Here is a 57,671-nt window from a genome sequence, read left to right on the forward strand (position 1 = left end):
TCGGCGAGCATCTTGAGGCCAAGGAACGCCATCACCCAATCACCCAACACCACGCCTGCCTCGAAACCAACGGCCGCGCCGGGTACCGCGCCGACTCCGCCGAACAGAGCGCCCACCCCGGCGCCCACTGCCGTGCCAAGCACGACGCTTCCGCCGTAGTAAAGCGCGATGTCCTTTACGATTGAAAGCAAGATGTCCCAGATGGCGTCGAGGCTGATGCCTTGCAGCTTCCCGGCGATCTCTTTGCGCGCGAGCGGACCGGAGGCTTCCAGCGCCCAACGCACGCGCATTACGCGACTCTCGTAGCCATAGAGAGTTCGGTAAAGGGTTCGCTCCGCGTCTCTGGCTTCGGCTTCAACGCGCTGCTCGGCCATCTGCAGCGAACTCCAGAAACTATCCAGCATTCCGTCGGACATCCCTCCCCCTTTCTGCACGGTAAAAAGCCCCATTCATCGCAGAGGGGCATTGCCTAAACCAGACGTCAGAATCTACCGTACTCCCGCGAGCAAAACCTTGGCGTGCGCTCCTACTCATTGCACGCTCCGCGATGATCGCCGCGCCAACACCACCCATCCCGCCACGGGCTGACCGCCTTCCTTGCGCAGCGTGTCCACGCCCATGCGAACATCCGCAAAACCTGCTGCCGCCAGCACACGCTCCACGTACCGACGCGTGTGCTGGTAGCGCCCACTGGGTGACAGGTCGACGCGATCGTCGTCACCTTCCGCAGTCTCCAGCGAAAAAACCAGCCAGCCGCCGGGACGCAATGCAGCATGCGAAGCACTGAGCACATCCTGCAGTTCACCGAAATACACCAGGGTATCGGCGGAAATCAGTACGTCATAGGCTTGCGGATGCCCCTGCAAAAAGCTGGTGAGTTCGGCCACTTCCAATGCGTCATAGCCCCCACGTACACGCGCCTTCTCGACCATGCCGCCGGAAAGATCCACACCCGTCAGATGTCTTGCATACGGACGCAACAAGGGCGCGCATAAACCGGTACCGCAACCGGCATCAAGCACATCCAGGTCACCCGCCGGCGCGGGCAACACACCAGCCAAAACCTCGGCCAACACCTGCGGAGCCCGATAGCCGAGATTCTTCAATAGCTGTTCGTCGAAGCTATCGGCAAATCCATCGAAAACGCTGCGTACGTACTCATCGTCCGCACGCGGTGGCGCTTCGGCACCTCCGCAGGCGGCAATCATGTGGCGCGGTATGGGATGATCCGGCTCGCGCGCCAGCCAGTCGCGGTAGACCTGCGCCGCCTCCTCGCGCCGATGCAGCGCATACAGCGACACGCCCAGCGATTCAAGCGCACGCAGATTACGTGGGTCGAGTTGATACGCGGTGCGAAAACACTGCACCGATTGCTCGATATGTTCCACGCTCTGCGCGTAATTGCGCAGGAACATGCCCATCAGGTAATGCCCCTGCGCAAACTTCGGCGCTTGCTGCAGCAGCTTCCCGTAGGCCTCGAATGCTTCTTCCAAACGCTCCTGCGCTTCCAGCACCACCGCCAGATTGTTCTGGGCGTTGTAATGCTCCGGCCCGCATTCCAGCGCCTTCCGGTAGCAACGCTCCGCCTCGGCCAGCCTCCCACATTCCTTGTGGATATTGCCAAGATTATTGTGCGCATCCGGATGCTTCGGTGTGATCTTCAGCGCGGCCTCGATCAGCCGCACGCCTTCGTCACTGCGTCCGCGCTGATGGCAAAGCACCCCCAGGTAATGCATGGCATCTGGCTGCGCCGCGCGTAGTTCCAGTACTTCGCGATAGAGACGTTCGGCTGTGTCCAGGTCGTCGGCTTGATGTGAGTGCATGGCTTGTTTCAGTACGACAAGATAATCCGCAGTGGTTGCGGACTGTCGGGCGTACACGTGAGCCGGGTCTTGATTCATGCCTCAATCCAATAAATCCACTGCCCGCCGCGCTATTGCCGCGACAAAGCGGAACAACAAACCAAGCACATATTCGATAAAGGTTACTGTGATGTTCGTGCTTGCGATAGCGACGCGCCCCATGAAGCGCAGCGCCGAGTTCATCAGGTTACTGATCGTTTCCGCCATCTCAATGGACATCAACGCGCCGCTATAGAGTAGCCGCGCAAGGCCGTCGAGCAGTGTCGCACCCGCAAACAACTGCAAGGCAACACTTCTACCCACCTGCTTGACGATCCAATCAAGTGCGGAAAGGATCAGCCGCAGCGCGGTAGCAGACGCCATGATGAAGGGACCGCTGTCCTTCGAGGCCTGAGAGAGCCATTCGTTGGCCGCTTCGAAACTGTTGTGCTTGGGCAAAATGACAGGCAGTGAAGCCCACGCGCAGCCCTCGACCGATTTGCGATAGGAGGGCATCAGATGAGAAGGAATATTGATCAGCGTTCCAGCCCCTTTCAATCGATAGGCATTACTACCGTAAGGCACATGGAAATAAGGAAACACCGGCACCATAGGAACCGGATCGGTATCATGGTACGCGCGGTAGATGTTTTCCGCGCCGAACTTGGAGGTCAGGTATTCGGCGTGTTCTTCTACACCGCAACGCGGCGCACCGAAAGTGTAAAGTTTTATGGCACAACCCATATTGCTAAGGCTGTCGGCGAGTAACGTCGCCATCGCTCCGCCAAGACTGTGCCCAACCACATGCAGTGTTGAAGGATTGCGACCACGCAACTGCCGCCTGATTTGCGGCAACACCGATTGCGCTCCACGCCAAAAACCCGCGTGCACCAGGTAGCCACTAGGCCCAATGACACCGCCAAACCGAAAATTGGTAAGCCAGTCGTAGCCGGTGATCGTACCGCGCACGGTGACCAGGCATTCACCCTGACGAGCACCTTGACCCCAAGCCACATAGCCAAAACCCGAACGCTGTTGCGCAACCATTCCGGTTGATCCAACCAAACGGGCGCCGCCAGTAATATCGAAAATCTCTCTGGCATTTGGTGCCAGCAACGCAGCGGCCAACATGCGTGTTGACTCGCGTAATTCGTATGCACTGGTAGCGATTTCACCGGTCTGAGTCGGCGAAAGTTCCGTAGTCATGATCCATCCCCCTTCGAAAGGTTAAACATTCCATATTTCAGACCGGTTTGCAGATACCGTAATGGGTGCCTTCAATCTCCGGCTGGCGAGTCAGCTCACAGACAAAATTCAATGGCCGACCATCGAGTTCAGTATTCGGCTCATAGTTATCCTTGCCATGCATCCAAGCTTCATATTCGACTCCCTGGTAATGGATCACGATGGTCTGATGCACCATGGGCTGGGACGGAATCAGTCGGCGCAACCCCGCATTGCGCTCTATCGCAGGAAAGGAGAACACTCCTTTTTCGTCCGTTACCGCCCGCTGAGGCGGGACCTCATTTCCCGGCCACTCCACCTTCTCGATAACTTCAGCCCCTTGCACCGGCTTACCATCCTTCAGGACCGTTCCGCGGACTGGAGAAAAAAGAACCAGACTATCAAACGCACCCATCGCACATCCCTCTGACAAGCCTGACAACGCAAATACCACAACTATAAGCAGAACCTTCAAGGCCGAACGCGACATCATTCGCTTTCCTCGCATCGCATTTCGCCCTTCAACCAATCAGCACTTTGAAACACCCCAGCACGATGACACCACCATGCACCGTACTGTCTCCCATGCGTGCGACGGGCCGACCGCCGGCCAGCACCTTCGGCGAACCCATGGCGATCGCATCAGGCGGGCCTACGCATACCGCCACGTCGCCAACACATGCGACCGGCAAGCCGCCAATCAGCACAGTCGGCGCACCGGGCGCGGCAATCGGGCCACCGACGTGAGGCACGGGCCCGGTGGTCATTGGACAGGTGTGCATATCTGTGAGGCGTGCTGCGGGTTGCATGGTTTGGCTCCGCTTGAATTTCAACAATCGGCTACATCAATCGGCAAACACGCCGAGGTGAACCGGAGGACCATCCTTGATTTGCCAGGAACTGTGTTCCTGGGTCTTCATATTCATCGTCGTCACTACCGCTGTCTGGTAGACGTTCCACAATCCACCATCTTTGACACAAATAATAGTGTGCTCGAAATTTTGCCCAATGATGCCTCGGCTTCCGTCGTGACGAGCGCACGCCGTCATGGCTTTTGCGCCCTCCCCTTCATACATATCGGCATTGACCCTGACTTTGGCAACCGTATTTAGAACGGGCATATGCTTCCCATCCGAGTCGTGATAAAAGCGATTGCCGTTGAGGGTCGGATGCACCTCCAGCGCACATCCGTTCATCGGAAAGGTGACCACCAGGGTGCCATTCGGATGGCCGTTAGGCACGTCACAGTAGCGCGCCGTACCCGCTCCGAACGGGATATACCAATCTGTACCGCCGCCCGCGTTGACGGTAATGGTGTAAACACCATCGTTAGTGGTACAGACGAGCGCGCAAGCGCCGCCTATCGCATTATTGAGCGCAGCTCCCCTGCACATAAAACCCCAAGCCGCGCAGGTGGTCGCCGGGTTCGTCCTAAGCAAGGCCAGAACTTGTCCAGCAGGCTTCATCGGCATCTACGTTCTCCAGAAATCTGAGTAGGAGGGCCATACCATTGCATGCAACCGATTCATCAAAGAGGGCGGGTCAAAGAGGGCAGACTCCATTTCAAAATGCACTCCGATCCCATCCTTTTTTCCGGCTTCTTAGCGTTTCACCAGCAAGTAAATCGAATAAACCAGCGTGATTACGACAGCAGCAGGCAGGGTTATCAGCGAGAACCAGCCACTTACGAACATTGTGTAAAGCAACTTCCCCACGTCCTTCCCCGCAATCACACACGGACCAACGTCTGCCTCACTCAGTTGGCACTTAGCACAATTCGCCACAGCGCCTGCCAGCATGGCCATCAGTAATGGGAGCAGGCCCAAAAAGGCGATCACCAAGTAAACCAGCCACGACCTAAAATGCATGGCCTGTCCTCGACCAAATAGGCGTCCAAATCAGCTTCGATGCATTGGAGAATGGCGGCGTCCTGTGAGGACAGATGCGCATACACCCCGCCATCGGTAACTCCATTGTGTCTTCCTCCCCATTTTTCCGTTAAGTGAAATATTGGACCAAGGGGCTGTGGCTGTGGCCAAGGCGGCCGTCGGCGAGCCACTGCGCCTGCACCACCGTACCGAACACGCGCGAGGCGGATTGCTTATGCCTGCTCGTCGTTGCCAGTCCGTAGTAGCTTTTGCTGGCACCCTGATAGTTTGGATGGGCATTCACAAATTGCAGTCCCAATGCGTTGACTATACTTAGGCCGGCGGCATGACCGTTTTGACTCATGCTGTACAGGTGGTTCGCTATCCACCCTTCTTGCATCTGACTATAACCAGGCGGGACGAACAACGAGAAATTCAAACCGGCCCCTGGTCCTTTCGCTTCGACGATCAGGAAATCCGTACCACCTCCCTGGTTCGGCATTTCCCAGATCTGATCTATCCCCGTCCCAGAATGAACGTGATAGCCCCAGATCATCTGAAAACCAGGACGTCGCCGAAGCACATAGATCGCCGCAGCAGCCTCGCCGACGCATTCGGTGATACGCGTATTTGCCAGCAATACACGCATGTCGGTAGCGATCTGATCGAAGTGTTGACATGCAACGGCATCGGCACCCAACCCTACGACTTCCTGTTCCAGGCCTTGCCATACGGCTTGACCATGCATGTCCAGCCAGGCAAACGGCAGGAAGATTTCGTCTCCCGTTCTCAAGTTCCAACCGAAGGTATTGTTCAGGTCGTCGTGATACGTGACGTCCTGATGCATACCGAGGAATGGCCACGATGTAAGAGTAGGCGCAGCGAGCGCCCGCCCATTGGCGGCATTGATCCTGATGACTTTAGTCTTCGGTTTCCTGGTTGAAACGAAGGAGTACTTGTCGTACTTGTGGATGATTCCCGCGTAATCCACTTTCTTGCGTGCTCGCAAAGACCTACCCATATCGCCTCCTCCATTGAATCAGTCATCCACCTTTGTCGAGAACAGGGCCGAGTGCGTTAAACAACAACGAGGTAACAAGGCGGCCGACTCGTTTGTTCTAACAAAGTGAGCAATAAGTACTTTGTCCCCATTTCAGGAAACGATCAGATCAATCCCGAAAAGTGAACGATCTTGCCGTTTCCGTCCGTATTTCCCGAAAAACCTTCGGCCTCCCAGCAAATACGATGCCCGCCGTGAGTACCATCGATCGTGACGGCGACAGCGATCGGCGACGCCGGCCTCCACGTGAATGACTGGCTCAAGTTCGCGTTGCTCAGGTCCTGGAGTTGCGTTCCATCCAGAAACATGACCGTGCTACCGGAGGTTTGCTGCAGGAAACTCCACCGGGCATTCGAGACGTCTTTCGCGCACTCGACGACGTCCGCAGAATACTTGTCGGACAATGCCACTCCACGCCACGCCGCGTAGATGATTACCACGTCCTGCAATCCGAATCCCAAGCTATCCACAAGAAATGTAGTCAGTTCGCTGCTGCAAAATGTGGTATAGCCGGACAGACCTATCGGCCTGATGTGTTTCAACAGGAATTCTATGGAAATGGACATCCGCTTCACCTCGTGCCTGGATATCAGTACATACTCACTGGCACACCAACGAGTCGACTATGTGTGCAACAGAAATCTGACCCCGCTTCCGCTTTCTTGCGCGCCCGCAAAGACCTGCCCATACCATCTCCCTTGCTGAGTCCAGCATCCGCTTCTGTCAAGAACTGAGCATCAATGCGACACTTCGCTTCATCAACCCGGCCACGAACAACGAATTCAGTTCATTCAACCCAATCATCCAGCAACATAAGTTGCATGTCCGGCGGCATAAGTGATGGTCACAGGTGTTGTGGTATTTGTAATAGAGGCCGCAAGAAGCTCTGCGGTATGATCTTCCCAGTACTTGGAACCTTCGACGACCACGGTGATCGTAGCTCCACCCCCCGCTGTCGTAGAGAGATGCTTCAGAATAAGTTTGCATTGACTACATGGATAGGCGTTCTGGGTGAGTGTGCACCCGATCCTCTCCGCTGCGCTCATGGATTCCAAGACTTGCATTTCTGCGTGATCGTGGTTCGTCATAGCACCATCAGCTTTGATGCCTTTGTATATATTCAATCCCTGAGTAGCCCTGACGTGTACTTTCTTTCCGGCGCCAGTCGTCCCTTGGCATTCCACGCTGAACTTTTTCGATTGCGAAGATTTTTTTTTCGGCATGACTTCAAGCCCTCAGAGTAGCGTATAAGATCTTCAATTCTGCCCAGGACATGGGCATTGCATCCCAACGAGTCCCCGGATTACGTGTAATTTCGGTCACCCGCTGTTGGAGGCGCCCGCACAACGGGCCACCACGATCAGACCCGGCACCGGCATTCCGGCCTCCTTACGGATAGCGTATGGCTCCACGTGCTCCACCCGCATTCCACACTCATGGATGACAGTCTCGATATACGAACGCGCATGCTTAAACCGCAGAGTCGTCGGGAGCCGGAAAGGCACTTCGTCCTCAGCTTCTTCGAAGGACATGAGCATGAGACCGTCCGGCATCAGTACCCGGGCAGCGCTACCCAGCACGGCACGAAGATCGCCCACATAGATCAGGGAGTCGCCGGCCAGGATCAAGTTAAAGCGACTTTCACAGCCTTCAAGGAAGGCATGGAATTCGCTCTCCACCAGATGGTCGTAAATGCCTCGCCGCTTCGACTTGGTCAACATGTCGGCAGAAACATCCACCCCCCACAAACAACGCGTATGCCGCCTGGCCCGCAAACCGCACAACCCTGTACCGCACCCCAGATCAAGTACGCGGTCGAGCTTGTTTTCACCCAGCCAGTGGCATAGAAGCTCTCCGAAGCGCGAAGGCACACGGTAGTTCAAGCCTTCCAGAGTCCGGTCGAAGGACTCGGCGAAATTGTCAAACTCGTCGACAACATATGCCAAGGGCAACTGGGACAAATGATCTGCATCCAGCAATAGACTTCGCTGGTATCCGATAACGGGGTTGTCTGGATCGATACGCTGCCATCGATTGAAGTACGTCTTCGCCGCCTCGACCTGGCCACTCGCCACCAACGCCCGGCAGAGTTCAAGATACGCTGCTGGATTGTATCGATCGCAGGTAGCCAGCTGCTGTAGCTGCAGGATGCTCAACATGGGCAAAAGCCTCGGTACGGGTTCGTCATGGCCTTAAGGGTTGGCGTTAAGGGTCAGAGTCACTTTTCATAGTGATTCCTCCCCAGCAAGTCACTCTGCTTTTCCGTTTCCAAAATCTACTCAGGCAAATCCGTACTCAAAATCTTGGCCTTTTACCCCCACGTTCACCCCTGCCATCGCCTTCCCTTCAATCATCCGCATCAAGAACTCTCGGCTCACATCCGGCAACATCGTGTTTGTCAAAATCGCATCGATCATGCGCCCACCCGACTCGCTCTCGGTGCAGCGGCTTACCACCAGCTTCACCACGTCGTCGTCATAGTTGAACGGAATCTTGTAACGCGCCTCGATGCGTTTCTTGATACGACCAAGCTGCAACTTCACGATTTCGCCGAGCATGATTTCGCTGAGTGGGTAGTACGGAATCGTCACCAGGCGACCCAGCAGTGCAGGCGGGAAGATTTTCAACAGCGGTTCGCGCAGGGCCTTGGCCATACCTTCATGGTCCGGCATCAGTTCCGGATCCTTGCACAGGCTGGCGATCAGGTCGGTGCCGGCGTTGGTGGTGAGCAGGATCAGGGTGTTCTTGAAATCGATCTGGCGACCTTCGCCGTCTTCCATCATGCCTTTGTCGAACACCTGGAAGAAGATTTCGTGGACGTCGGGATGGGCTTTCTCGACTTCGTCCAGCAGCACCACGCTGTACGGTTTGCGGCGCACGGCTTCCGTGAGTACACCGCCTTCGCCGTAGCCGACGTAGCCGGGAGGCGCACCTTTGAGCGTGGAAACGGTATGCGCTTCCTGGAACTCGCTCATGTTGATGGTGATGAGGTTTTGTTCGCCGCCGTAGAGCGCTTCGGCCAGTGCGAGTGCTGTTTCGGTTTTGCCGACGCCGGAGGTGCCGGCGAGCATGAAGACGCCGATCGGCTTGTTCGGGTTATCGAGGCCGGCACGGGAGGTCTGGATGCGCTTGGCGATCATTTCCATGGCGTGGTCCTGGCCGATCACCCGCTGGCTCATGATCTTGGGCAGGTTCATCACTGTTTCCAGTTCGCTGCGGACCATCCGACCGACGGGAATGCCGGTCCAGTCCGCCACGACCGATCCCACCGCGGTGTAGTCGACGGTGGGCAGGATCAGTGGATGTTCGCCCTGCAACTCAGCAAGCTGTGCCTGCAACCCATGCAATTCCTCGAGCAAGGTAGCGCGTTCGGCATCGCTGAGCTCAACGGGTACATGGGCAGCTTCTGCTTCGGCTGCCGCAGCTTTTTCCAGCTTGCTGCCGGTGCCTTCCACGGGTAAATAATCGCCGCGTAGTTTGGCGCGAATGGCAAGGATCTTTTCGACCAGGGCTTTCTCGGCTTGCCAGTTGGCGTCGAGTTTTTCCAGTCGCGCCTTTTGTCCGGCGAGTTTTTCGTTGGCGCTGGCTTCGCGTTCGGCCACGTTCACGCCGACAGTCTTTTCGCGAGCAATGATCGCCAGTTCGGTTTCCAGCGCCTGGATGCGCTTGCGCGTATCGTCCACTTCCGGCGGCACCGCATGTTGGCTGATGGCGACGCGTGCGCACGCGGTATCGAGCAGGCTCACCGCTTTGTCGGGTAGCTGGCGCGCGGGGATATAGCGATGTGAAAGTTTGACCGCAGCTTCCAGCGCTTCATCGAGAATCTGCACGCGATGGTGCTTTTCCATCACGCTGGCGACACCACGCATCATCAGGATGCCCTTTTCCTCGCTCGGCTCGTCCACTTGTACGGTTTGAAAACGGCGGGTGAGTGCGGGGTCTTTCTCAATGTGCTTTTTGTATTCGGCCCAAGTGGTGGCACCGACGGTGCGCAGGTTGCCGCGCGCGAGTGCGGGCTTGAGCAGGTTGGCGGCATCGCCAGTACCGGCCGCGCCACCGGCGCCGACTAGGGTGTGCGCTTCGTCGATAAAAAGAATGATCGGCTTGGGCGAGGACTGCACTTCCTCGATCACTTGGCGCAGACGATTTTCGAACTCCCCCTTCATGCTTGCGCCAGCTTGCAGCAAGCCCACATCGAGCGTGCGCAGCTCCACGTCTTTCAGTTGCGGCGGCACGTCGCCAATGGCAATGCGCAGCGCAAAACCTTCTACCACCGCGGTCTTGCCGACGCCGGCTTCGCCGACCAGCATGGGGTTGTTCTGGCGGCGCCGCATCAGGATGTCGACCACTTGGCGGATTTCTTCATCGCGCCCGACGATGGGATCAATTTTGCCGTTGCGTGCCTGCTCGGTCAGGTCGACGGTGAACTGGCGCAGCGCTTCCTGCTTGCCCATCTGCGCCGGCGGCATAGCGCCGCTGGCTTCACCCGGTACCGCGGCGCTGCCCATGCGGAAACCGTCGTTAGCGCTCTGCCCGTCTTCCGGTGAACCGCTAACTACTTCGGCGAATTTTTCCGCAAGTGCTTCCGGCTTGATCTTCTCGAATTCCTTGGAAATATTCAGCAGCGAATTGCGCAAGTGACGCGTACGCAGTGTTCCGAAAATGAGATAGCCGGTGCGTACTTGCGTCTCGCCAAACATCAGCGTGGCGAACACCCAGGCGCGCTCGACGGCTTCCTCCACGTCGCCCGATAAATCGGAGATGCTGCTGGAACCGCGCGGTAGGCGATCCAGTGCATCGGTCACGTCGCGCACCAGGTTGGAAGGATTGAGATTGAACTGCTTGACGATGCGGTGCAGATCCGAATCCTGCAACTGAAGGATCTGATGGATCCAATGCACCAGCTCAACGTAAGGGTTGCCCCGAAGCTTGCAGAATACGGTGGCGCTTTCGATGCCACGATAGGCCAGCTTGTTGAGCTTGCCAAACAACGCGCTGCGACTGATTTCTGCCATGACGACTGCCCCTGGATTTGGTCACCCTGCCCCTCAATAAGAGGCTGGGAGTTATTGTTAATACCCTTTCAACGCTTACCGGTACGTGGCCACTACAGAAGCTCGTCATAAGGAGGAAAGTTCCGCGCAGTCTTCTGAGCTTCGATATATAGCCGCTCTAACTCGGACTCTGCCTTTGAATAGCTGAGCAGCTCCTCTTCCAGATAAGACAACTCAGGATCATCAGAAGCTGCGATTTGTTCTTGCAACTCTCTGGCCTTTGCGTCAACAGCCCGGACACACACAGCTAATGTTTGTATGCTGATTTCCATAGATCACCACCTTCAGCCGTGAGCATCTTCATACGCTTTCGCCACAGCAGCCCTGGCGAAGTTATCCAGCGCACCCTTCAAGACCTCCGGAAACATCGGTGTAGCCGGCTCGACCTGATAGTGATTTGCGCTAAAAGCTTTTCTGTACTCTGGCCCAGTAATAACGAGATTCGGGTCAATTACCGTGTCCTTCGGAATGTAGAAGTACTGCCAGTTTTTCCCTCTGAAGACATTTTCCTTGTCAAAGAGCGATGTGCCACCGCCGGGCTTCACCAACCCTTTCTCATCAAACGCAACGTCTGGATCACGATACTTAGGCGTTCCATCGGCTTGGAACCCGATCTGCTTAGGCATGAAAGCCGGATAGAGAATGCCCTTGACCGGCTCGTCGTTAACGATCGGCCCTTTCGGAAAATCATCCGAGTGCACTGCTCTCCAGAGATCTGCTGGACACTTCGACATGCGATTTCCTTTCCTCATGCGTTAAGAACACAATCACTGTGTTGCCTGCCTGCTTTCACGGCGGCAGGACCCTTCCAAGTCCCGACTGAATTACGTTTACCTTTACCCTACCGGCCTCAACACCACATCATCGTTATCGGCTTCGCGTTGCTGCTGCCCGAGCCAAGTGGTCAACCCCATACGCCCGCTTTGCCCCAGGCGTGTGGTCGGCACTTCATCGTGTTTGAGCACGAGCTGCACGTCCCACGCCTTTTCCTCACCGACATAGGTTTTCACTGCCGCGATCAACTGGCGCAACGCTTCGCCACCCGGCAGAAAATTGTTGAACTGCGCGCGTGTCAGCGGCCCCAACTGCAGGCGGAAGCGCTGCTGGGCGCCCCACACGTATTCGCCAAGTACGGCGGTCAGCCCTAAGCCCGCTACTTCGCGCGACTGGCCGAGCCGCAAATGCGCTGAGTTCGGCAAACGCATCCACTCTGTGACAAATTCGGCCACGCGCACTGGAATAGCGAAGAAATGTTCCAGCAAATGTTTCAGGCCTTCCGCATTGCGCGCCTGTGCCAGCAAGCGTCCGGCGAAGAACTGTTTGTAGCGGTCCGGCAACGCATCGCGCGCTTGCAGATTGGGCGTGGACAATCCCACCAGCGCGCCCATGTAGAGGCTGAAGCGGTCTTCGCCGGGACGGTCGAGCTGGATGGTGGGTTGCGAGTCGGCCCACACCCGATAGAACAGGCTCATCATCCGATGATGGAAGATGTCAGCGAACGCGATGAAGGTGCCGTCGCGCGCGTTGTGTCTGCGGTCGAGCGCATACTCGGTCAAATGCAGCGGCAAGGGCGCATTGGGCCCGAACAGTCCGAAAAACAGCCCATACATGCGCGGCGGCTTGCCGTCGGGTTGGGGCTCGAAGCGATCCACGGTGCGTGGCGCGAAAGCCAGCGACGGTGTCTGACACAGGCGCACGGCATCTTCCGCCGGCTTGGTGGAACGCCCGAAGCGCGGCCGATTGGGATACGCGCATTCGAGCCGGCGCAGCGCTTCGAAAAACTCGAAGACTTCCGGTCGATCGCGCAGCGCGTTTTCCAGCGCTACAGGATCTGGCGTTTGCCGAGTCGGGCCGGCCATCGAGCCACCTCATTGCGTTCCAGGGTGCGCAGCACGGTTTCGGTGAAGGAGTTCACCGAAACATAGCGCGCAAAGAAATGCCGCATCACCGAACCGAGCAGGAAGGCCCCCGTGCCTTCGAACGCACCATCATCGCAAGTCAATGTGATTTCTAAGCCGCGCCCGAAGGTGATCGGTCCCGGTACTGGAATACGCCTGACCACAGAATTGCAGCTGACCGCCTTTACGCCTTCGATCTGGCGTCGCGCGCTGGCGTCGTATTCATCGCAATACAACGTCAGCATTTCGCGCAGTGCCGCTGCACCCTCTTCGCCGCTATCGCCCAGCAGCGACACGTAATTGAGCTGCAGATGGCTGATCAGTCGCCACGCAGTTTCGCCTTGCGCCGTAGGCGCGCGCGGTTTGGTGGGACCGGCTACGCAACGGATGGACACCACCGGCGCGCCTGTTTCCAACGTGAAATCGGTACGCGATTTACCTACCGGCATCTGCAGCGGCAGATCGCGGTTGGTGCACATCAGCATCATGCCGATCTGCCTTAGCTGGGTGGAATACGGCGCGTCGTTGGCGTCTACCAGCGAGATGAATACCTCGCTGCCGACATAGCTGGAGCGCGCGCCGTGCAATTTCTGCCGCGCGGACAGCAAGCGCGGTTCGCGCCGCAACGTGTGGAACGCAGCGCTGCCGCTGTGCCACACGCGTTCGTCGCAACCGTAGAACGGCTGGAAGCGTTGCTCGGGTTCCTGTCGGTCGCCGAAGCCTTCCACCTGGCTGACGCTGTGCACTTCGAAGTCCATCGGCCGGGTGCGGTCGGCGAGCACGTGATACTCGGTCTTGCCCTGTTGCAGATGGATGCGATCGGCACGGCGCGGAAACAGGTTGATCGCCGGCGTGCAGAACAAGCGGAAGTTGCTGGCGTCGACAGCGTTGTGCAGCCGGCTGACGCTGCGGTCGAAGAACACGGTGAGATCGAATTCGGTGGCCTGCGAGCGAGAAAGCACCTGCTTCAAGCCGGTGAACACCGCGAACAGGAAGCGCTCCGGACAGGCAAAATATTCCTGCAGCAAACGATAACCGCTGAAAGAGCGGTCGCTGTACGGCAGCAGAGCTTCGTCATCAGAAAAGCCCTTGTCGCGAATGGCCTGCGCATCGAAATGCTCGATCAGCATGCCGCTCGCGCCAGGTATGCGCACCACAAACCCCTGTGCATTGCCCAGCAATTGCTCATACAGCCGCTTGGGCAGTTCGTCGGCTCCGGCGATGAACACCGGTAGCTCGTCCATGGCCAGCATGTTGGCTTGCGCGCCAGCGGTGATGATGAACTTCAACCGCAAGCCCGCGCGCACCGTTTTGCCGGCCGGTATCGGCACCCCAGCAGCCGCGATCGCAGCAGGCGTTTCGAAGTATTTGGCTTCGACCAGTTCCAGTGGCCACAAGGTAACGTCGTGCGCGGTGCGATATTCGCAGGCAGTACGGTCGTCGTTGGCGATTAAACTGCGCAGCGCGGTGTTGCGCGCCACGGTGTAGCCGGTGGCCAGCGCGCTTTCTTTCGAATCCGGATTCAGTTGCACCACCGCCATCGAAGGTACTGGGGCGAGGTAGTGCGGGTAGATCATCTCCATCAGGTGTTGCGTGAACACCGGGTACTGCGCATCGAGCTTCAGCTGAATGCGCGCGGCCAAAAAGGCGAAACCCTCCAGCAGGCGCTCTACGTAGGGGTCGGCGCACTCGAAGCCTTCGAGGCCCAGACGGCCGGCGATTTTCGGGTACTCGCGCGCGAACTCGGCGCCCATTTCACGCACGTGCTGCAGCTCGCGGTTGTAGTAGCGCAGCAGTCGAGGGTCCATTAGAGCCTGCCTAGGGTCTCGGCGTAGCCCGCGTTGTCACGGTGCGTTCGCCAGTTGGTAGTGGGCGGCGCAGCGCTTGCCTGGCTGGCAAGCCAAGCCGCGCGCTGCCGCATGGTGGACGCACCGCGGCAACCCTTCGGGCCGGGGCTGTTTGCCCGCCGGGCTGCGTCCTCACTCAGTTGTGTATCGACATACACGTCTTCGTTCCTCCTTGCCCGTCAAGCAAACAGTCCCGGCGCGGGCCACGCCGAGACCCTAGACAGGCTGTTAGCCGAAGCTCTCCGATACGTTGAACTTGCCTGTTTCCAGATCCACTTCGGTCTTGAGATAAAGGTTCAGCGGAATCGGCTGCGCCCACATCTCCGATTCGATGTTGAACATCAGCGACTGGTGATCCATGCGCTTGGGATCGGTATGGACCGTTACACGCAAAGTGCTAGGCGTGAGCCGCGGCTCGAACGCAAGGATGGCCTCCTTGAGCTGCCGCTGCAGCACCTTCGCGTCCACACCAGTCAACGCCGAGCCGGTGAGATCGGGAATACCGAAATTGACGACGGAACGGGCAACGTCCGGATAATCGGCCAGCTGCTCGTCGATACCGAGATTCACGCAATTGAGCAACCAAGAAATGTCGCGTGCCACGCAATCGCGCAGGCGCGTGGCGGAAATCACGCGTTTCTCGCGGCTCTCTTCCTTTTTCGCCGTTTCGTCATCGGCGAGCCGATCGAGCAGCGAGGGCTGCAGGCGTTCCTGGGTGGTCAGCTCGGCCATAAGTACTCACGTGTCGAACGAAATGATGCGGATATCCAGCAACGGATATTCGCCAGCGTCCGTTGCCAACATGCGCTGGCCGGAGCCCACATAGCAGTCGTCGCCCATGTCGACCCACTCGGTCTTGCGGGCCAGCACCACTTCGCTGTCCTGTGCGCGTTCCGAACCGGGGTAGCGGCATGGCACGAAGCCGATCGCTTCGCCGCCGTTGCTCCAGGTGACCTGCACCGGCGTCCACACCTTGTCACGCAGATCGGTGGGAGGCTCGAATTTCAGTTCGCGAATGCGCGAGAACGGCACCCACGAATAACCGCCGTTAACGACGATTTCCAGACACGGGCCGAAACGCGGATCGGCATCAGCGATCCATTCGAACGGTTCGCCGTCAATGCGACCGCTCACTGCATCGGCCTGTTCGAAGGCTTGTTCGCGCAGCGGCTGTGCCTGCGTGTAGCGCCCTTCCCCCATCAGCTTGAGCGATTGCAACAGCAAGGCCAGCCATTGCGCCGGCTCGCCGATCACCGTTGGTGCGCGCACACCGCTCATGACCGCGTTGCGTTCCAGCTCGCCTTGCAACGCCCGGCTGTATGCGCCAACCATCAGCGCATTGCCCGCATCCAGCTCGCCGCTTACTTTGAGCTGCGTTTGCGCACGCTCCCACTGTCCCAGCACGGACAGCAGTTGAAACAGGAAAACTCGCGCCTTGGCATCGGCCGGGTTGCCGCGCACTTGCGCGGTCAACCCTTGCAACGCCTCGTCCAGACGACCTTCTTTCAGCATGTTTTCGGGAGTCATGTCCAAGCCCAGCATTCCGGAAGGTGATCGGAATCCCGACGCAAACCGCGCCGAGATTCCAGACGGATACCACCGAGGTCGGCGCGTACGCCGAATTAGGCTTAGGCGCTGGCGACTTGCTGGATGTCGAAGGTGAAGTCCTTCGTGCCACCCTTCGCGCCACCCTTGTCGTCTTGCGGCTGGAACGAGTACTTGAACTTGCCGAAGTGCAGCGTGATGTTTTCGGTGAGCTTGTCTTCGCCGCCGCTACCACCGGTGGACACCGAAGTAACCAACACGCCTTCGCTCAGCTCGATGGTGAGGAAGTCGGTCTGCTCACCGGTGGCGTTGGTGACATAGATAAAGGCGCCATCCACGCGAGCGCCGGTGCAGGCGGCCTGCAGCAGTGCGTTGGAGCAGCCGTCCACGTATTTGGTGATCGAAATATCCTGCACGTGCGCCTTGCCACCGCTGGCTGCGCCTGCGCCGGTATGCAGATCACCGGTATTGCTCACGCCCCACGACCAAGCAAGGATCGGCACCTCGCCCTTGTGCTTCTTGTGGTTGGACGCCCCTTCGATCTTGACCTTGCCGGAGCCGAACTTGATATGCATATCGAATGCCATGAAACCTCTCCTCGGTTACCTGATTGATGATGGCTACCGCCGAACCTGGCGGTCCCCTTTGCAACACACTTCCTAGTTCAGGCCTTCGCCGCCGAAGGCAGGCGGGACACCAAACGCAACGACACCGTCAATCCCTCCAACTGATAATGCGGCTTGAGGAAGAACTTGGAGGTGTAGTAGCCCGGTGCCCCTTCCACTTCCTCAACCACCACCTCGGCCGCCGACAGCGGTTTGCGCGCCTTGGTTTCTTCGCTGGAGTTCAACGGATCGCCGTCGATGTACTGGCTGATCCAGTTGGTCAGCCAGCTTTCCATCTGTTCGCGGCTGCTGAAAGAACCGATCTTGTCGCGCACGATGCACTTCAAGTAATGCGCAAAACGGCAGCAGGCGAACATGTACGGCAGACGTGCCGCGAGCGCCGCATTGGCGGTGGCATCGGGATCGTCGTATTCCTCCGGTTTGGCCAGCGACTGCGCGCTGATGAAGGCGGCCATGTCCGAATTCTTGCGATGGACCAGCGGCATCAGGCCCATCTTGTCCAGTTCCGCCGAGCGGCGGTCGGTGATGGCGATTTCGGTGGGGCACTTCATGTCCACGCCGCCGTCATCGGTCGGGAAGGTATGCACCGGCAAGCCTTCCACCGCACCGCCGGATTCGATACCGCGAATGCGCGAGCACCAGCCGTATTCCTTGAACGAGCGGTTGATGTTCACCGCCATCGCGTAAGCGGCGTTCTGCCAGGTGTACTTGGACGAATCGGCGCCGGCGGTGTCTTCCTCGAAATCGAACTCCTCCACCGGATTAGTCTTCGCGCCATAGGGCAGGCGCGAGAGCGTGCGCGGCATGGCCAAACCAATGTACTTGGCGTCGTCCGATTCACGCAGCGAACGCCAGGAGGCGTAGTCGGGCGTGGAGAAAATCTTGGCCAGGTCGCGCGGGTTGGCCAACTCGTTCCAGTTGTCCATGCCCATCAATTTGGCATCGGCGGCAGCGAAGAACGGCGCGTGCGCTGCTGCGGCAACCTGTGAAATGCCGCCCAGCAGCTCGACGTCCGGTGGGCTGTGATCGAAATAGTAGTCGCCGATGAGAGCGCCATAGGGCTCGCCGCCCAGCTGGCCGTACTCTTCTTCGTAGACCTTCTTGAAGATCGGGCTTTGATCCCACGCGGTACCTTTGTAGCGCTTGAGCGTCTTGCCCAGTTCCTTCTTGGAGATGTTGAACACACGGATCTTCAGCAGCTGATCGGTCTCGGTGTTGTTCACCAGGTAATGCAGCCCGCGCCAGGCGCTTTCCAGCTTCTGGAATTCCGGATGGTGCATGACCAGATTGAGCTGCTCGCTGATCTTGCGATCGAGCTCCGCCACATAGGCGTTGATCGTCTGGGTCACATCGTCAGACACGATGTCCGACTTGTTCAGCACCTGCTCGGCCAGGGTGCGCACGGCCGATTCGACTTCTTCCTTCGCGCGTTCGCTCTTGGGCTTGAATTCCTTGCTCAACAGCGCACTGAAGTCGTTGGCTTCGATGGTTTGTACCGCACCACCCTGTTCAGCCAGTTTCTCGGTTGCCATGATTGCTTACTCCCCTTCCGGCTTGGGCGCGGACACTAGCGACTGCAACAGCGCCGGATCGTTGATGGCCTGGGCGATCAGTTTTTCCGCGCCCGCCTTGCCGTCCAGGTAGGTACCAAGATTGGCGAGCTGGGTGCGCGCTTCGAGCAGCTTGGCCACTGCGCCCACTTTGCGCGCCACGGCTGCGGGCGAGAAGTCGTCCATGCTTTCGAAGGTAATGTCGACGCTGAGGTTGCCTTCGCCGGTCAAGGTATTGGGCACGGCGAAGCTCACGCGTGGCTTCATGGACTGCAGGCGGTTGTCGAAGTTATCCACATCGATTTCCAGCGCCTTGCGATCTTCAATCGCCGGAAGCTCAGCGTTATTGGTGCCGGAAAGATCGGACATGACACCCATGACGAAAGGTACCTGCACTTTCTTCTGTGCACCGTAGACCTCGACGTCGTATTCGATCTGCACACGAGGCGCGCGATTTCGCGCAATGAATTTTTGACTACTTTGTTTGGCCATACGACGTCTCCTTGTAAAGGATCAAACTACAGAGGTACTGCAACATTCGAATCCATCCGCCGGGTCCAGCGGTTTACAGCCAAATGACAGACGTGCGTCACCCGACGGAGCAAAGCTTTGCAACCGACATCTAAAAGGTGAAACAAGCGGCTTGCGCGATTCCCCCCGGGGCGCACGTAGCGAGTGATAGACGCGTCGCAACCGCCGCAAGGTAGTGCGTTACGACACGTAAAGAAGAGTCCCTGTTACCTGCTTAAATCTATGCTTAATCGTGCCGGCTGGCAACGCCTATCTGACACCGTGAAAATCTGGTGAAAATCAATCAAGAATTTCAACATAATCAGTAACAACCCCCTGATCAATCACGCATCGTGGCAGCGAAAAATGGTTGGCCTGACGCAAAGATTTTCTTTGTGTCATCCCTATGACATTCCGCGCAAGCAAAACAACTCGCACCATTAGTCGTCGATATCCTCCAACTGGACACCGGTGTGCAAGTAATGTTCCAGGCCCAGCTTTTTCATCAACGCCGGGGTACGCGGATCGTCATGGGGAAAACCTGCGTTGAGCGCTTTGCCCTGCGCATCGAACAAGCGCACCCATTCGCGCCGATCGCCTTCGCAGTCAGGCCGCGAGGGACTTTCCACACAGGTGTAGATCACATAGACGTAAGCCTTTCCGTCAGCCGCGGTCAAACAGGCCCAGCCGGTAACGGCCGCGTCCAGCACCGGCGTATCTTTCAAGAACGGTTGGTGTAGCGACCGGCCGTCGCCTGGCAAAACGATCGACGTGCTGCGTTCCGGCCGCGTCAGCGTAATGGTCTGCGAGAGCGTCTGCCGATCCTGATCGTCGATGTCGAGATAAACAGTGCTGGCGGCAAGGATGGCGCCGCCGCAATTCAAGTGACCAACGCGTGTCTTGCCAGCCGATCGGTCGCTGGCCTGCACGCAGCAAACCACCATGACAGCGGCAAAAGCCAGCAGCGAAAGCCTCAGCCTCATGGCTTACCTGCTTCGCTGACGTATCGGGAAAACAATCGGCGCGCCTCTTCCATGGTCATCTTCGATTGCGAACCGCCGGGGAGCGAGGTCCATTCCTTGCGCAGCAAGGGAATCGCGTGATCGATATCGCCCTGTTGAATGTAACCGAGCGCATGACGGCTGCGCAGCTTCTCCATGGCCAGCTTGTCCTGCGATGCCTTGGAAAAATCGGTCACGATGCCTCGCTCCTTGGCTTCTTTCCACGTCGCATAAAGGATCTGATACGCGCCGGCTGCGGTCGAGGTGCGTCCCCAGGCGGTAACGGCCTTGTCCGGATGCCTACTGGTATCGGTGAAGCGCTGCTGCCCGCCGTAGAGCAGAAAATACACGTCATCGCTATCGGTATGGTGCTCCGCGAAACGGATCAACCTTAAAAACGCGGCGACGTTGATGTCATCTTTGGTCATTTCATCCCTAAGGAACCACCCGGACGCGAGATGCAACGCAACTGGCGGTCAATCGCCAATGCCGCAACGCAAGCCACGCGGATCCTCTGCGCAGCACGCGGAATTTACTGGTAATCGAAAAAGGGATACAAGTGCCGGCGAAAACTTCCGCACATCAGTTTTCGTTTTCCGCATCTGCTTGGCATGGAGAGCGGAGTGCTTCACGGCCACGACAAACTTCGATCGCTGTTTGCGATGCTGGCCGAGCGCAAACCACCCGTGCGGCAGTATTACCGCACGCCCTATTTGACGGACATGGGTGAGCAGGTGGATTTTGCCGAGACGATGGAACTCAACGACGAAGGCCTGATCCAGTGGCACCACGTTTACTGGGGCTGGTTTGGCTTTCGCGTATTACAACGCAACGAGTATCACAGCTGATCGCAAAATCCCCTCTCCTTACGACGGTTCCGGCACGTAGCGATGGTTCTTCACCTGCGACGGGTCAACCTCGAGGGGGTGTGAGAAATCGGCAACGAGTGCGCCGTCTGGGCTGAAGTGTTCGCGCTCAATGGCTTCCCACGTCACCCAAACATTGGGATGGGTTTCAGCGGGCTGCGAACGGAATCGGCACGGATAGACAGTCATGGTGGGCTTGATGCGTGTCGGCATAGGCGTTTCCCATCAACCTGAACAAGCTGCCCCAGCGGACGGAGCAGAATGATGACGGTAGCGCGATTCGGGGCTGCGGTGCTAGTCCATCGGCGCTACTTGAGATAGCTCCTCAGCACGGCCGCTACCGGGGCAAGTTCCTGCGCATGGTCCTGGTCGTCCGCCCCGAGATGCGAGCGCAGGTGCCCTTCCAGCACCTCCAGGATCAGCCCGTTTACGGCGCCGCATGGCTCGATCCGATGATGGGCATCGTGGGTGCCTTCCTGGGGTGGGACGCCAGCTTGCTGCGCGAATCGGGACGCACCCTATTAGATGCCGAGATGGATGCACCGGTGGCGCAGGAAATTCGCGACGTTGTCGCACGGATTTGCGATCTGCACATGTGGCGTGTCGCCCGCGGCAGTTAAGCGTGCATTCTGAGCCTTGTCACCGACGAACCCCTGTCGCCGGCCGAAGTACGCACTTGTCCATCCATGAGGAACTGGTGCATGTGACGGTCGATATCCAGAAAGCGGCCTGAGCGACATGGCACGCTGCATGCGGGGATGCATAAAAAAGCCGCGCGAGCGTCGCGTGGCTTTGCATTCCAAAGAATGCGTATCAATGCTTGCCGTGACTCTTGGTGTGGCTCTTACCGTGTGTCGTACCAGTTACGCCCTTTCCTTTGGCCTTGCTCTGCGCCACATCGCTTACTGCGGGACCTACGCGGGTATCGCTTGCCCTCGATTGAGCAGCCATGGTCGATACCGCATCACCGTGACTGTCGTTGTTCATGACGCCGCCAGCACCTCGACCGTGCGATTGGGGCGCTGCGAATGCGCTCGTTGCAAGACCGAATACCACGACGGCAAAAAGCAGGGTACGCATAATGATGCACCTCAGTGGGATAGATGCCGCTCAAACGGCGAAAGAACGGTAAGACCACCTGACCAGCTAACAGCTGAATCCTTTTCGCGGCGACTGAACGCCGCATATCCGAGCCCATGTGTCAGCATGGCGTAAGTGTTCCCCAGACCGCCTGCACGACGAAACCTGCCCTGTGCGCTGCGGCCATGGCCCAAACCGACAGCGATTGGGCCTCTGTTGCTCTTAGTGATGCAGTCCACATTCCGGTACTTTTCGCCCCATCATCGGATGTCTGGCTGCGCTGCCTAGGAACCAGCAAAGTCATGGCATCCGATGATTCCCGTTCAAGCCACAGCCATTCCGCCCCGGACCTACGGCACTTGCGGCATCGCACAGTTCCCGCACGAAGCAGGCTGGCTGAATGATCCAACCACCCGCGATTTCGCTTATAGTTCGCCCCGCAACAGGGGACTTTGAGATGTCTATGAACACAGGCCAGCCGCAACCGACACAGGCCGGCGGGCTCCGCGCCGGGCCGCAAGGCACGCAGTTGCTCTCCGCGGCACAAATGCAACAGTTGGCTCTGGAAGAAGAAACGCTTGTATCGAATGGCCGTGCTTCTTCGCACTCGCCGGTGCTGCTGGGCACCCAGGGTTCGCTCAAAGACTGCCGCTACACCTTGCGCCAAGGCCGCCAGACGATAGGACGTCGCGTCGATAATGACATTGTGATCAATGATCCCAGCGTTTCGGCTACGCATGCGTGGATCATCAATCAGAGCGGCCACTATGTGCTGATGAATACGCTGTCCACCAACGGCACCTTCGTCAACGACAAGCGCATCCATGAAACCGTACTGATGCATGGCGACCGCATTCGCTTTGGCCAGGCCGAATTTGCGTTTCTGACGCACGAGCAGGACGCGCGGAATGTGCGCCACTATCTTTATGCAGCGGCGGCGCTGCTGGGATTGCTGGCGGTGGGCGGCCTAGCGTGGTGGATGTTCCGATAGCAGTATGAGTCAGGCCACGCCGGCGACGATCGGGCGATATCGCATCGATGGCATCCTTGGCGAAGGTGCCATGGCGATCGTCTATGCCGGCTTCGATCTGGAAATCCAGCGGCAGGTGGCCATCAAATGCCTGCACGACAATCTCGCCGAAGATCCTGATTACCGGCAGCGCTTTCTGGTAGAAACCCGCGCTGCGGGACATCTTACTCACCCGCATATCGTCACTATCTTCGATACGGGCGAAACGGACGATGGTCGCCCCTACATCGCGATGGAAAAGTTGTCCGGCGAAACGCTGGCCAATCGCGTAGCCCCCCATGGATTGCCTCCCGTCTCGGTGGTACTGGAACTTGCCAGTCAGCTTGCGGCGGCCTTGCATTACGCGCACTCGCAAGGCGTGATTCATCACGACATCAAGCCCGACAACATCATGCTGCTGGATGGATGGCGGCACGCCAAGATTGCGGATTTCGGCATCGCCGAACGCCACGCGATACGCGCCAGACCATCTGGTTCGGCAGAGGAAAAGATCGGCGGCACACCGAACTACATGTCGCCCGAGCGTCTACGCGGCGAACGCGCCGGCGCCAGTAGCGACCTGTTTTCGCTGGGCGTAGTGTTGTTCTGGTTGATCACCGGCCGGCTGCCGTGGTCTTACTCCGGCGACGTGCAGCGTTTTCTGCGGCAACGCCAGCGGCTGCCCGAACCGCCAATCAAACCGCATGATCCCGCCACGCCTCCGATCTTGATCGACATCATCCGCACATTGATGGCGGCTTCGCCGGATGCGCGCTACCAATCCGGTGCTGAAGTCGTCGAAGACTTGCGCCTGGCTCGCCGCAGTTACGACAGATCGCGCGAAGAACTACCCCACCCTCGCCTGCAATCGTTGGGCGTGCGCTGGGCGGCTACGCTCGGCGCCACCGTGGTGGCGGTGCTGCTGCTCGGCATGCTGGCCATCTACGGCAAGCAGCATGTAGCCGTCAGCGGGTTGGCGCAGGACTTCGGCAGTTCGCTCGGGCAGATCATCGCCAGAGGCGCCGCCGAAAATATCGTGATGGGCGATCGCGCCGCCACGCGCGCGTTGGTGCAGGACATGGCGCGCAACGAGCAGATCGACTATCTCGCCATCGCCGATCGTGACGGCAAGATCATCGCCAGCACCCAGGCCGGCGAAGATAACCAGACGCTACTCGACGCCGTGGTCACCACGCAGCAACAACTATCCAATGACATTGTCAGCTACCGCGCGCGCCTGGCGGGTAAGCATGGATTGCAGAATGCGTTGGTGTTCGATGTACCGGTGCGATATCAGACGAAGGCAGTGGGACGCCTGCGCCTGGGCGTGAGCGAAGTGCCGTTGCAGGCAGCGCAACGTACCGCACTCGGCGTGATCGGCTTGGTGCTGCTGGCAACGTTGGCAGCTGTACTCGCTACCGCTTACTGGCTTTTCCGGCGCCTGCGTGGCGCACTCGATCTGCTTGTTGCTTCGCTGTTGCGGATGGCGCGTGGCGATCATGGGCATCGCATCCGTATCGTCCGTCGCGATGAATTGGGCAGGGTGTTTGCGGCATTCAACCTGATGGGCGAGACGCTGGATGCGCACCGCGATGCGCCTGTCGCTCACAAGCAGGAAGCAGTGGCGATGGCTGCGCAGCCTACGCAGTTGCTCGTCGTGCCGCGTACGGATGAAAAGGCGTGAGGCTTTATTAGGCGCGTAGGCTGGGATGCAATCCCAGCCTACGAAGCGCACGCGAGCCTCAATATTGCTGCAAACGCTGCTTGAGCTCCAACGCCCGCGTGCGATAGACCACCGCCGGCTCGTACCCCGGATCGACCACCAGAATGCGGTTCCACAGCGCAATCGCCTGGTCCAGATGCTGATCCAGATAGAACACCATCGCCTGCTGATGGGAGTTGGCTACCCAGACGCGGCTCAACGCGGCAAAGTCGGGATCGGAAGATTTCAGCTGCGGATTCAACGCCAGCGCCTGATCGAACAGCGCCACCGCTTGGTCCCGATGCCCCTGCCGATACAAGGCAATGCTTTGGCTTTCCAGTTGCTGCGCGCGCTGTGAGGGGTTCGTTACCACCGGTGTAGTGGGCGCGACGGGCGTCGCGGGGGTGCTATCGGAATCCAGCTGTGCAGGTGCAGGTGTCGCAGCCGCAGCCGCAGCCGCAGCGGCGGCACTGCTTTGCGTGACGGGCAACTGCAGCGTGGCGCCTAACCGGATCAATGCAGGGTTGGCCGAACCGTTGTAGCGCGCCAGCACCAGGAACAGGTTCGGATCACCTAGATATTTCGCCGCTAGGGTGCTGTACGACTCCCCCGGCTGCACCACGTGTGGCGTGGATGCTGCACCAAGCATCTGTTTCGGATCTTGCGTCAGCTGACGCAGAAAGAACTGCGCCGAGCGGTCGTCCGGATGATCCTGCAGATAGCGCCGCAAAGCCTTCTCGCCTTCAGCGTAGTGGCCGTTCTGCAAATCCCGGTTGACGATCGTCGATAACGAAAGCCGAGGCGCGGTCTCGTTCGGGGCGTTCTCCAACGGAGCAGGCGCTGCTGTCCGCGTGGCGGGCTGTATGGTCACCTTCGGCTTGGTGGCGAAATTGGAGCAACCACCTACCAGAATCGCACCCAGCAAAGTGACCACCAACATCCAGGCGCGCAGCGATGTACAGCGACCTTCCATATGCATCATCAACCTTCCGCCACCCTGTTCAGACGCCGATTAGACCCGTCGCATAAGTAAGCGACTTGGGCGAACAAATTAAGCCAGTCCCCGAACTCCTGCAAACCTAATCGTCGGCAAGACTAGGATGCGTGAAGGTAAGGTCAACGCTATCGGCCACCGCAGCGCCTACTTGAGCGTGCATGGCCCTGGTCTTGTCGCCCTCCCACCATGTCATGAGCATCACTGGCCTGCCTTTCGCGACAAGCGAACACGAACGGCTATCGCCACAGCGAATGCAGGGACAAGGTCCACACAGGCCATGTGCGGCAGATCGCGACACCATCGCATTGTCCCAAATTGACGGCGATTTTGTCCCATTCGGCGATAGATGCTGCGATCGCAAAACTGGATGATCACTACAACCATTCGCGAAAGAACGGATGTTGGCGAGCATCGAACGGATGGTTGGGCGCGAATGGCGCTCTTTAGTCGCAGTCTTTCGGAGCACGTATAGGCTCCAAACCTACAGGGGCGGTCCATGGGCACGCTATGCAGACGCCGCGCGCAAGCGGCAGGCTTTACGTTGATCGAGCTGATGATCGTGGTGGCGATCATTGCCATTCTCGCTGCCATCGCGCTGCCGATTTACACCAATTACATCATTCGCGGCAAGCTCACCGATGCGCAAAATGGCTTAAGCGCCGTGCGCGTCGCGATGGAGCAGTACTACCAAGACAATCGCCAATACGCCAACACGAGCAATTCGGCCAATTGCGGCCCTAGCATGCCGTCGTCGAATTATTTCGGCTACACCTGCGCACTCACCAGCAGCGGTTACACAATTACCGCCTACGGCAACGCCGGCACGCAGGTCGCCAACTTCACCTTCACCATCGATCAAAGCAACAACCGCACAACGACCAATGCCAGCGACTGGTACACCGTGCCTGCGAATTGCTGGGTTACCGCCAAAGGGGTTTGCCAGTGAGAGCGGTTCACCAGCGCGGCATGAGCCTGATCGAGCTGATGGTGACCGTGGCCGTCCTGGCCATTCTTGTCATGCTTGGCATGCCGACATTCCAACAGTGGACGTTGAACACGCGCATTCGCACGGTCACCGAATCGATCCAGAACGGTCTGCGGCTCGCGCGCAACGAAGCCGCGCAGCAAGGTCGTTACGTGCGCTTTCAATTGAGTTCCGCCAGCAGTTGGCAGGTTTGCCTGCTGCCGGCCAGTGCGGCCAGCGCACAAGCGGCCACCGACTGCAGCTCGGCCACCAGCACCATTCAGAGCTGGAACTCGCCCAGCATGAGCAACGTGCAAGTCGGCGCCACGACGGCCACGAGCAATGTCGTTTCCAGTTCGTCCAGCAGCAGCACTTACGGCACGATCATCAGCGGCGGCGTTCCTGCCGGCGTCACGTACAACGCGTTGGGACGCCCTACCGCCTATGGCAGTTCGTCGATTCTGCGCATCGACGTCACTGCCGCGCAGACATCTCAACAATCGACCAGCCGCCGGCTGGTCACCACGATCTCGCCGGGCGGCATGGTGAACATGTGCGATCCGGCTTTCAAATTGAGCAGCAACGTACTGGGGTGTCCATGAAGACGATGCGCACCAGACCTCGCGCCATCCATGCCCCGCTGCAGCGGGGCATCGTGCTGATCGATGCGATGGTCGCCATCCTGATTTTTTCGGTCGGCATTTTGGGCATGGTGGCGCTGCAGGGCTCGGCTGTCGAGATGAGCGGCGCCTCCAACTACCGCATCAACGCGGCCATGCTGGCCGACCATGTGATTGCGCAGATGTGGGCGACCGATCCTGCGCAGCTTTCGGCGAACTTTGAAGGAAGCAAAGGCAGTGGCAACTCCAAGTACATGGACTGGTATAACAGCGCCGATTGCACATCGAACACAGCCGCAACCAACTGTCTTCCCGGCGTAAAAGCCAATCCGCCCAGCATCGATGTCGTCGCGCAAAGCATCTCCAGTTCATCCAGCAATACCCAGTACCAGGTGACGGTGACCGTCTACTGGCAGGCTCCCAGTGACAGCAGCGTGCACAAATATGTATCCGTTACCGCAATCGGCTATTGAAGGCTCGATGACGTCGACAGCGCCTGCGCGCCAGCGCGGCTTCTCACTGATCGAATTGATGGTGGGCATGGTAGTGAGCATGCTGTGCATGCTGGCGATCATGGACGCCTTTGCCGTGTACGAAGGCAAGAAGCGCACCACCACCACCGGCAACGACGCGCAACAGAACGGCAGCTACGCGCTATATGCGCTGGAACGCCAATTGCGCACGGCAGGTGCGAGCATCGTGCAAGGCTACAACTACGGGTTGTGGGGATGCCCGGTTACTGCGTATACGACGACCACCAGCAGCAAATTGCAAACGCTACCGGCACAGTCCGCCCTACCCTCACCGTTCACGTCATCAGGCTGGCCGCTCACTACGCGGCTGGTACCGGTCTTGATCGCATCCGGCGGCAGCAATTCGGATGTGATCGGTGTCGTCGGCGGCAATTCGGCGCTGCAGGTGTTCAAGATCGCCGTAAGCAGCACGCCCTCGGCGAGTAGCGTGGTGGTGGGCAACAGCTTAGGCATCATGACGGGTGATTACCTGCTCGGCACCTTGTCCGACGGCACCTGCTCGCTGGCGCACTTAACGAGTTCCTCAACGGCCACTCAAGTGTCCGGCACTACCCTCGCGCTGGATACCGCCAACAGTCCCGCCACGGGCCTGCAGACCGCAACCTACTTGTTCGATGCCGGCTCTACGCCCACGTTCACGCTATTCGGTGTCGACTCTTCCACCAACTCACTGGTGTCGTACGACCTGCTGCAGCGACCGGTCAACGGCCAAGCCGCCGCGGTCACGCCCATTGCCGATGGCATCGTGCAGATCAAGGCGCTGTACGGCGTGCACACCAATTCCAGTGACACTTCGGCCGATCAGATCGACGCATGGGTGCAGCCCACCGGCAACTGGTCGATCGCCACGCTTACCGCAAGCACTTCTGCAGCGGCCACTGCCATGGGACAGATCAAGGCGATCCGTGTGGCGATCGTTGCGCAGAGTCGGTTGCCGGAGCGCTCCAGCGATTACATAGGTAAATCCAAGCTCCCCTTGTTTTCGGACCTGGATCCGACCTTGCAGTACACCGTCAATACGAGCACGCAGTACCGCTACAAGGTGTACGACACCACGATTCCAGTGCGCAACGCGCTGGTTGTCACGCATTACTAGGTCGACGCGCCATGCATGCATCTGTCACTCCGTTGGTTTTTCACAGCAACCGCTTCCGGCAAGGCGGCATGATTTCCACGCTGATGGCCATCATCGTGCTGGTGGTCTCGCTGCTGGCCGCGCTGGCGCTGATGCGTTCGGTGGACACCAGCAACACCATCGCTGGCAGCCTCACCTTTCGCCAGAGCGCACTGCAAGAGGCCGAACAGGCTTATGTGGATGCGCAGCAGAAGATCACCTTCACCCAGCCAAACAGTGACAACGACCAGGCCACACTCGGCTATTACGCGGAGCCGCAGCCGGCTACGTCGCGTTCCACCGGCGACATACCGAACGTGCTGGTGAACAAGACCTCCGGAAGCATCGGCACGGCTACCAGCAGCAACGGCAACACCATCACTTACGTCGTGGAGCGACTGTGCCCCTCATCCGGCACGGCCACGCCCCTCACCTGCATCGCGCCGGGCGCATCGCTGCTGGGCGGTTCGTTGTCCAACCAGAACTCGGACAACCTGACATTCAGCAATGGTGCGTACGCCGCTTTCCGCTTAACGGTGCGCGTGGACGGCCAAAAGGGAACGACCGCGTACGTGCAGACCTTCATGCGCTGAAGCGTGCGCATGCGCACCGCTTTGCCACATGCCCAACTTTCTATTCCGGAAACGGCCATGCTCAAGTCTCTTCGCCACTTTCGTCTCAACTGCAGATTGCTGGCATGTCTAATGGCATTGACGGCAAGCGCCGGCACGTTGGCAGGTACCACCACGCTATCGGACATACCGGTTTACAGCACCTCCAATGTGCCTGCGAACCTGATGCTGGCGCTGTCGGTGGAATATCCCACCGGCACGGTAGGCGCCTATACGAACGCCACTAGCTACTCAACCAGCAGCACCTATATCGGCTATTTCGATCCCACGAAATGCTACGACTACAACAGCAATACCGGCGCAGGCTATTTCGTGCCGGTGAATACGTCAGGCCCCGTCTGCTCCGGACACTGGAGCGGCAACATGCTCAACTGGGCGTTGATGACATCGCTCGATGAATTCCGTCAGGCGCTGACGGGCGGTAACCGCGCCGTGGATACCACCAGCACCACCGTACTGCTGCGTTCCAACCTCAACTCGGCGCAAAGCAGTACTGGCAACTTTCCCGACAAGTGGCTCAGCAGTTCGACAAACGTATCACCCTCCACCGTGATCGGAGACAGCAATTACTCGTCGCTCGATCCGGTGTATTTGCGCTCGGCCGGACAAGGCACCACGTTTATCGTTTCCAACAACAGTTCTTTCAGCAACTCAGGCCAAAACGACCGCGTCCCCAATATCGCGACCACTTACAATGCAGCCGTACAGGTGTGCGTGGCGGGCATGCTGGAGAGCAATTGCAATTCCGCACACAAATCCACCGACTATGTGGGTGCTGGCCTGTACAACAAACCGGAAGGATTGATCCAGCAGAACTACACCAAGGTACGCGTGGGCGCGACCGCGTATGCGTTTCTGGATGGTTATTCGCACCCCAACGGCGCCGTTCGCGCCATGCTGCGCGACAACGGCCCCACCTCCTATAACGGCTATGGCGCACGCGCGAACAACTCCTATACGGAATGGAACGCCAGCACGGGCGTCTTCTATACCAACCCGGATGCCGCCGACTCCCAATATGGTTCGGCGCCCGGCAGCGTGACGTTCACCAACAGTGGCGTGATCAATTACCTCAATAAGTTCGGCTACAGCGTCAATTACGAGCTGCATGACACAGTTGCAGACCTGTATTGGGCTACGTTGGCCTACTACATGCAGGTACCGCTGGACTCCAGCTATACCGACGGTCTCAGCCAGAGCAACAGCACCGACCCGTCCTTTCCGGCGTTCAGCGGCAAACCGGCCAATTCATCGAACAGCCCGACGGTAAATGACCCGATCCAGTACACGTGCCAGAACAACGCCATTGTTACCATTGGCGACTCGCATACGTGGTACGACACGCGCGTCCCCACTACAGCGCCCCCCAGCACGAACGGTTCGGCCGGCACTCCGCTCTCTCCCTTGAACCCATCGAGCACCGTTGCAACAGCACTGGATACGTCCAACTACGTCACCAAGCTTGGCAACCTTCCACTGATCGAAGCGCAGGGCACCACGGCCGCATCGCAAACCATGGCGCAGTACCTGGGCGTGACCGCCCTCGGCAGCACGATGGAAGTGAGCGACACCGGACACGCCACCTACAATTTGGCCGGTCTCGCCTACTACGCGCACATCAACGACATCCGCTCCGATCTGACCGGCAACCAGAAGATCACCACCTACATCATCGACGTGCTGGAGCCAGGCACCTATGACGGCAAGACCAACGAATGGACGTTCTACCCGTCCATGCTCGGCAGCGGCCCGGGTCCCAACATGTACTGGCTGGCGGCGAAGTACGGCGGTTTCAATGACGTCAACGGCGACGGCGTTCCCGCCAACATTCTGACTTGGCATACCAACAACACCACCGTTGCCGCAAGAAACCTGCGTCCCGACAACTATCTTCCGGGCAACCAGGCCAACCTGATCCAGAGCGGCCTGCAACTGATCTTCAACAACATCGCGTCTACCGTGTCGCAGACTGGTTCGGGGTTGACCGTCAACTCCACGCATGGGCTGACCAACGTTACCGCCAATACGGCGCCCTATTACGCACCCGTCGCCGGCTTTCCCGCCTATACCACCGCCTACACGCCGGTATCGTGGGTAGGCGACGTCTCCGGCTTCGTGGCCACCGCCACCACCGGCAGCACCGTAACGGCAGCCACCGGCAGCACACCCTGGCACGCACAGCTCCAGCTCGACACGCTCACCCAGGCCACGTCCAGCTCATCCATCGTGGGTTGGAATACCGGCCGACGTATCGTGACCTGGAATGGAAGCGCGGGTGTACCGTTCCGCTACAACAGTCTTTCTGCCTCCGAGCAGTCGGCGCTGAATACCACCAGCTATGGCTCGCAGTTGGTGAACTATCTGCGCGGCGACAAAAGCAATGAAGGCACGCTGTTTCGCGTGCGCAGCCATATTCTCGGTGACATGGTCGATTCGTCCGCAGTGCTGGTGCAAGGCGCGCTTTCATCTTCGTATTCCGAATCCACTAACCCAGGCTACACAGCTTTTTCCACGAGCATCGCCAGTCGTGAGCCGGTGGTCTACGTAGGCGCCAACGACGGCATGTTGCATGCGTTCGAAGCGGACTTCCAGACGGCCAGCACGTCCAATCCTGTCACCGGCGGCGGCAGCGAATTATTCGCCTATGTGCCCAGTCCGCTTTACAACGGGCCGAACGGCACGCCGCTGGTGGATGGCCTTCCTGCCCTCGCCAACCTCAACGGCGTATCGACCAACAACTTCTATCATCACTATTACGTTGACGCCACGCCGCAAGTTGCAGACGTGGACTTCACCTACACCAGCAGTGGCAGCAGCACGCCTACGACAACGACGTCAACGGCTAAGTGGCATACGCTCCTGGTCGGTGGCTTGGGCAAAGGCGGCAAGGGCATCTATGCGCTGGATATCACCAGCGTGCCGCAGGCAGTCGACACCGCTAGCAATTCTACCGTTGAGAAATCACAAGCCGCCAACGTGCTGTGGGAATTCACCGATGCAGACATGGGCTACAGCTTTGGCGCACCGCTGATCATCAAGACGCGCAAATACGGCTGGGTGGTGGCCATGACCTCCGGCTACAACAACACCGCCGGCACGCTTGCGGGCCACGGCATTCTCTACATCTTGGACATCAAGACCGGTGCGATACTGCAGAAAATCGACACCGGTGTGGGCAGCGCTGCCACCCCAGCGGGCCTGGCACAGGCTACCGCGTACACCGAGGACGTGACCGACGGCACCGTTGATCAAATCTACGCCGGCGACCTGCTGGGTAACGTGTGGCGTTTCGACTTGACCGAAAGCGCCGTGGATTCGTCCGGTAACGCCACCGGCAACTATCCCTCGCCTACCTTGTTCGCCACGCTCACTGATCCTTCTGGCAATCCGCAGCCGATCACCACGGCGCCACGCGTGGAAGAAAGCCTGAGCTCCAACGGCCTCGCCACGTTGCGCTGGGTATTCGTAGGTACCGGCAAATTCCTCGACATCACCGACCTCACCGATACGCAACAGCAGACCATGTATGCCTTGCGCGACGGCTCTGGCACGACGCCCTCCACTACCGGTCTGCCGCTTACACGCAGCGCATTGACGGCCGTCACCGATCTGACCAAGGGCACGTCCATAAGTGACAGCTCGTCGGGTTGGTATTACGACCTCACTGGTTCGGCCGGCGGCACAAATGGTGGTACCGAGCGCATCGTGGTAAGCCCAGCCGCCGCCACTGGCCTGAACATCGTGGCGTGGACGACGGTGATTCCCTCCAGCGACCCTTGCTCGCTGCAAGGCGCACTGTATGCCACCAACTATGCCGGGGAATCCGTGTTGCTCACCAGCGGCACGGCAGTGAAGTGGGCAACCACCACCGCTGCGCCTACCGGTGTGCAACTGCTGCAGAACACGGACGGCTCCGTAACGGTAGCGTCCAGTACCTCAGCGGGTGTGACCACGTTCAAGGCAGTAAACCAGAAATCCAATTCCAATCAAGTCAATCGTGTGAACTGGCGGGAGATTCTCAATTGAGGTTGGCCCATCAGAACAAGGAATTGACCCCTGCCGCCATGGGCATCGCGGCAGGATTTGGCCAGACTGCAAGTGCATCCCGCACGATGCTGTTCAGGCACGACGTTCCCAGCGGTCGATCTGTTCAATCAGTAGCGATTCGTGGCATGCACAACGGCTGACTTCCTCCCTTTGTGGCCGTTGTTCTACTCGCGGCGTCGGAGATGTTTTCCGCCACATCTCCGGCGCCGTTTTTTTGAACTACTGAGCGTTGACCTGGAACCAAGTGGTCGACACCCAGCCATTGCCGCGCACGATCTCGCAACCGGCTTCCACCACGTCCAGATACATCGATGTGCTGAAGCTAGCGCGGCCTTTAAGCACGTTGAAGAAGTGCATGATGTCGATGTTGGCACTGCCGCTAGTCGGCAGGCTGGCCGGTACGCTGCTGCGCTGAGGCAGGAAGGTGTAGACGTAGTAGCCCGCCGCGGAGTTGTCTCCGTACCACAGGTCGTAGGTGACGCCGTTTTCGGTGATCACGCCGGTGGCGATGGGCTGACCGATCGGATAGGAATTGTTGCCCGCCCAGATCATCACCTCCAGTTGCGGCGTGGATTTTTGGCTGTCGTTGCGCAGAAACATGTCATAGGCGAAGTCGCCGGCCATGTTGCTGCCGCCGGATGCATACGAGAATGCCGCCGGAATGGTGCTGGCGGATGAAATCTGCCGTGGGAACAAGGTATCGCCGGTTGGATTCCAGCCGTAATGCCAGCCGCGAATGCTGGCGGGATAACCGTACAGGCTATTGCTGGAGAAATTGAACGAAGCCGTCCATTGCGGATATTGGCCGCTGGATGGGCTCCATGAAATGCTGCTGTTGTTGAAATTATTGTCCCACGCAAAATACGGCGAGTAGAGATTATACGGACCCGCCTGTGCGACTCCATTTACTCCCACGAAAAGCAGTGCGCCGGCAACCAGCGAAGCAAGCGTTTTCTTCATGTTTGTTCTCCCGATGTGTCGAAATAGCACGAACTGCAAGGCGCAGCCGTACCCCTGGGGAGCCGCGATCCCCTCGGCGAAATAGTTGAATTGCACTCCCCTGCCCTCATGCGACGAATGCGCACAGAACATCCGCTATCGATAATCGTCGGCGGTTATTGCGTCAAATCGAAAATCGCGAATATGCGTTTGAACATTCAATTTCATAAGAAGCCGTTTTTGTTTTAACAAAACGGCCGTGCACATCATCACGAAACGTAGACGCATCGCGTCGATGGGTCTTCACCGCTTATACACGCCACCTGTCATCACAGAGGCATGCGTAGCGTTTCTGACAAGCCGCAGAACAGATCAAGCCGTCGCGAGCAAAAAAACGCCGGCGAAACGATCCCGTTTCGCCGGCGCCGTTCAAGCAAGGCACCAGGGGTTGGTATGCGCTTACTTTCACTCATCGATCCACAAAGGTCTGGGGTGGATGACGCGTTGAGAAGGCTAAAGCTTGGAAGACAAAGTTTGGAGGGCCAGAGTGGCCCAACAAACTGTACGAATGGGCCAAACGCATTCGCACCCGGCTGCTTGCCTTAAGGCAACACTGATCAAGTATCGCCGCCGTCATGATGTCTGGAAGGCTCGCAGGGTGTGTTGCGCGGCTGGCCGTCTTGCCAAGCCGTGCGGCGCAGCCTGCGGGCCTTCCAGACATCACCCCTCTCCTTTTTCCATGTGTTGGGGCCAGCCCTGTCTGTCCGCATGCCTTCGGTCCGCCGTCTCGACAGACGGCCAGTCTGCCTTCGCCGACGGCCCTGTGGCCTGCGAACAGACAGGGCTGGTGACGACGGCAATACTTGATCAGTGTTGCCTTAAACAAGGGCCCGATACGTGAAATCCCTCACACGAATGCTGGCTTTGTTTGTACTGTAGATGCCGAGCTTGAGGCTGAGGAACTCGCCGAACACGTTATGGTGAATGCCTGACACCTCCATGCACAGACCGTGCTGCACCCAGGTTTTGCCGCCGTCGTGCGAGTAGTGATAGGTCACCACGTTATTGTCGTTGGTCAAACGGATGCGTACGCTGGAGGTGGGCATCGGCTGCCGCATCCAGGATTGTTCTTCGGCGTATTGGAAGGTCTTCATGTATTCCGGTGTGAAACCGATGCCCACGAAGGCCTTGTGGTTATAGAACAGCAGCAAACCGCCTTCAGCATCGCCGACAAGATCGAGCGTCACCTCCGCAACATAGGCGCGATCGCCGACAATGCAGGTAAGCGGTGAACTATCGACGGGCGACTGGCCTTTGGCGACAAACTGCAACGCGCCCTTCTCGTAACTGACACGCTGCATGTCGCCCGATGCTGGTCTGTACAGACTCCACTGCACGCCGAACTTGTTGCTCGTGAAGTCATCCGACAGTGCAAGGCCTGACACACCGCTCTTGCCGCCCTTGGGTTTCGGCAAAGGCCTGGAAAGATCACCGCCTTTGGCGCGAAACCAGCCGTCGCTGGTCCACTCCATCGGTTCCAGCAACGTTTGGCGCCCCAGCGTTCGGAAGCCATTCTCGTAACCGTGATACACCATCCACCAGTCACCCGCCGGGCCTTCCACCAGCGAAGCGTGTCCACGCGACCACCAGGGTTCAGCAGCACTCGTGGTACGCACTAGTGGATTGTGCGGGCAATGTTCCCATGGCCCGTGGATGGATTTGGAGCGCGCCGCGATCACCATATGACTTGTCGGCGGTCCTGCCGTGCCGCCGACGGCGGTGATCAAGTAGAACCACTCTCCATGACGCAAAAGCTTCGGACCTTCCGGCGCGAAATCCTCCACTACCCAGTCATCAGGATAACGCCATGGACTGTATGCCGACTCCAGTTGGCCATCGGCGGCCAAGCCATCATCTGTAAGGCGTATCTTGCGTATGCCGTTGACGAACAGATAGCGCTTGCCGTCCTCACCCACCACGTGGCCCGGATCGATGCAGCCCACGATGTTCATATCGATGGGATCGCTCCACGGGCCCTTGATGTCGTCCGCCCAGATCACGTGAATGGACCAGCCCTTGCCCGACGGATCGGCAGGAATGTAGATGAAGTAGCGGCCGTTGTGCTTGCACAGATCGACCGCGAAGATCGTGCCGAGCGGCTTGGACAGTGCGGCCGTCACCGGTGTCCAGTTCACCAAGTCCGTGGAATGCCAGATCACGATGCCTGGATAGGAATCGAAGGACGTGAACGTCATGTAGTAATCGTCGCCATCCTTGAGGATGGTGGGGTCCGGATGGTCGCCCGCAACGATGGGATTGAGATAGGTGCTGTTGCCGAGATCGGCTTTGCGTTGGCCTTCTGTGCCATGTGCCCATTTGGGTGTTGCTTGCGTGCACGGCATGGATGCCGCGGATTTCAACGCGAACGGTGCAGAAGCTGCGCCGGTCACCAGCATTTTGAATGCATTGCGACGAGAGGTGTTCACCATGGTTGTAGCCTCAAGGATTTCAAGAGCGCCTCAAGCCGGCTCCTCCCCCTGCTTGCAGGGGGAGGTTGGGAGGGGGTGAACACTTGCGGGAAAGTTCATCGCAAGTACTCACCCCACCCCAGCCCTCCCCTGCAAGCAGGGGAGGGGGCAGTTCGTCGCATTTGTATAGAAAGGAGATAAACCTTCAATCACGCTTCGTGCCCGAAAGCACATCCACCCACACGGCAATCACCAGGATCGAACCCTTCACAATCAGCTGCCAGTAATTGTCGACGTCCATCATTGACATGCCATTGTCGAGACTGGCCATCACCAGCGCACCGATCAGCGCGCCGTGCACGGTGCCGGCACCGCCACGCATGGAAGCGCCGCCGATGAAGCACGCCGCAATCGCATCCAGTTCGCCGTTGGTGCCCGCGGAAGGCGAGCCGGCCGCCAGGCGAGCCGTGTTGATGATGCCGGCGAACGCACACATCAATCCCATCAGCGCGAACACCACCATCTTCACGCCACTTACGTCGATACCCGAAAGCCGGCTGGCTTCCATGTTGCCGCCCACCGCATAGATGTGGCGACCGAACACGGTTTGCGTGGCGATATAAGTGAAGATGGCCAGCAGTGCGAGCAGGATCATCACCGGCAGCGGCACGCCGCTGTAACGATTGAGCATCACCAGGAAGCCCACCATCACCGCGCCAATGGCGACGAGCTTAAGCGCATCGCTCCAGGCCGCCGGCTGCGGTATCGACAGCGTTGCGCGGCGCCGGCGGCGCATGACCGTCATCGCGACCAGCGCGAAGAAAATGATGGCCGCCAGCCAGTTCGACAGCAGCGGCGGCACATAGCCTTGCGCGAGATACACCATGTCAGCCGGTACCGGCGCGATGGTGGCACCATGCGTAATGCCCTGCAGCACGCCACGAAACGCCAGCATGCCGCCCAGGCCGACAATGAATGACGGCACACGCAACCGCGTGACGATGAAGCCGTTAAGCATGCCGATCACAAGACCAAGCAACAGCACCACGATGACCGCCGGCCAGGAACCCCATTGCAGGTTTACCGTCAGCACGGCAGCGATGCCGCCGAGCAAGCCAAGCAAAGAGCCTACGGACAGATCGATCTCGCCGGAGATGATCACGAACACCATGCCGCAGGCGAGCATGCCGGTGATTGAAGTCTGGCGCAGCAGATTGGAAAGATTGCGCGAGCTGATGAAGGCGCCGTCGGTGGCGATGTGGAAGAAGATCCAGATCACCGCCAAGGCCAGCAGCAGCGCCAGGATCTTGTAGCGGACAAATAGTGCTCGGAATTCTTGTGCACGCATGGTTGAAGCTCGCGTTCCTTGAATCAGTGTCGTTCTGGCGGGATGTCTGTTCTTACCTGAACGTCATTACCGCGAAAGCGGGAATCCATTTTTGCCTTTCGCCGAAGAGCAAATTGGATTCCCGCTTTCGCGGGAATGACGACAGGAAGATCAAGCATTCCCGAATAACTTGTAGATACCTACGCCCTCTTAGCCTGCGGAATCGCCGCTGCCATCACCTGCTCCTGCGTAAGGCCATCGTTGAGCAGATCCGCGCATAGTTTCCCCTCGCCCATCACCAACACGCGATCGCTCATGCCGAGAATCTCCGGCAGTTCCGAAGACACCAGGATGATCGAAATGCCCTCTTTCGCCAGCTCGAAGATCAGTCGATAGATATCCGCCTTGGCGCCCACGTCCACGCCGCGCGTCGGCTCATCGAGAATCAAAATGCGCGGACGCGTCAATAGCATGCGCGAAAACAGTGCCTTCTGCTGATTGCCGCCGGACAGGAAGGCAATCGGCAGCGAAGCGTTCGATGCCTTGATGTGCATGGACGCGATCTGCGCCTCGGCCGCGCTCCATTCACGCCCGCTGTCCACGTGACCAGCGCTTGCATAGTGCTGCAAAGTGGCCAGCGTGATGTTCTTGTCCACACCCAGCAGCGGCACGATGCCGTAGCGCTTGCGGTCTTCCGACACCAAGCCCATGCCGGCGCGAATCGCATCGCGCGGCGAGCGCACTTTCAATGACTTGCCGTCCACGAACAGCTCGGCCTGGCTGCGCCCGGGATACGCGCCGAAAATGGCACTGACCAGTTCGGTGCGGCCCGCTCCGACCAGGCCGGCAATGCCCAGAATCTCGCCACGGCGCAACACGAACGAAACATCTTTCACGCGCTGGCGCGAGGGATCGGAAACGTCGTAGCAGGTGACGTGTTTCGCTTCGAACACCACGCCGCCGATCTCGTGTTCCACCTTGGGATAGAGCGTTTCCAGCCGGCGTCCCACCATCATCGCAATAATGCTGTCCTCGTCCAGCTCGCTCATCGGTTTGGTGGCCACGTGCTTGCCGTCGCGGATCACGCTGACCGTGTCGCAGACGCGCGCCACTTCGTCCAGCTTGTGCGAGATATAGATGCAGGCGATGCCTCGCTGTTTGAGTCGCTCGATGATGCCGAGCAGCACGTCGGTTTCCTTGCCGGATAACGACGATGTCGGCTCGTCGAAAATAAGCAGACGCGCATCCTTTGCCAGCGCCTTGGCGATCTCGAACAACTGCTGGTGGCCGCCGCCGAACGCCTTCACCGGCAGCGCAACGTTCACGTCCTCAAGCTGCAGTTCCTTCAGCAGCGCATGGGCGCGGGCATACATCGCCTCGTAATTCATACGTCCGCCCGGCAAAGTCAGCTCGTTGCCGAGAAACAGGTTCTCCACCACCGAGAGCTCGGGCACCAGCATCAGTTCCTGATGGATGATGACGATGCCGGCCTGCTCGCTGTCACGCACGGAACGCGCCTGCAGCGACTTGCCTTGCCAATGGATTTCGCCTTCCCACGTACCGTAGGGATAGACGCCTGATAGCACTTTCATCAGCGTGGATTTGCCGGCGCCGTTTTCGCCGCACAGCCCCAGGCATTCGCCGGGACGCACCTGTAGATCGATGCCATCCAGCGCACGCACACCGCCGAACGATTTACGGATGTCCCGCATTGCGAACAAGTAATCGCTCATGACGGTCGACTCATTTGCCGTAGATCTGGGTGTGCGTGTAGAAGCCGTCGCTGATCACGACGCCCACGTTTTGCTGCGTCAGCAGAATCGGATTGAGCAGCACCGTGTCGACATTTTTCGTGCCGTTGTTCAAGGTGGTGGTGTACTGAGGCTTTTCATCGCGCACCAGTTCCACGGAAAGTTCTGCAGCTTGCGTGGCGAGTTGCTTGATGGGCTTGTACACGGTCATCGCCTGCGTGCCGTCGATCACGCGCTTGACCGCGGCCAAGTCCGCATCCTGTCCGGATACCGGCACCTTGCCCGCCAGCCCTTGCGCGGCCAGCGCCTGGATTGCACCACCAGCGGTGCCGTCGTTGGAAGCGACCACGCCCTGGATGTTGTTGGCATTTGCAGTCAACGCATCTTCGACGATGCGCAACGCCTTTGATGCATCCCAATCGGGCGTCCATTGCTGGCCGACGATCTTGATCGAACCGTTGTCGATCGCTGGCTGCAATACTTTCATCTGGCCTTGGCGAATGATTTTGGCGTTGTTGTCGGTAGGCGAACCGCCGAGTAGGAAATAATCGCCTTTCGGCGCCCTGTTCAACACGCCCTGCGCCTGCAGCTCCCCTACCCGCTCGTTGTCGAAGGTGATGTAGGCATCGACGTTAGCGTTGAGGATAAGGCGATCGTAGGAAACCACCTTGATGCCGTTGCGCTCTGCCTCCGCCACCACGTTGCTGAGCACCTTGGAGTTGAACGGCACGATCACCAGCACGTCGACTTCGCGTGCGATGAGGTTTTCAAGTTGCGCGACCTGGCGCTCCTCGCTGGCGTCAGCCGATTGTACGTAGACCTTGGCGCCGAGTTTGGTGGCAGCGGCGACGAAGTAGTCGCGGTCGTGGGCCCAGCGTTCGAGGCGCAGGTCATCGATGGAGAAGCCGATGACGGGGTGGTCTTTGCTGGCATGGGCGGTGGAGGTCGCGAGCATTGATGTAGCCAACACCATGCATACGCCGAGCACCCTCATAGCCGTCATACCGCCCCCTCCACCCGATAAACCCCGGCAAGCTGGCTATACAACGCCCGGAATTTCGGCTGCCTATGCTCGCGATAATACGCATGTCGCGACAGATTCGGTTGACACACGGCCGTCACTTCCGGCATCTCGCATACGTCGGCCAAAGTGGCGCCCGGTTCAGCAGCAAGATGCGCCAACCTTGCCGCGCCAAGCGCAGCGCCAACCTCACCGCCCGCACGCAAAGTCAACGGACGACCGATGATGTCCGCCAACATCTGCGTCCAATAAGCACTGCGCGATCCGCCGCCGATCACGGTGATGTCGTCCGCATGCAAACCTGCCGCGTCGACCGCTTCGATGCCGTCGAGCAAGCCAAGCCCCACGCCTTCCAGCGTGGCGTTGGCCAAATCGGTACGTGAGGTATCCGCACGCAAGCCGGTGAATGCGCCGCACGCATGCACGTCATTGTGCGGCGTGCGTTCGCCGCTGAGATAAGGCAGAAAGACCGGACCGTCGTGACGCATGCCGGCTTGTTCAGCATCGGCCAGCATCGTTGCGACGCTGCCGTATCCGCTCAAGCCCGCCGTGAAATCCAGGCAACTGGCGGCACTCAACATCACTGACATCAGATGCCACGTACCCGGCAAGGCATGGCAGAAACTATGCACCGCCTGCTCGGGACGCGCGAGATAACCGTCGGATACCGCGAAATACACACCCGAGGTGCCCAGCGACAACATCGCCTGCTTGTGCCGCACGATGCCGACACCGACCGCACCCGCCGCATTGTCACCGCCACCGGCGGCAACCGGCACGCGCTGCATGCCCCATCGATCAGCCAAGGCTTGGCTGAGGTAACCGGTGACCGCGTTGCCTTCGTATACCGTGGGCATCGCATCCAGCGACAACCCGGTGGCTTCCAGCATGCGCTTGCTCCAGCGCCGCTCGGCCACGTTCAACCACAGCGTGCCGGCCGCATCGGAAACGTCGGTGGCGTATTCGCCGGTTAGGCCGAGACGCAGGTAATCCTTCGGCAACAGCACTTTGGCGATGCGCTCGAATACCGCCGGCTCATGCTCGCGCAACCACAGCAGCTTGGGCGCGGTGAAGCCGGGCATGGCGAGGTTGCCGGTGATTTCCTGAAAACCGGGCCAGCTTTCTATCTCGCGGCATTGCGCGTCGCAGCGTCCGTCGTTCCACAGAATGGCCGGCCGCAGCACGCGGTCGGCCTTGTCAAGCACGGTGGCGCCGTGCATCTGCCCGCTCAGGCCGATGCCGGCGATCTGGCGCGGGGAAATTCCTTCTCTGCCCGCTCCGGCCAACACCTGCTCGATCGCCGCTTGCGCGGCCGTCCACCATGCATGCGGATCCTGTTCGGACCAGCGCGGCTGCGGATTGGATACTGCCAACGCATGCGACGCGGTGGCGCGCACCTTGCCGGTAGCATCGATCAGCACGGCCTTGATGGCCGAGGTCCCCAGATCTATCCCCAGATACATGCGGCCGCTCAGCCGTAGATGTAAGCGTTGACCAGGTTTTCCAGATATTCCTGTTGTCCTGATGCATGCGCCGGGCGCAGATCGCGCTTGACCGCTTCCTGCGACAACGATTCGAGCGTATAGCCGCCTTCCAGGATCTGCTTGCCGAATGACGCATCCCAGCCGGCGTAACGCTTGGCCTTGAACTCGGCCAGGGCGTCGCGCTCGATCATCTTCGCAGCACGTTCCAGCGCCAGCGCCAGCGCATCGATGGCGCCGATATGACCATGGAACAGGTCCGCCGGATCGCTGCTCTGGCGGCGCACCTTGGTGTCGAAATTGAAGCCACCGGTGGTGAAGCCGCCATGGCGCAGGATTTCGTACATCACCAGGGTGAGCTCTTCCACGCTGTTGGGGAACTGGTCGGTATCCCAGCCGTTCTGCGGATCGCCGCGGTTGGCGTCGATGCTGCCGAACACGCCCAGTGAAATGGCGGTGGCCACTTCATGATGGAAGGAGTGACCGGCGAGCGTGGCGTGGTTGGCTTCCAGGTTCACCTTGATTTCCTGCTCCAGGCCGAACTCCTTGAGGAAGCCGAATACCGTAGCGGTGTCGTAGTCGTATTGATGCTTGGTGGGTTCCTGTGGCTTGGGTTCGATCAGGATCGTGCCCTTGAAACCGATCTTGTGCTTGTGCTCCACCACCATCTGGAAGAAGCGGCCCAGCTGCGCGCGCTCGCGCCGCAGGTCGGTGTTGAGCAGCGTGTCGTAGCCTTCGCGCCCGCCCCACAGCACATAGTTGGCGCCACCCAGGCGATGCGTAGCGGCCATGGCGTGGAACACCTGCGTGGCCGCGCAAGCAAACACTTCCGGCTGCGGGCTGCTGGCCGCGCCCGCCGCATAACGCGGATGGCTGAATAGGTTGGCCGTGCCCCATAGCAGCTTCACGCCGGCCTGGGACTGCTTGGCTTCCAGCACATCCACCATGGCGGAAAGATTGCTCACGTACTCGGAAAGGCTTCCGCCCTCCGGCGCCACGTCGGTGTCATGGAAGGTATAGAACGGCGTGCCCAGGCGCTTGAAGAAATCGAAGGCCGCATCGGCCTTCTCGCGTGCCCGCTGCAATGGGTCGCCGCTTTCATGCCACGGACGATGGAAGGTGCCAGAACCGAACATGTCGGTGCCCGGCCACACGAAGTTGTGCCAATAGCACACGGCGAGACGGAGGTGCTCGTCCATGCGCTTGCCCAGCACCAGGCGGGCCGGGTCGTAATGACGGAAGCCAAGGGCGCTGGAGGTGTCCGCGCCGGGCCGGTCGATAGGGGAAATGTGGTCAAAATAACTCATGAGGGGAAGCTCCTAATTCGCCTGGAATGCTCCGATTTGGTCTGCGCAGGTGGCACCGTCTGTGTCTATTCGCAGGCCACAGGACTGTCGGCGAAGGCAGACTGGCTGGCTATCGAGACGACGGGCCGAAGGCATGTGGACAGAGACAGACAGTGACGCCTGCGCAGGCCGAATCGGATCATTCCTTCGGATGCTGCAGTTCACCTGTTTCTCCCGCAATTGCGAAATCCATCAGCGGCGCTAGATTTTTCTTTGTCGCGTTGCGTCATGTGCCTGATCCTGCGAACTGTTAGCGTCGCGTCTACGGCACACGCCGTTGTTGTAATTGGTTTGCTGCCCATACCATGACGAAGCCACACCGCATCGCACTGCTGTTCAATGCCAACAAGGTGTACGACCGGCAGGTGATCGCCGGCATCGGGCAATATCTCACGTCCACACGCGTGAAATGGGACCTGTTCATGGAAGAGGATTTCCGCAGCCGCACGGTGGGCATTCACCAGTGGCGCGGGGACGGCATCATTGCCGACTTTGACGATCCCTTGGTGTGCGAGGCACTGGCCTCCATGCCTATTCCTGTGGTCGCTGTAGGCGGCTCCTACGCGGATGAAACGCAGTACCCGCACAACATTCCTTATGTGGCTACCGATAACCACAAACTGGTTCGGCTGGCCTACGACCATCTGATCGAACAGGGCCTGCATCGCTTCGCCTTCTACGGCCTGCCGCCCAGCCCCGTTTGCCGTTGGGCGCACGAGCGCGAAGCGGCATTCCTGCAGATGGTGCGTGCGGACGGGCTGGACGGCACCGTGTACCGCGGATCCTCCACCAGCGCCGGCGGCTGGGGCCGCGCCCAGGAAGATCTGGTGGAATGGGTACGCTCGCTGCCCAAGCCGATCGGCATCGTCGCCACCACCGACGCGCGCGCCCGGCATCTGCTGCAAGCCTGCATCGTGGCGGATGTGCCGATTCCAGAACAGATCGCTATCGTCGGCATCGACAACGATCCCATCGCGCAATTGCTATGCCGCATTCCGCTCACGTCGGTGATCCAGGGCGCGGAAGAAATGGGCCGCATGTCCGCTCAGGTGCTGCACCAGATGCTGCACGGCGGCGACTGCTCCACCACTCGCGTACTGGTGCCACCAGTAGGCATCAACGTGCAGGCCACCAGCCTGCATCAGCCGCTGAAGAGCGCTTACGTGATGCGCGCCAAACATTACATCCGCCAATACGCGTGCTTAGGGATCAAGACCGAACAAGTGGCTGACTACGTGGGTATCTCGCGCACGCTGCTGGAAGAACACTTCAAGCGTGAGCTGAAGCAATCCGTGCACCAGACCATTCTGGAACACAAGCTGGAAATGGCGCGGCATATGCTGACCGATTCCTCGATTCCGTTGACCGAGGTCGCCGTGCGCAGCGGCTTCACTTCATTGCAATACATGTACGCGGTGTTTCGGCGCGAGTTCAATTGCACGCCGCGGCAATACATGGAGAACGCAAGCGGAAGTGTGCGGAGTCATTAACTCCCCGCTGATGTCGCGAAAGTCCTTACCAAGCAGGGACGCTCAAGACAAATCGCCGCAAATTGCGTGATGCACGACGCAAGCTGGTGTGGTTGTCACTGCCGGGACAAGCGAACGATTGAACCCAGCATGCAATATCGGGCGCAGACTTCCTTGTTACGGAGGCAATCCATGCGTCGGGTGCCCATGCTTTATGTTGTTTTCCTGCTTGGCTTGGCTACGGTTGCGCAAGCCACAAGTACGACGTCGACTACGACGACTTCCTCGACACAACAAGGCAACGGATCCAGCACAAACGGTGCCGCGCCACCATCGCCACCGCCCGGTGGTGGCATGGAGAATCATTGCCCACCACCTACGCCTTCCAATCCCGATCCAGGCTGCAAACCGCCGCCGCTGCCGCCGGGCGTGACACCGGGCGCACAAAGCAGCCAACCGCCGGCGGGTGGAAAGCCACCAGCAGGTTCGTCGAGTGGGTCCTCGTAGGCTGGAATGCAATCCCAGCAATACACGATACTAAGTAGTCGCAAGCAATAGCTGGAATTCGCATCCCAGCTCACCCGGCTGGCTGAGGCATCCAATGATGCCTCAACCTCTCGGTATCATTTGGCTGGCACGGCTTCACGCAACGGCGCACTTTCCGCACGCCCTTCCGCCATTGCCACACCGCGCGCCTCAGGCCCGAACGCCATCAGCAGCACCAGCACAACGGCCACCGTAGCCGCGACCAGCAACAGCGCGTAACCGTAATCCTGCCCATGCCGCTGCGCGATTTCCGCCTGCAGCACCGGATTGATCGCTGCCAGGAAATTGCCGAGCTGATAAACAAAGCCGGGAAAGGTGCCGCGGATTTCCGCCGGCGACAGCTCATTGAGATGCGCCGGCACCACGCCCCACGCGCCCTGCACACCAAACTGCATCACGAACGCCGCCGCGCATAGCATGTACACATCCCTGCTGTGCGACCACGGATAGACCGCTAGTAGCGCCAACCCACAAGCCAATATGATCGCGCGGCGCCGACCGATCTTCTGGCTCAGCATGCCGAAGAACAGTCCGCCCAGAATCGCTGCCACGTTGTAGACCAGCACGATGTTGGTAAGCGTCGCGTGCGGCAGTCCCAGTTGCTTGGCGAGGAAGAGCTTGGGATAGATGTCCTGCGTGCCGTGCGAAAAGAAATTGAAGGCGGTCATCATGGCGATCGCGTAGATCGTCAATTTCGCATTCGACTTCACAATCTGCAGCAAGGAGCTCTTGGGCCGCTGCCGCATCACCTCGAATGCGGGGCTCTCATGAATCTTGGCGTTGATAAAGAACACCAGCAGCGCCGGTGCCGCACCCACAAAGAACATCCCGCGCCAGCCGAGAGACTCGTAACAAAGACCGAACAGCAGTGTGGCAAGGAAATAGCCTGTCGGATAACCGGCCTGCAGCAGGCCCGACACCCAACCACGCCAGCGGCTGGGGATCGTCTCCATCACCAACGAACTGCCCACACCCCACTCGCCGCCCATGGCGATGCCGAACAAAGTACGGATCACCAGGAACGATACGTACGACCAGGCCAGGCCGCTAACGAATTCGAACAGCGAATAAAGCAGGATCACCAGCATCAGCGTGGGCTTGCGTCCATAGCGATCTGCCATTCGGCCGAACACGAAAGCGCCGATCGCGCGCGAGGCGAGCGTCAGCGTGATGGCCAGTGTGATGCTGGTGATGCTTACGCCGAAAGTCTTGGCGACTTCATCGAATGTGAACACCAAGATGAAGAAATCGAACGCGTCCAGGGTCCAGCCCAGGAACGCGGCGATCACGGTGTTGCGTGCTCGCGCGATGTCTGCTGCGGAAGTCATGAAAAATTCCTGCTGATTGCCGATTAAAAAATTCTGCAAACCACACACAACTCAGCACACCTCGGCCCTCCATGGCCGTCATTCCCGCGGAAGCGGGAATCCATCTTTGCCTTTGCATCAGAGCGAATGGATTCCCGCTTTCGTGGGAATGACGGCAAGGCAAAATGAGGCTTCATAAGGAAGTGTGTAGGAACACGTCAGAAAACAATCCGCACACCAATCGTCGGATCGAACGAACCGGATTGCAGATAACCGCTACCCATGCCGTCATAAACCCTGGACCACTGCACGCCGCCATACACATCGAAGTGCCGACCAAAGTGCTGATCGAGCACCAGCGACAAGGCATCGTAGTGACCGCTGCATTGCGGCGAGCTGCTGTTCGAACAACTGACCTTCGCGTAACTGTTCTGCATGGCGCGGTAATACGCAGCGAAAAAGTCGAGCGAAGGTGTCAGTGCGTAGCGCATGCCGACCCAGGCGACCTCAAGAACCTTGGGTCGTGGAAACGCACTGTTACTGGGCACGATGAAATAACCGCCGATGGTCTGGCTTCCGATCGGAAGCGGCGTGGTGGGATTGGCGTAACGAATATGCTCGTAGGCTGCAAAGAACTTCGGCCGACCCGCATCGTATTCACCCAGGAACGTGTAGGAGGTGTTGTCCGATACAGTGCCCGGCAACGTTTTGTCGACCGGCAGACCGTACGTGGATGAACCCGGCGTGGTAAGCGCAGCCACCTGTGCCGCAGTCAGCGAGCCGCCAACCGAGATGGCATCATCCTTGTGCGCCAACACGCCATCCACCGACCAAGGACCCTGTGTGATGCCCAGATCCACCTGGTAGGCCGTGCCTCTCGAACTGGACAGCTTCCGCGCGTTGCCGAACTGATACATCGCGCCGCCATGGAACAGGCCGTCCGTAAGAGTGTATTTCAGCGTGCCGTCGAGCAGGCGATCCTCGGTGTCGCCAGTGCCGGCGGTGGCGCCAAAAAAGCCCACATACGAAAAGGCCAGCGAGCAGCTGAGCGGGTCGTACTTGCACACCTCATCGTTCAACAGCGTACTTTGGCGACCGAACGTGAGCGCGCCATAGTGCGGCGATTCGACACCGACAAAGGCCCGGCCATTGAACGCCTGCCCGGCGCGCGTGGAATCGCCATACGATTTCTGATCCGCCAGCGCCACACCGTTATTACTAGCGATCGAGCGCGTACCATCGATCAACGTCATCGACGCCGGCAGAAATCCCGTATCGAACTGGAACACGCCCCACCATCCTGCACCCAGCGGTTCGCGCCCCTTGATGCCGATGGTCGAAATGCTCATGCCGTTTGAAGCCAGCGATGTATTCGGCTTGTTGCTGGCCTTGATCAGGAAATTGTTGACGTTGGTGGCCGCTGCGTCGCTGAACGCGCTGCCATGACTCTGATAAGAAACGCCAACATCGATGGTGCCGTACAGCGTGATGCCGTACATGGTCAGGTTGTCCGCGGTGTCGGATTGGGTACCGGCCCATGATGCGGTTGACGCCAAAGCACAGGCCACCGCCAACGCACTGATTGCATACCTTGTTTTCGGCATGTCGATTCTCTCCCCGCAATACAAACGTTGTGCCGATGACGCACATCGGCTTTTATTGGTCTATCCCCGGGATCAGCATGCCGCGTGCCGGCTTGTTGATGAATAACACCATGCGACTAGTACTTTCCGGCTAACTGTAGGCCGGATGAAATCTCGGCTTTTTTGCCCGGATGGTGATGCTGGGATTGTCATCCCAGCCTACGAGGTATTCCGCTCTACGAGTTAGCATGTACTCCCATGCCAAAGCCTCATTCCAAAGCTCTGAAAACTGCCCTGCTGATCGCACTCTTCCTTGCGATCGCCGCCACTACTTGCGCTGCCGCCTGGTATGCGCGGCAACGCGCACTGGAACAGCTTTCCGCGCAAGCCTTGAATCAGCTGCAGATCCGCGCCCTGGCCTTGCAGCGGCTGGTGGATCGCTACCGGGTGCTGCCGACCGTGCTGGCGCTGGACCCGGAATTGCGTCACGCCTTGTCGGCGCCCGCATCCGAGATCGACGTCGCCGCGCTCAATCGCAAGCTGACGCGGGCGAACGGCGCCACGCACGTGTCCACGCTCACCTTGATCGATCGCCAAGGCGTGGCCATCGCGGCTAGCAATTGGAACCTGCCGTCGAGCAACGTCGGTCTCGATTATGCGTTTCGCCCCTATTTTCAGCAGGCGATGCAGCATGATCAGGGCACGTTCTACGGCATCGGCATCTCCACCAATCTTCCCGGCTATTTCATTTCCGAAGCGCTGCACGACGACCAGGGCCAACGCATCGGCATCATCGTGATCAAGATTCCGCTCGACACGCTCGAGCAGGAATGGGTAAGCAGCGGCGATATCGTACTGCTGAGCGATGCAAACGAAGTCGTGTTCCTCAGCAATCAGCCGGCGTGGATCTACCGACCGCTGACGCCGCTCGGACCAAGCGTGGAGTCCACGCTTGCGCGCACGCGCCAGTACGGGAACAGCCTGTTGTCGCCCGCGGCGTTTCGCGCGCTGGCAACGCTGGGATCTGGCGGACAGTTGATGCACGTCGATCGTCCGAGCATGTCGCACGACATGGTATGGCAGTCCATGTCGTTGCCCACGCAGCAATGGACGCTGCATCTGCTGCGCGATGCGCACCCCGCAACGATCGCCGCCTATCGCGGTGCGCTGATTACGTTGAGTATCTGGCTTCCGCTCATCCTACTCGCCCTGTTCCTGCAGCAGCGCCTGCACGCCGCGCAGTTGCATAGGAGAAGCCGTCGCGATCTGGAGCGGCTGATTTCGCATTACGCCAGCGCGCTGCGTTTGGAGGAAGACAGCCTGGTGCATGCTGCGCTACAGGCCATGACCGGACATCCCGAGGTGCTGGAGCGCCTGCCGCAAGGCATCAGCGTCATCGATGCGCAGCTTCGGCTGGTAGCCTGGAATGCCAGATACGCCGAACTATTTGGTTATCCGGACACGCTGCTGAAAGCAGGCCAGCCCGTGGAGGAGCTGTTTCGCTACAACGCCAGGCGTGGTCTGCTCGGCCCGGGCGACATGGACGAAGCCATTCAGCGCCGCCTGAACTACTTGCGCCAGGGCAGTCCGCATATGGTCGAACGCAAGCGTCCCGATGGCAGCCTGCTGGAGATTCGCGGTCGTCCGCTGCCTGGTGGAGGCTTTGTCACCAGCTATGCGGATATCGCGCTGTACAAGGAAGCCGCGCGCGAACTGCGCACGTTGACCAGCACGCTCGAACACCGCATCGACAAAAGCACGCAGGACCTACGCGCGGCCAAGGCGGAAGCCGAACGCGCCAATCGCAACAAGACACGCTACGTGGCTGCCGCCGTGCACGACCTTCTGCAGCCGTTGAATGCCGCGCGCCTGTTCGCCGGTTCGTTGAAAAGTTCGGCCGAGTCCGCCTCGGACGTCACACTGCTGGAACGCATCGAGCGTTCGCTGCAGGCACTGGATAGTCAGCTCACCAGCATGCTCGATCTTGCGCGACTAGATGCGGGCGCGATCTCACCCGATCTGCGAGTCTTCGCGCTCTCGCCGCTGCTGCAGGAGTTGGCTGGCCAGTTCGGCATCATGGCGCACGCGAAGGGCTTGCAGCTGTCGTTCATCAACACCTCGGCGTGGGTGCGCAGCAACCCGGCGTTGCTGCAGCGGGCGGTGCAGAATTTTCTTTCCAACGCGCTGCATTACACGCCGCATGGCCGCATTCTGCTCGGCTGCAGGCGTGTCGGACGAGCCATACGCATCGAGGTGTGGGATACCGGCATCGGTATACCGGAAGATCAGCGCGACATTATCTTTCAGGAATTTCGGCGCCTGGACACCGGCGTCGATGCGGACGAACGCAGCGCGGGCCTGGGGCTTTCCATTGTCGAGCGCATCGCCAACCTGCTTGGCCATTCGCTACGCGTGCGTTCCTGGCCAGGCCGCGGCAGCGTGTTCGGGATCGAAGTCGAACTTGCTGAACCGGCAACGGCCACGCATGCGGACGGTGACGACAGCAGCGATTCGCTGTTGAAACATCGCAGCATCTGGCTAATTCAGGAGAACGCACACCTTCGGCAAAAAGCGTCGACGCTGCTGCAAGGCTGGGGATGCAAGGTGGCCGAGTGGTCAAAAGCCGACGACGCACTCGCACAGGCGGATGTTTCGATGGCACCGGACCTGATTCTGGTGGACGGTCAATGGGAACCGATCTTGGCGTTCCTCAAGCTGGAACAACAAGGCGCATGGTCGTGCAAGCCGTCGATCGTCGCCTTTCTCGGCAAGGACGAAACCGGTATGCAAAGCGTGCTGCGCGAAGCCGGCGTGCATACCGCCAACCTGCCGCTGTCGCCGGCTCGCCTGCGCGCCATGCTGACGCAACTCCTGCTTACGACGACCAGTTCGTAGGCTGGGATGAAATCCCTGCTTTTACCTGAATGGTGATGCAGGGATTGTCATCCCAGCCTACGCGCTTGCGGAATCGGCGCGCGGATCATGATGCGTCGTCGCCCTCTTCCAGATCGAGCGACTTGACCAGCACTGCCGCCTGCGTACGCGAACGGCATTCGAGTTTGGACAGCACGGCCGTAACATGGATCTTCACGGTGTTCTCGGCCAGACCCAGCCGATCGGCAATCTGTTTGTTGAGTAGCCCCTCCGCCAACAACATCAACACCCGGAACTGCTGCGGCGTCAGCTGCGCAAAGCGCGCGGCGAGCATCGCGTCCTGCTCGCTGCGTTCGGCGCGGATGGATTCGAACCACAGCCCGCCATCCAGCACGCGTTGCACAGCCTTGTGCAAATCCTCGACCGGCGCAGCCTTGGGCACGAAACCGGCCGCACCGAACTGCTGCGCGCGACGCACGGTGCGCGGACGATCGTCGGAAGAGATGACGATCACCGGCAGATCTGACCGCTCTGCACGCAGCCATAGCAGCGAGGAGAAACCGATCGCACCGGGCATCATCAGGTCGAGCAGCACCAGATCGATGTCAGGCTCCGTGGCGAGGCAGGCTTCAAGCGTGCTCTGGCTGGACACTTCCAGCACGCGGCATCCGCCGATCGCCGCGCCGAGCGCATGCACGATTGCGGAGCGGAACATCGGGTGGTCGTCAGCGACCAGGATGGTGGTGGGGATGTCGCTCATGCGCGTCGTCGGTGATGCGATGGGACGACACTAGCTCGTGAGGGGTAAGGCGGCAAGTAAAGTGCGCGCTTGCGCAATGCTCATTCTGCCTCACCGTCATTCCGGCGAAGGCCGGAATGACGGTGAGGTGAGAAGGAGCTATTTGGAGTGGCCTTAATATCTAAGTTTCAAAGGACTAATGCGCCAGCGTGACCGCGTGCTCCAACGGCGTGTTATTGGACGCATCACCCACATACACCTTGAACAACCCTGGATCGACGCGCCAGTCATGACTCCCGACGTCGTAGTACGCGAAGGCGCGATGATCCAGCTGCAACGTAACGTGCTGCGTTTTGCCCGGCTTCAACCGAACTTTGCGGAACGCCTTCAGCTCACGCGCCGGGCGCGCCACTTTGGCGGAAGGATCGCCCACGTACACCTGCGCCACTTCGGCGCCTTCGTGCGAACCGGTGTTGGTGACGTCGAAAGATATTTCCACGTCACCCGGTGCCAGCGTTTTCGTCGTTAGATTCGAGAACTTGAAGCTGGTGTACGACAAACCGTAACCAAACGGGAACAACGGCTGCGGCTTGTCCGAATGACTGGTGTACCAGCGATAGCCAAGAAAAACGCCTTCCCCATAAGTGACGCTGGGATTCGTGCCGGCCGGATGCGGCGACGCGTCGTACCAATCGTGCGTGGGATTGTCGGCCCACTGGCGCTCGAAGCTGATCGGCAACTTGCCTTCCGGCGAATGCTCACCGAACAACACCTGCGCGATCGCTGCACCACCCTCCTGTCCCGGATACCAGTTCTGCAGCAGGGCCGGCACTTTGTCGAGCCAGCCTTCGGTGGCGTAGCCGCCGCCGGACGTGACTGTAACAACTGTCTTGGCGTTAGCTGATGCAATGGCTTCGATCAAAGCTTCCTGGCCCCACGGCAACTGGAAGGTGCGATCGTAGGCCTCGCTTTCGGAACTCGGATCGAAACCGATCGCCACTACGGCCGCGTCGGCCATCGCAGCGATCTTCTTCGCATCCGGCGAAATCAGGTCATCGATGGCGACAACACCCAAACCCATGCGGCTGTAATCGACGTCAGGTTTGTAATCGAGCCGGATCGTTACCGGCTGGTTCGCATGCAACGCCAGCGTGGCGTACAGCGGCGCCTGCCCTTCGCGATGCGGCTGCGTGATCACGGGCTTGCCGTCGGCATAGAGCGTATAGGTGTCTTCGCTCGCCGCCGCGGTCAAGAACAGGTATTTGCCGTCATGCTTGGGCACGAAGCGACCGCTCCAGCGGATGCTTTGCCGACGCGTAGCGTGCTCGGTCCACAGCTCCGGCTTCCACAGGTCGACCTGCGCGTCCACCGTGCTGGTGGCGGGTTTGCCCTGGAAGGCGTCGTTGGCGAAGGTTTCCTTGAGCAGGCCGGGCTTTCCATCTGGCGTGTTGAAGCCGCCCTTCTTGAACACTTCCATCGGCGACGGCAGGCCACGGCTGTACAGCACGCGCACCTTATCGCCCACCCCATGCGTAATGCCGGTGAGCACGCTCTGCGCCTGGAAGGTGTCGATATGTGAACTGCCGCCCGCACTGCTGATGGCAGGATCGGCGTTGGGGCCGATCACCGCGATGGTTTTCATCGTGGATGCATCGAACGGCAGCACGTTGTGCTCGTTCTTCAGCAGCACCAGACCTTCGAGCGCATTCTTCAGCGCAACCTGGTCGTTCTGCAGGCTGTAGAGCGGCAGTGAAAGATCTTTCTGCGGTCGGTCCAGAAATCCGAAACGCACCGCCGTGCGCAGAATGCGGCGCACCTTGTCGTCGAGCATCGCCTGCGACAGCTTGCTGTTGCGCAGGTTGGCCAATAGCAGATCCGGCTTCATCGCGTCCGGCGCCGGCATTTCCAGATCGAGGCCCGCGTTGAAGGCTTTGAGGCCGTCGTGCGTGGCGCCCCAGTCGGACATGAAGATGCCGTCGAAACCCCATTCCTTCTTGAGGATGTCGTCGCTGATCGTGCGATTTTCAGCCAGATAATCGCCGTTGACGAGGTTGTAGCTGCTCATCACCGCGCCGACATGGCCTTGCTTTACCGCCATCTCGAAGGCCGGCAGATAGATTTCGCGCAGAGTGCGCTCGTCGATATGCGTATCGAGATGGCGGCGATCGTATTCGGAGTTGTTGGCGGCGAAGTGCTTTACCGTCGCCACCACGCCTTGCGATTGCACGCCTTCGATCAGGCCGACTGCCATGCTGCCAGCCAATAGCGGGTCCTCGCCCATATATTCCATGTTGCGGCCATTCTGCGGCGCGCGATACATGTTCACACCCGGCCCGAGCAGGAAGTTCACGCCGCGCGCACGCGCATCGCGCCCCATGGCCGCGCCGACGTCCTTCGCTAGATCCGGATCCCACGATGCAGCGAGGCCGATGCCCGCCATATAGGCAGTGGAAGGTCCAGGCGCACGTACACCATAGGGGCCGTCGGACATGGTCAGCGCTGGCAGCCCGATGTTTGACTCCGCGTGCGTGGAGAAGTTGTCCACGCCGCCTAGCAGTTCCACTTTCTGTTCCAGTGTGAGCTTGGCGAGCATGGCGTCGACACGCTGCTCGATGGCGGTGTTGCTTGTTGCGGGTGTCGTGGCCGTATCGGCATACGCCACGCTGCAGGTGCTCAACGCGACGTAAAGAGACAGCGTCAGTCGTTTCAAGATCCGATTTTGCATGAAGCAGGGTTTTCCCTAGTTGAATCTATGTACTTCAGTTCTTGTTCCTTCCGGAACCAGGTTTATACAAACGCCGGAAGCGGCTCCCTCCCCTGCTTGCAGGGGAGGGTTGGGGTGGGGTGAGCACTTGCGATGAACTTCCCCGCTAGTATTCACCCCCTCCCAACCTCCCCCTGCAAGCAGGGGGAGGAGTTTGCTTTCGCCCGTCTGGAAGCGTGCGAATGACATATAGCAACCATCAATACGTCGCCAACTTCACGTGCAACACCTGCGGTCGATCGGTGAAGTTCAAGCCGGAATCGGTTTGATCACCGTTCCATAGCCGCATGAAATTCCAATGCCCTTGGCTGTCGTAACGCCCTTCCTCCACGCGATCCATCAGGAAGTGCACATGCTCCCTACCCTTGCCAGGCATGAAATCCACCCGCGCAAAATAGCCGGTGACAAGGTATTCGTCCTTGCTCAGCTCCGCGATCAGCACGCCGCCCTTGGGTGGCGTATTGCCGGGCGGCGGTGTGTCGGTGCCGAACGATGGCAGGCCATAGGAAACTGTGGCGCGCCAGTCGCCCATGTCGATGGTTTGCTGATGCGTGTGTTCCGGCTCGGAGACACCCCACACCTTGCCGGCAAGGCTCAGCGTGGCGATCAGTTCACCCATCGGGCGCAGCAGGCGGTTGTTCATCGCGAAAGGTTCGTACGCCTTGGCGTCCGTATCTTTCGAGCCCAACGGCCAGTTGGAATAGCCGGTGTAATCGATGCCGAACGGCGCAAAGCCCAGGCCCTGCTTGCCGAGAGTGGCGAAGATGTAGCGCGCGTAAGGCTGATCGTTGCCGGTTTCGGTGACGATCAGCGGGTTGTCTGGCTGCGCGTAATGATCAAGCACAGTGGTGTAGTAGGCGTAGTCGCGGTGATAGATATCCGGCCCGAGCAGATCGATCGCGGGCGCCGCCACTTTCCAGATGAACATCACATTGTCGGTAGGGCCACCGGTGGAATAGCTGCCAGGCGGGCCGGGATGCAGCGGATCGCGCAGCGCCGCATTGGCGTACATCGGCAAGGCGTACACCGCCTTGCCCGCCGCGGCTACTTCGCCGATGAAGTGCGAGACCGACCAAGTATGGAAGTATTCCGCCGCGTCCTTGCCGAATACCTGCGTCCACGTGCCCGGCTTTTTATTGGCCGCCTTCACCAGCGTCGCGGGCACCTGGCCTGCGAACGCCTGATTGGCGGCCGGCGAATAATCGCGATCCGTGCCGTAGGTGCCGGATTCGTTCTCCACCTGCACCATGATCACCGTGTGCTGCGCGGCGTCGGCCTGATGCAGATGCGTCATGAATTGCACGAAGGCCTTGCGGTCCGCCTCCAGCGTGGCGGCGGTGAGCGGCGATAGCGAATCCAATAACTTTCCTTCACGCGTGATCACGCGCGGGAAACGCTTGTTGTCCGGCTTCACCCATGCCGGCGTGTAATGGGGGCCGTTGTTCTTCCAGGTACCAAACCACAACAACACCAAGCGCACTTTGTGCTGGCGCGCCTGAGTGAGCAGCGTATCGAAGAAACTGAAATCGAAATGGCCTTCTGTAGGCTCGATCTGCTCCCAGGCAATCGGCACCATCACGGTATTGGCGTCGACCTGGTCGATGGCGGGCCACACCTCATCCAACATCGCCGGCCAGTTGCTGGAGTTGTTCACTTGCGCGCCGAGCAACAAGAACGGCTTACCGTCTACCAGGAAAGCATGTCTGCCGTTCTCGGTAACGAAGTGCGGCATATCGTTTGGCACTTCGGCGCCGGAGGATGGCATCGATAGGCCGATGGCGAACAAGGCGACCAGTACCAGCCATAGAGACATCACTCGACGGCGTAAAGAAGCTTGCATGGGAATCACTGTGTGTGTGGATGCAGTGTCATTGACAACTCCCTCTCCATCCGGAGAGAGCGGCGTACTCGATGCAATGTTGCGCCAAGAGCGCTCATGGGCTTTCCCCATCCACCGGATCGCCATAAAACATACCGCGTCCACTAGTCGCGAAATACACGCGCCCGAACAAGCGTGGATCGCCGGTAATCAGCCGCTGACCACCATAACGATGTGCATCATCATCGATACGTAACCAATGCACGCCATCGTCGGTGGAACGATAAAGACCGTACACGCCGGCATGCTGTCCCGCGGCGAATACGGTAGGAAACGCGCTGCCCGGCGCGGCCTTGCCGAACCCGAAATCGCGCGCATTGGCCAATTCGCCCAACTGCATCACGGCGCTGCCATCATCGCGCGCACGCAGCAGCCCCAGGCCAAGGCCGCTCACGTACACCACGCCCGCGGCGTCGGACGCAGCGCGCATCTGCACCACATAGCCATGCTTCACCCGTTCGCCCAGCGCACCGGCGATGGGCTGGAAGTGCTCACCGCCATCGCGGCTGACGAATACCTGGCGCGACTTGCCGTCGTAAGCATAGAAACGTTTTGGGTCGAAGCGGTCGCTCAGCAGATGCGCCTGCGG

At 59.3% G+C, this 57,671-nt stretch carries 51 protein-coding genes (2 of these 51 running past the window's edge); 13 read left to right on the forward strand and 38 right to left on the reverse strand.

Annotated features, from left to right (window positions below):
• The 22 genes from ISP18_RS01360 to ISP18_RS01465 all read right to left on the reverse strand — a co-directional run.
• Positions 1-416: the beginning of a DUF6861 domain-containing protein gene (locus tag ISP18_RS01360; RefSeq protein ID WP_380016273.1), read on the reverse strand. It extends 793 nt beyond the left edge of the window; the window shows 416 of its 1,209 coding nt (coding positions 1-416); its start codon is at positions 414-416; the stop codon falls past the left edge of the window.
• 114 nt (positions 417-530) lie between these two features.
• A complete protein-coding gene (locus ISP18_RS01365; protein ID WP_404559237.1) occupies positions 531-1,823 on the reverse strand; it encodes a tetratricopeptide repeat protein in 1,293 nt (430 codons plus the stop codon).
• 81 nt (positions 1,824-1,904) lie between these two features.
• On the reverse strand, positions 1,905-3,047 hold the full coding sequence (locus ISP18_RS01370) for a lipase family protein (RefSeq protein WP_380016277.1): 1,143 nt from the start codon (positions 3,045-3,047) through the stop codon (positions 1,905-1,907).
• Between the two features lie 37 nt (positions 3,048-3,084).
• On the reverse strand, positions 3,085-3,558 hold the full coding sequence (locus tag ISP18_RS01375) for a DUF6795 domain-containing protein (protein WP_380016279.1): 474 nt from the start codon (positions 3,556-3,558) through the stop codon (positions 3,085-3,087).
• 28 nt (positions 3,559-3,586) lie between these two features.
• Complete coding sequence (locus ISP18_RS01380; RefSeq protein ID WP_380016281.1) at positions 3,587-3,874, reverse strand: PAAR domain-containing protein; 288 nt, start codon at positions 3,872-3,874, stop codon at positions 3,587-3,589.
• Positions 3,875-3,910: 36 nt separating this feature from the next.
• On the reverse strand, positions 3,911-4,537 hold the full coding sequence (locus ISP18_RS01385) for a hypothetical protein (RefSeq protein ID WP_380016283.1): 627 nt from the start codon (positions 4,535-4,537) through the stop codon (positions 3,911-3,913).
• Between the two features lie 526 nt (positions 4,538-5,063).
• Positions 5,064-5,954, reverse strand: coding sequence for a hypothetical protein (locus tag ISP18_RS01390; protein ID WP_380016285.1), 891 nt, complete (start codon positions 5,952-5,954; stop codon positions 5,064-5,066).
• A gap of 143 nt (positions 5,955-6,097) precedes the next feature.
• Positions 6,098-6,559 (reverse strand): hypothetical protein, encoded by a 462-nt coding sequence (locus tag ISP18_RS01395; protein ID WP_380016287.1) that lies wholly within the window; start codon positions 6,557-6,559, stop codon positions 6,098-6,100.
• A gap of 234 nt (positions 6,560-6,793) precedes the next feature.
• Positions 6,794-7,216 (reverse strand): hypothetical protein, encoded by a 423-nt coding sequence (locus tag ISP18_RS01400; RefSeq protein WP_380016289.1) that lies wholly within the window; start codon positions 7,214-7,216, stop codon positions 6,794-6,796.
• Positions 7,217-7,312: 96 nt separating this feature from the next.
• Positions 7,313-8,152 carry a methyltransferase domain-containing protein gene (locus tag ISP18_RS01405; protein WP_380016291.1) on the reverse strand — a complete coding sequence of 280 codons (840 nt, stop codon included), beginning with the start codon at positions 8,150-8,152 and terminating at the stop codon, positions 7,313-7,315.
• A 120-nt stretch (positions 8,153-8,272) separates the two neighbouring features.
• On the reverse strand, positions 8,273-11,008 hold the full coding sequence (gene tssH, locus ISP18_RS01410; RefSeq protein WP_380016293.1) for a type VI secretion system ATPase TssH: 2,736 nt from the start codon (positions 11,006-11,008) through the stop codon (positions 8,273-8,275).
• A 92-nt stretch (positions 11,009-11,100) separates the two neighbouring features.
• A complete protein-coding gene (locus ISP18_RS01415; protein ID WP_380016295.1) occupies positions 11,101-11,319 on the reverse strand; it encodes a DUF3209 family protein in 219 nt (72 codons plus the stop codon).
• A 12-nt stretch (positions 11,320-11,331) separates the two neighbouring features.
• Positions 11,332-11,781 carry a Tse2 family ADP-ribosyltransferase toxin gene (locus ISP18_RS01420; RefSeq protein ID WP_380016297.1) on the reverse strand — a complete coding sequence of 150 codons (450 nt, stop codon included), beginning with the start codon at positions 11,779-11,781 and terminating at the stop codon, positions 11,332-11,334.
• Positions 11,782-11,883: 102 nt separating this feature from the next.
• Positions 11,884-12,906 carry a type VI secretion system baseplate subunit TssG gene (tssG, locus tag ISP18_RS01425; RefSeq protein WP_380016299.1) on the reverse strand — a complete coding sequence of 341 codons (1,023 nt, stop codon included), beginning with the start codon at positions 12,904-12,906 and terminating at the stop codon, positions 11,884-11,886.
• Positions 12,870-14,753, reverse strand: a complete 1,884-nt coding sequence (gene tssF, locus ISP18_RS01430) for a type VI secretion system baseplate subunit TssF (RefSeq protein ID WP_380016301.1) — start codon at positions 14,751-14,753, stop codon at positions 12,870-12,872. The genes tssG and tssF overlap by 37 nt, the downstream gene beginning before the upstream one ends.
• A gap of 267 nt (positions 14,754-15,020) precedes the next feature.
• Entirely contained in the window at positions 15,021-15,524 is a 504-nt protein-coding gene (gene tssE / locus ISP18_RS01435) for a type VI secretion system baseplate subunit TssE (protein WP_380016303.1), read from the reverse strand.
• A gap of 6 nt (positions 15,525-15,530) precedes the next feature.
• Positions 15,531-16,325 (reverse strand): type VI secretion system accessory protein TagJ, encoded by a 795-nt coding sequence (locus ISP18_RS01440; protein WP_380016305.1) that lies wholly within the window; start codon positions 16,323-16,325, stop codon positions 15,531-15,533.
• Positions 16,326-16,420: 95 nt separating this feature from the next.
• Positions 16,421-16,924, reverse strand: coding sequence for an Hcp family type VI secretion system effector (locus ISP18_RS01445; protein WP_380016307.1), 504 nt, complete (start codon positions 16,922-16,924; stop codon positions 16,421-16,423).
• Positions 16,925-17,001: 77 nt separating this feature from the next.
• On the reverse strand, positions 17,002-18,495 hold the full coding sequence (gene tssC, locus ISP18_RS01450) for a type VI secretion system contractile sheath large subunit (protein ID WP_380016309.1): 1,494 nt from the start codon (positions 18,493-18,495) through the stop codon (positions 17,002-17,004).
• A 6-nt stretch (positions 18,496-18,501) separates the two neighbouring features.
• Positions 18,502-19,005, reverse strand: a complete 504-nt coding sequence (tssB, locus tag ISP18_RS01455; RefSeq protein WP_380016311.1) for a type VI secretion system contractile sheath small subunit — start codon at positions 19,003-19,005, stop codon at positions 18,502-18,504.
• A gap of 458 nt (positions 19,006-19,463) precedes the next feature.
• Complete coding sequence (locus ISP18_RS01460) at positions 19,464-20,006, reverse strand: hypothetical protein (RefSeq protein WP_380016313.1); 543 nt, start codon at positions 20,004-20,006, stop codon at positions 19,464-19,466.
• Positions 20,003-20,452, reverse strand: coding sequence for a hypothetical protein (locus ISP18_RS01465; RefSeq protein ID WP_380016315.1), 450 nt, complete (start codon positions 20,450-20,452; stop codon positions 20,003-20,005). Before ISP18_RS01465 ends, ISP18_RS01460 begins: the two co-directional genes overlap by 4 nt.
• A gap of 195 nt (positions 20,453-20,647) precedes the next feature.
• On the opposite strand from ISP18_RS01465, the gene ISP18_RS01470 reads away from it, so the two are divergent.
• On the forward strand, positions 20,648-20,872 hold the full coding sequence (locus ISP18_RS01470) for a hypothetical protein (protein WP_380016316.1): 225 nt from the start codon (positions 20,648-20,650) through the stop codon (positions 20,870-20,872).
• Positions 20,873-20,890: 18 nt separating this feature from the next.
• Here ISP18_RS01470 and ISP18_RS01475 read toward each other — a convergent pair whose 3' ends face one another.
• Positions 20,891-21,103: a hypothetical protein gene (locus ISP18_RS01475; protein ID WP_380016318.1), complete on the reverse strand. Its 213-nt coding sequence runs from the start codon at positions 21,101-21,103 to the stop codon at positions 20,891-20,893.
• A gap of 146 nt (positions 21,104-21,249) precedes the next feature.
• On the opposite strand from ISP18_RS01475, the gene ISP18_RS01480 reads away from it, so the two are divergent.
• Positions 21,250-21,510 carry a hypothetical protein gene (locus ISP18_RS01480; protein ID WP_380016320.1) on the forward strand — a complete coding sequence of 87 codons (261 nt, stop codon included), beginning with the start codon at positions 21,250-21,252 and terminating at the stop codon, positions 21,508-21,510.
• Positions 21,511-21,703: 193 nt separating this feature from the next.
• Here ISP18_RS01480 and ISP18_RS01485 read toward each other — a convergent pair whose 3' ends face one another.
• Entirely contained in the window at positions 21,704-21,970 is a 267-nt protein-coding gene (locus tag ISP18_RS01485) for a hypothetical protein (protein ID WP_380016322.1), read from the reverse strand.
• A 457-nt stretch (positions 21,971-22,427) separates the two neighbouring features.
• On the opposite strand from ISP18_RS01485, the gene ISP18_RS01490 reads away from it, so the two are divergent.
• Together ISP18_RS01490 and ISP18_RS01495 are read left to right on the forward strand one after the other, a co-directional pair.
• Positions 22,428-22,961: an FHA domain-containing protein gene (locus tag ISP18_RS01490; RefSeq protein WP_380016323.1), complete on the forward strand. Its 534-nt coding sequence runs from the start codon at positions 22,428-22,430 to the stop codon at positions 22,959-22,961.
• A 4-nt stretch (positions 22,962-22,965) separates the two neighbouring features.
• Complete coding sequence (locus ISP18_RS01495) at positions 22,966-24,663, forward strand: protein kinase domain-containing protein (protein ID WP_380016325.1); 1,698 nt, start codon at positions 22,966-22,968, stop codon at positions 24,661-24,663.
• A gap of 58 nt (positions 24,664-24,721) precedes the next feature.
• Here the strand turns inward: ISP18_RS01495 and ISP18_RS01500 are convergent, their stop codons facing one another.
• On the reverse strand, positions 24,722-25,663 hold the full coding sequence (locus ISP18_RS01500; protein WP_380016327.1) for a LysM domain-containing protein: 942 nt from the start codon (positions 25,661-25,663) through the stop codon (positions 24,722-24,724).
• 511 nt (positions 25,664-26,174) lie between these two features.
• Here ISP18_RS01500 and ISP18_RS01505 point away from each other — a divergent pair.
• The 6 genes from ISP18_RS01505 to ISP18_RS01530 all read left to right on the forward strand — a co-directional run bounded on the left by ISP18_RS01505 (position 26,175) and on the right by ISP18_RS01530 (position 33,567).
• On the forward strand, positions 26,175-26,624 hold the full coding sequence (locus ISP18_RS01505; RefSeq protein WP_380016329.1) for a type IV pilin protein: 450 nt from the start codon (positions 26,175-26,177) through the stop codon (positions 26,622-26,624).
• On the forward strand, positions 26,621-27,244 hold the full coding sequence (locus ISP18_RS01510; RefSeq protein ID WP_380016331.1) for a Tfp pilus assembly protein FimT/FimU: 624 nt from the start codon (positions 26,621-26,623) through the stop codon (positions 27,242-27,244). The genes ISP18_RS01505 and ISP18_RS01510 overlap by 4 nt, the downstream gene beginning before the upstream one ends.
• Positions 27,241-27,735: a hypothetical protein gene (locus ISP18_RS01515; protein ID WP_380016333.1), complete on the forward strand. Its 495-nt coding sequence runs from the start codon at positions 27,241-27,243 to the stop codon at positions 27,733-27,735. Before ISP18_RS01510 ends, ISP18_RS01515 begins: the two co-directional genes overlap by 4 nt.
• Positions 27,736-27,742: 7 nt before the next feature.
• Positions 27,743-28,891 carry a PilW family protein gene (locus ISP18_RS01520; RefSeq protein ID WP_380016335.1) on the forward strand — a complete coding sequence of 383 codons (1,149 nt, stop codon included), beginning with the start codon at positions 27,743-27,745 and terminating at the stop codon, positions 28,889-28,891.
• An 11-nt stretch (positions 28,892-28,902) separates the two neighbouring features.
• Positions 28,903-29,502, forward strand: a complete 600-nt coding sequence (locus tag ISP18_RS01525) for a pilus assembly PilX family protein (protein WP_380016337.1) — start codon at positions 28,903-28,905, stop codon at positions 29,500-29,502.
• A 111-nt stretch (positions 29,503-29,613) separates the two neighbouring features.
• Positions 29,614-33,567 (forward strand): pilus assembly protein, encoded by a 3,954-nt coding sequence (locus ISP18_RS01530; RefSeq protein ID WP_380016339.1) that lies wholly within the window; start codon positions 29,614-29,616, stop codon positions 33,565-33,567.
• A 240-nt stretch (positions 33,568-33,807) separates the two neighbouring features.
• Here the strand turns inward: ISP18_RS01530 and ISP18_RS01535 are convergent, their stop codons facing one another.
• The 7 genes from ISP18_RS01535 to xylA all read right to left on the reverse strand — a co-directional run bounded on the left by ISP18_RS01535 (position 33,808) and on the right by xylA (position 43,882).
• Entirely contained in the window at positions 33,808-34,548 is a 741-nt protein-coding gene (locus tag ISP18_RS01535) for a GH12 family glycosyl hydrolase domain-containing protein (protein WP_380016341.1), read from the reverse strand.
• Between the two features lie 857 nt (positions 34,549-35,405).
• Positions 35,406-37,016, reverse strand: a complete 1,611-nt coding sequence (locus ISP18_RS01540) for a family 43 glycosylhydrolase (RefSeq protein ID WP_380016343.1) — start codon at positions 37,014-37,016, stop codon at positions 35,406-35,408.
• A 184-nt stretch (positions 37,017-37,200) separates the two neighbouring features.
• On the reverse strand, positions 37,201-38,343 hold the full coding sequence (locus tag ISP18_RS01545; RefSeq protein ID WP_380016345.1) for a sugar ABC transporter permease: 1,143 nt from the start codon (positions 38,341-38,343) through the stop codon (positions 37,201-37,203).
• A gap of 179 nt (positions 38,344-38,522) precedes the next feature.
• Positions 38,523-40,055, reverse strand: coding sequence for a xylose ABC transporter ATP-binding protein (locus tag ISP18_RS01550; RefSeq protein WP_380016347.1), 1,533 nt, complete (start codon positions 40,053-40,055; stop codon positions 38,523-38,525).
• A 10-nt stretch (positions 40,056-40,065) separates the two neighbouring features.
• Positions 40,066-41,076 (reverse strand): D-xylose ABC transporter substrate-binding protein, encoded by a 1,011-nt coding sequence (gene xylF, locus ISP18_RS01555; RefSeq protein ID WP_380016349.1) that lies wholly within the window; start codon positions 41,074-41,076, stop codon positions 40,066-40,068.
• A complete protein-coding gene (xylB, locus tag ISP18_RS01560; RefSeq protein ID WP_380016351.1) occupies positions 41,073-42,557 on the reverse strand; it encodes a xylulokinase in 1,485 nt (494 codons plus the stop codon). Before xylB ends, xylF begins: the two co-directional genes overlap by 4 nt.
• An 8-nt stretch (positions 42,558-42,565) precedes the next feature.
• Positions 42,566-43,882: a xylose isomerase gene (xylA, locus tag ISP18_RS01565; protein WP_380016353.1), complete on the reverse strand. Its 1,317-nt coding sequence runs from the start codon at positions 43,880-43,882 to the stop codon at positions 42,566-42,568.
• A 344-nt stretch (positions 43,883-44,226) separates the two neighbouring features.
• Between xylA and ISP18_RS01570 the strand changes: the two genes are divergently transcribed.
• Positions 44,227-45,411 (forward strand): XylR family transcriptional regulator, encoded by a 1,185-nt coding sequence (locus tag ISP18_RS01570; RefSeq protein ID WP_380016355.1) that lies wholly within the window; start codon positions 44,227-44,229, stop codon positions 45,409-45,411.
• A 171-nt stretch (positions 45,412-45,582) separates the two neighbouring features.
• Entirely contained in the window at positions 45,583-45,897 is a 315-nt protein-coding gene (locus ISP18_RS01575) for a hypothetical protein (protein ID WP_380016357.1), read from the forward strand.
• A 116-nt stretch (positions 45,898-46,013) separates the two neighbouring features.
• On the opposite strand, the gene ISP18_RS01580 is transcribed toward ISP18_RS01575, so the two are convergent.
• Together ISP18_RS01580 and ISP18_RS01585 are read right to left on the reverse strand one after the other, a co-directional pair.
• Positions 46,014-47,264 carry an MFS transporter gene (locus ISP18_RS01580; protein WP_380016359.1) on the reverse strand — a complete coding sequence of 417 codons (1,251 nt, stop codon included), beginning with the start codon at positions 47,262-47,264 and terminating at the stop codon, positions 46,014-46,016.
• Positions 47,265-47,461: 197 nt separating this feature from the next.
• Positions 47,462-48,847 (reverse strand): porin, encoded by a 1,386-nt coding sequence (locus ISP18_RS01585; RefSeq protein WP_380016361.1) that lies wholly within the window; start codon positions 48,845-48,847, stop codon positions 47,462-47,464.
• Between the two features lie 237 nt (positions 48,848-49,084).
• Here ISP18_RS01585 and ISP18_RS01590 point away from each other — a divergent pair, with 237 nt between their 5' ends.
• Positions 49,085-51,721 carry a PAS-domain containing protein gene (locus tag ISP18_RS01590; protein ID WP_380016363.1) on the forward strand — a complete coding sequence of 879 codons (2,637 nt, stop codon included), beginning with the start codon at positions 49,085-49,087 and terminating at the stop codon, positions 51,719-51,721.
• Between the two features lie 85 nt (positions 51,722-51,806).
• On the opposite strand, the gene ISP18_RS01595 is transcribed toward ISP18_RS01590, so the two are convergent.
• The 4 genes from ISP18_RS01595 to ISP18_RS01610 all read right to left on the reverse strand — a co-directional run.
• Positions 51,807-52,460, reverse strand: coding sequence for a response regulator (locus tag ISP18_RS01595; RefSeq protein WP_380016365.1), 654 nt, complete (start codon positions 52,458-52,460; stop codon positions 51,807-51,809).
• Positions 52,461-52,635: 175 nt separating this feature from the next.
• Entirely contained in the window at positions 52,636-55,164 is a 2,529-nt protein-coding gene (locus ISP18_RS01600) for a glycoside hydrolase family 3 C-terminal domain-containing protein (protein ID WP_380016367.1), read from the reverse strand.
• 238 nt (positions 55,165-55,402) lie between these two features.
• Positions 55,403-57,043 (reverse strand): DUF5597 domain-containing protein, encoded by a 1,641-nt coding sequence (locus tag ISP18_RS01605; protein ID WP_380016369.1) that lies wholly within the window; start codon positions 57,041-57,043, stop codon positions 55,403-55,405.
• A 94-nt stretch (positions 57,044-57,137) separates the two neighbouring features.
• Positions 57,138-57,671 carry the 3' portion of a WD40/YVTN/BNR-like repeat-containing protein gene (locus tag ISP18_RS01610; protein WP_380016371.1) on the reverse strand. It continues 1,689 nt past the right edge of the window, so 534 of the gene's 2,223 nt are visible here — the last part of the coding sequence; its start codon lies off the right edge, out of view; the stop codon is at positions 57,138-57,140.

Origin of the sequence: Dyella humi, from assembly GCF_044904605.1 — a bacterium.
Classification (GTDB): domain Bacteria; phylum Pseudomonadota; class Gammaproteobacteria; order Xanthomonadales; family Rhodanobacteraceae; genus Dyella_B; species Dyella_B humi.

Bases quoted from the DNA above. Each gene is read 5' to 3' on its own strand.
- ISP18_RS01365 (WP_404559237.1), bottom strand. From the start codon at position 1,823: ATGCACTCACATCAAGCCGACGACCTGGACACAGCCGAACGTCTCTAT.
- ISP18_RS01370 (WP_380016277.1), bottom strand. From the start codon at position 3,047: ATGACTACGGAACTTTCGCCGACTCAGACCGGTGAAATCGCTACCAGT.
- ISP18_RS01375 (WP_380016279.1), bottom strand. From the start codon at position 3,558: ATGATGTCGCGTTCGGCCTTGAAGGTTCTGCTTATAGTTGTGGTATTT.
- ISP18_RS01380 (WP_380016281.1), bottom strand. From the start codon at position 3,874: ATGCAACCCGCAGCACGCCTCACAGATATGCACACCTGTCCAATGACC.
- ISP18_RS01385 (WP_380016283.1), bottom strand. From the start codon at position 4,537: ATGCCGATGAAGCCTGCTGGACAAGTTCTGGCCTTGCTTAGGACGAAC.
- ISP18_RS01390 (WP_380016285.1), bottom strand. From the start codon at position 5,954: ATGGGTAGGTCTTTGCGAGCACGCAAGAAAGTGGATTACGCGGGAATC.
- ISP18_RS01395 (WP_380016287.1), bottom strand. From the start codon at position 6,559: ATGTCCATTTCCATAGAATTCCTGTTGAAACACATCAGGCCGATAGGT.
- ISP18_RS01400 (WP_380016289.1), bottom strand. From the start codon at position 7,216: ATGCCGAAAAAAAAATCTTCGCAATCGAAAAAGTTCAGCGTGGAATGC.
- ISP18_RS01405 (WP_380016291.1), bottom strand. From the start codon at position 8,152: ATGTTGAGCATCCTGCAGCTACAGCAGCTGGCTACCTGCGATCGATAC.
- tssH (WP_380016293.1), bottom strand. From the start codon at position 11,008: ATGGCAGAAATCAGTCGCAGCGCGTTGTTTGGCAAGCTCAACAAGCTG.
- ISP18_RS01415 (WP_380016295.1), bottom strand. From the start codon at position 11,319: ATGGAAATCAGCATACAAACATTAGCTGTGTGTGTCCGGGCTGTTGAC.
- ISP18_RS01420 (WP_380016297.1), bottom strand. From the start codon at position 11,781: ATGTCGAAGTGTCCAGCAGATCTCTGGAGAGCAGTGCACTCGGATGAT.
- tssG (WP_380016299.1), bottom strand. From the start codon at position 12,906: ATGGCCGGCCCGACTCGGCAAACGCCAGATCCTGTAGCGCTGGAAAAC.
- tssF (WP_380016301.1), bottom strand. From the start codon at position 14,753: ATGGACCCTCGACTGCTGCGCTACTACAACCGCGAGCTGCAGCACGTG.
- tssE (WP_380016303.1), bottom strand. From the start codon at position 15,524: ATGGCCGAGCTGACCACCCAGGAACGCCTGCAGCCCTCGCTGCTCGAT.
- ISP18_RS01445 (WP_380016307.1), bottom strand. From the start codon at position 16,924: ATGGCATTCGATATGCATATCAAGTTCGGCTCCGGCAAGGTCAAGATC.
- tssC (WP_380016309.1), bottom strand. From the start codon at position 18,495: ATGGCAACCGAGAAACTGGCTGAACAGGGTGGTGCGGTACAAACCATC.
- tssB (WP_380016311.1), bottom strand. From the start codon at position 19,005: ATGGCCAAACAAAGTAGTCAAAAATTCATTGCGCGAAATCGCGCGCCT.
- ISP18_RS01460 (WP_380016313.1), bottom strand. From the start codon at position 20,006: ATGAGGCTGAGGCTTTCGCTGCTGGCTTTTGCCGCTGTCATGGTGGTT.
- ISP18_RS01465 (WP_380016315.1), bottom strand. From the start codon at position 20,452: ATGACCAAAGATGACATCAACGTCGCCGCGTTTTTAAGGTTGATCCGT.
- ISP18_RS01475 (WP_380016318.1), bottom strand. From the start codon at position 21,103: ATGCCGACACGCATCAAGCCCACCATGACTGTCTATCCGTGCCGATTC.
- ISP18_RS01480 (WP_380016320.1), top strand. From the start codon at position 21,250: ATGGTCCTGGTCGTCCGCCCCGAGATGCGAGCGCAGGTGCCCTTCCAG.
- ISP18_RS01485 (WP_380016322.1), bottom strand. From the start codon at position 21,970: ATGCGTACCCTGCTTTTTGCCGTCGTGGTATTCGGTCTTGCAACGAGC.
- ISP18_RS01490 (WP_380016323.1), top strand. From the start codon at position 22,428: ATGTCTATGAACACAGGCCAGCCGCAACCGACACAGGCCGGCGGGCTC.
- ISP18_RS01495 (WP_380016325.1), top strand. From the start codon at position 22,966: ATGAGTCAGGCCACGCCGGCGACGATCGGGCGATATCGCATCGATGGC.
- ISP18_RS01500 (WP_380016327.1), bottom strand. From the start codon at position 25,663: ATGATGCATATGGAAGGTCGCTGTACATCGCTGCGCGCCTGGATGTTG.
- ISP18_RS01505 (WP_380016329.1), top strand. From the start codon at position 26,175: ATGGGCACGCTATGCAGACGCCGCGCGCAAGCGGCAGGCTTTACGTTG.
- ISP18_RS01515 (WP_380016333.1), top strand. From the start codon at position 27,241: ATGAAGACGATGCGCACCAGACCTCGCGCCATCCATGCCCCGCTGCAG.
- ISP18_RS01520 (WP_380016335.1), top strand. From the start codon at position 27,743: ATGACGTCGACAGCGCCTGCGCGCCAGCGCGGCTTCTCACTGATCGAA.
- ISP18_RS01525 (WP_380016337.1), top strand. From the start codon at position 28,903: ATGCATGCATCTGTCACTCCGTTGGTTTTTCACAGCAACCGCTTCCGG.
- ISP18_RS01530 (WP_380016339.1), top strand. From the start codon at position 29,614: ATGGCATTGACGGCAAGCGCCGGCACGTTGGCAGGTACCACCACGCTA.
- ISP18_RS01535 (WP_380016341.1), bottom strand. From the start codon at position 34,548: ATGAAGAAAACGCTTGCTTCGCTGGTTGCCGGCGCACTGCTTTTCGTG.
- ISP18_RS01540 (WP_380016343.1), bottom strand. From the start codon at position 37,016: ATGGTGAACACCTCTCGTCGCAATGCATTCAAAATGCTGGTGACCGGC.
- ISP18_RS01545 (WP_380016345.1), bottom strand. From the start codon at position 38,343: ATGCGTGCACAAGAATTCCGAGCACTATTTGTCCGCTACAAGATCCTG.
- ISP18_RS01550 (WP_380016347.1), bottom strand. From the start codon at position 40,055: ATGAGCGATTACTTGTTCGCAATGCGGGACATCCGTAAATCGTTCGGC.
- xylF (WP_380016349.1), bottom strand. From the start codon at position 41,076: ATGACGGCTATGAGGGTGCTCGGCGTATGCATGGTGTTGGCTACATCA.
- xylB (WP_380016351.1), bottom strand. From the start codon at position 42,557: ATGTATCTGGGGATAGATCTGGGGACCTCGGCCATCAAGGCCGTGCTG.
- xylA (WP_380016353.1), bottom strand. From the start codon at position 43,882: ATGAGTTATTTTGACCACATTTCCCCTATCGACCGGCCCGGCGCGGAC.
- ISP18_RS01570 (WP_380016355.1), top strand. From the start codon at position 44,227: ATGACGAAGCCACACCGCATCGCACTGCTGTTCAATGCCAACAAGGTG.
- ISP18_RS01575 (WP_380016357.1), top strand. From the start codon at position 45,583: ATGCGTCGGGTGCCCATGCTTTATGTTGTTTTCCTGCTTGGCTTGGCT.
- ISP18_RS01580 (WP_380016359.1), bottom strand. From the start codon at position 47,264: ATGACTTCCGCAGCAGACATCGCGCGAGCACGCAACACCGTGATCGCC.
- ISP18_RS01585 (WP_380016361.1), bottom strand. From the start codon at position 48,847: ATGCCGAAAACAAGGTATGCAATCAGTGCGTTGGCGGTGGCCTGTGCT.
- ISP18_RS01590 (WP_380016363.1), top strand. From the start codon at position 49,085: ATGCCAAAGCCTCATTCCAAAGCTCTGAAAACTGCCCTGCTGATCGCA.
- ISP18_RS01595 (WP_380016365.1), bottom strand. From the start codon at position 52,460: ATGAGCGACATCCCCACCACCATCCTGGTCGCTGACGACCACCCGATG.
- ISP18_RS01600 (WP_380016367.1), bottom strand. From the start codon at position 55,164: ATGCAAAATCGGATCTTGAAACGACTGACGCTGTCTCTTTACGTCGCG.
- ISP18_RS01605 (WP_380016369.1), bottom strand. From the start codon at position 57,043: ATGCAAGCTTCTTTACGCCGTCGAGTGATGTCTCTATGGCTGGTACTG.